Annotated in this window: 56 protein-coding genes and 1 rRNA gene (1 of these 57 running past the window's edge); 27 read left to right on the forward strand and 30 right to left on the reverse strand. The window is 56.5% G+C overall.

Features of this window, described 5'->3' with window-relative positions:
• Positions 1–92, forward strand: a 5S ribosomal RNA gene (gene rrf, locus SOM48_RS20890); the annotation flags it as partial.
• 84 nt (positions 93–176) lie between these two features.
• Here rrf and mobB read toward each other — a convergent pair.
• On the reverse strand, positions 177–692 hold the full coding sequence (mobB, locus tag SOM48_RS20895; RefSeq protein WP_320512957.1) for a molybdopterin-guanine dinucleotide biosynthesis protein MobB: 516 nt from the start codon (positions 690–692) through the stop codon (positions 177–179).
• Positions 692–1,276, reverse strand: a complete 585-nt coding sequence (gene mobA / locus SOM48_RS20900; protein ID WP_139966916.1) for a molybdenum cofactor guanylyltransferase MobA — start codon at positions 1,274–1,276, stop codon at positions 692–694. The genes mobB and mobA overlap by 1 nt, the downstream gene beginning before the upstream one ends.
• 66 nt (positions 1,277–1,342) lie before the next feature.
• On the opposite strand from mobA, the gene SOM48_RS20905 reads away from it, so the two are divergent.
• The 3 genes from SOM48_RS20905 to dsbA all read left to right on the forward strand — a co-directional run bounded on the left by SOM48_RS20905 (position 1,343) and on the right by dsbA (position 3,314).
• Entirely contained in the window at positions 1,343–1,612 is a 270-nt protein-coding gene (locus tag SOM48_RS20905; RefSeq protein ID WP_312203635.1) for a YihD family protein, read from the forward strand.
• 75 nt (positions 1,613–1,687) lie between these two features.
• Positions 1,688–2,674: a serine/threonine protein kinase gene (locus SOM48_RS20910; RefSeq protein ID WP_128483947.1), complete on the forward strand. Its 987-nt coding sequence runs from the start codon at positions 1,688–1,690 to the stop codon at positions 2,672–2,674.
• 16 nt (positions 2,675–2,690) lie between these two features.
• Positions 2,691–3,314 (forward strand): thiol:disulfide interchange protein DsbA, encoded by a 624-nt coding sequence (dsbA, locus tag SOM48_RS20915; protein WP_128483946.1) that lies wholly within the window; start codon positions 2,691–2,693, stop codon positions 3,312–3,314.
• A gap of 12 nt (positions 3,315–3,326) precedes the next feature.
• Here dsbA and SOM48_RS20920 read toward each other — a convergent pair whose 3' ends face one another.
• Positions 3,327–4,235: an acyltransferase gene (locus SOM48_RS20920; protein ID WP_320512936.1), complete on the reverse strand. Its 909-nt coding sequence runs from the start codon at positions 4,233–4,235 to the stop codon at positions 3,327–3,329.
• Between SOM48_RS20920 and SOM48_RS20925 the strand changes: the two genes are divergently transcribed.
• The 3 genes from SOM48_RS20925 (at position 4,234) to spfP (ending at position 7,657) form a co-directional block, all read left to right on the forward strand.
• Positions 4,234–4,629, forward strand: a complete 396-nt coding sequence (locus tag SOM48_RS20925) for a hypothetical protein (protein WP_320512937.1) — start codon at positions 4,234–4,236, stop codon at positions 4,627–4,629. The two genes, SOM48_RS20920 and SOM48_RS20925, sit on opposite strands and share 2 nt — an antisense overlap.
• A gap of 29 nt (positions 4,630–4,658) precedes the next feature.
• Positions 4,659–7,445 (forward strand): DNA polymerase I, encoded by a 2,787-nt coding sequence (polA, locus tag SOM48_RS20930; protein WP_288882147.1) that lies wholly within the window; start codon positions 4,659–4,661, stop codon positions 7,443–7,445.
• Between the two features lie 164 nt (positions 7,446–7,609).
• A complete protein-coding gene (spfP, locus tag SOM48_RS22795) occupies positions 7,610–7,657 on the forward strand; it encodes a small protein SpfP (RefSeq protein ID WP_071892919.1) in 48 nt (15 codons plus the stop codon).
• Between the two features lie 90 nt (positions 7,658–7,747).
• On the opposite strand, the gene yihA is transcribed toward spfP, so the two are convergent.
• On the reverse strand, positions 7,748–8,377 hold the full coding sequence (yihA, locus tag SOM48_RS20935) for a ribosome biogenesis GTP-binding protein YihA/YsxC (RefSeq protein ID WP_023479300.1): 630 nt from the start codon (positions 8,375–8,377) through the stop codon (positions 7,748–7,750).
• Positions 8,378–8,948: 571 nt separating this feature from the next.
• Here yihA and yihI point away from each other — a divergent pair.
• Positions 8,949–9,452: a Der GTPase-activating protein YihI gene (gene yihI, locus SOM48_RS20940; RefSeq protein WP_042712325.1), complete on the forward strand. Its 504-nt coding sequence runs from the start codon at positions 8,949–8,951 to the stop codon at positions 9,450–9,452.
• Between the two features lie 186 nt (positions 9,453–9,638).
• A complete protein-coding gene (hemN, locus tag SOM48_RS20945) occupies positions 9,639–11,012 on the forward strand; it encodes an oxygen-independent coproporphyrinogen III oxidase (protein WP_320512938.1) in 1,374 nt (457 codons plus the stop codon).
• A gap of 33 nt (positions 11,013–11,045) precedes the next feature.
• Here hemN and SOM48_RS20950 read toward each other — a convergent pair whose 3' ends face one another.
• The 4 genes from SOM48_RS20950 to glnA form a co-directional block, all read right to left on the reverse strand.
• Positions 11,046–11,156, reverse strand: a complete 111-nt coding sequence (locus tag SOM48_RS20950; protein WP_094192975.1) for a YshB family small membrane protein — start codon at positions 11,154–11,156, stop codon at positions 11,046–11,048.
• A 95-nt stretch (positions 11,157–11,251) separates the two neighbouring features.
• Entirely contained in the window at positions 11,252–12,661 is a 1,410-nt protein-coding gene (gene glnG, locus SOM48_RS20955) for a nitrogen regulation protein NR(I) (RefSeq protein WP_128483941.1), read from the reverse strand.
• An 8-nt stretch (positions 12,662–12,669) separates the two neighbouring features.
• Positions 12,670–13,719, reverse strand: coding sequence for a nitrogen regulation protein NR(II) (gene glnL, locus SOM48_RS20960; RefSeq protein WP_023479377.1), 1,050 nt, complete (start codon positions 13,717–13,719; stop codon positions 12,670–12,672).
• Positions 13,720–13,923: 204 nt separating this feature from the next.
• The gene (gene glnA, locus SOM48_RS20965) at positions 13,924–15,333 is read right to left on the reverse strand and encodes a glutamate--ammonia ligase (RefSeq protein ID WP_023479289.1); all 1,410 of its coding nucleotides are present in this window, start codon (positions 15,331–15,333) and stop codon (positions 13,924–13,926) included.
• 380 nt (positions 15,334–15,713) lie between these two features.
• Between glnA and typA the strand changes: the two genes are divergently transcribed.
• From typA to fabY, 5 genes are all read left to right on the forward strand, one after another.
• On the forward strand, positions 15,714–17,537 hold the full coding sequence (gene typA, locus SOM48_RS20970; RefSeq protein WP_042712320.1) for a ribosome-dependent GTPase TypA: 1,824 nt from the start codon (positions 15,714–15,716) through the stop codon (positions 17,535–17,537).
• Positions 17,538–17,678: 141 nt separating this feature from the next.
• Entirely contained in the window at positions 17,679–18,275 is a 597-nt protein-coding gene (yihX, locus tag SOM48_RS20975) for a glucose-1-phosphatase (RefSeq protein ID WP_320512939.1), read from the forward strand.
• The gene (locus SOM48_RS20980; RefSeq protein WP_076768859.1) at positions 18,272–19,144 is read left to right on the forward strand and encodes a virulence factor BrkB family protein; all 873 of its coding nucleotides are present in this window, start codon (positions 18,272–18,274) and stop codon (positions 19,142–19,144) included. Before yihX ends, SOM48_RS20980 begins: the two co-directional genes overlap by 4 nt.
• On the forward strand, positions 19,141–19,575 hold the full coding sequence (dtd, locus tag SOM48_RS20985; protein ID WP_320512940.1) for a D-aminoacyl-tRNA deacylase: 435 nt from the start codon (positions 19,141–19,143) through the stop codon (positions 19,573–19,575). The genes SOM48_RS20980 and dtd overlap by 4 nt, the downstream gene beginning before the upstream one ends.
• 44 nt (positions 19,576–19,619) lie before the next feature.
• Positions 19,620–20,561 (forward strand): fatty acid biosynthesis protein FabY, encoded by a 942-nt coding sequence (gene fabY, locus SOM48_RS20990; RefSeq protein WP_023479318.1) that lies wholly within the window; start codon positions 19,620–19,622, stop codon positions 20,559–20,561.
• Positions 20,562–20,614: 53 nt separating this feature from the next.
• On the opposite strand, the gene SOM48_RS20995 is transcribed toward fabY, so the two are convergent.
• From SOM48_RS20995 to fdnG, 5 genes are all read right to left on the reverse strand, one after another.
• On the reverse strand, positions 20,615–21,526 hold the full coding sequence (locus tag SOM48_RS20995) for an alpha/beta hydrolase (protein WP_315082402.1): 912 nt from the start codon (positions 21,524–21,526) through the stop codon (positions 20,615–20,617).
• 257 nt (positions 21,527–21,783) lie between these two features.
• Positions 21,784–22,713: a formate dehydrogenase accessory protein FdhE gene (gene fdhE, locus SOM48_RS21000; RefSeq protein ID WP_023479362.1), complete on the reverse strand. Its 930-nt coding sequence runs from the start codon at positions 22,711–22,713 to the stop codon at positions 21,784–21,786.
• The gene (fdoI, locus tag SOM48_RS21005; protein WP_320512941.1) at positions 22,710–23,348 is read right to left on the reverse strand and encodes a formate dehydrogenase cytochrome b556 subunit; all 639 of its coding nucleotides are present in this window, start codon (positions 23,346–23,348) and stop codon (positions 22,710–22,712) included. The genes fdhE and fdoI overlap by 4 nt, the downstream gene beginning before the upstream one ends.
• Complete coding sequence (gene fdxH / locus SOM48_RS21010; RefSeq protein WP_023479333.1) at positions 23,345–24,247, reverse strand: formate dehydrogenase subunit beta; 903 nt, start codon at positions 24,245–24,247, stop codon at positions 23,345–23,347. Before fdxH ends, fdoI begins: the two co-directional genes overlap by 4 nt.
• Before the next feature lie 12 nt (positions 24,248–24,259).
• Positions 24,260–27,310 carry a formate dehydrogenase-N subunit alpha gene (gene fdnG, locus SOM48_RS21015; protein ID WP_139966890.1) on the reverse strand — a complete coding sequence of 1,017 codons (3,051 nt, stop codon included), beginning with the start codon at positions 27,308–27,310 and terminating at the stop codon, positions 24,260–24,262.
• 153 nt (positions 27,311–27,463) lie between these two features.
• Between fdnG and fdhD the strand changes: the two genes are divergently transcribed.
• The gene (gene fdhD / locus SOM48_RS21020; RefSeq protein ID WP_312203220.1) at positions 27,464–28,303 is read left to right on the forward strand and encodes a formate dehydrogenase accessory sulfurtransferase FdhD; all 840 of its coding nucleotides are present in this window, start codon (positions 27,464–27,466) and stop codon (positions 28,301–28,303) included.
• 124 nt (positions 28,304–28,427) lie between these two features.
• On the forward strand, positions 28,428–28,637 hold the full coding sequence (locus tag SOM48_RS21025) for a YdgH/BhsA/McbA-like domain containing protein (protein WP_042712305.1): 210 nt from the start codon (positions 28,428–28,430) through the stop codon (positions 28,635–28,637).
• A 46-nt stretch (positions 28,638–28,683) separates the two neighbouring features.
• On the opposite strand, the gene SOM48_RS21030 is transcribed toward SOM48_RS21025, so the two are convergent.
• A complete protein-coding gene (locus tag SOM48_RS21030; protein ID WP_023479297.1) occupies positions 28,684–29,007 on the reverse strand; it encodes an AzlD domain-containing protein in 324 nt (107 codons plus the stop codon).
• Positions 29,007–29,669, reverse strand: coding sequence for an AzlC family ABC transporter permease (locus tag SOM48_RS21035; protein ID WP_320512942.1), 663 nt, complete (start codon positions 29,667–29,669; stop codon positions 29,007–29,009). The genes SOM48_RS21030 and SOM48_RS21035 overlap by 1 nt, the downstream gene beginning before the upstream one ends.
• Before the next feature lie 101 nt (positions 29,670–29,770).
• Here SOM48_RS21035 and SOM48_RS21040 point away from each other — a divergent pair, with 101 nt between their 5' ends.
• Complete coding sequence (locus SOM48_RS21040; protein WP_023479331.1) at positions 29,771–30,319, forward strand: helix-turn-helix domain-containing protein; 549 nt, start codon at positions 29,771–29,773, stop codon at positions 30,317–30,319.
• A gap of 42 nt (positions 30,320–30,361) precedes the next feature.
• On the opposite strand, the gene rhaM is transcribed toward SOM48_RS21040, so the two are convergent.
• The 9 genes from rhaM to rhaB all read right to left on the reverse strand — a co-directional run bounded on the left by rhaM (position 30,362) and on the right by rhaB (position 40,266).
• Complete coding sequence (gene rhaM, locus SOM48_RS21045; protein WP_054804141.1) at positions 30,362–30,676, reverse strand: L-rhamnose mutarotase; 315 nt, start codon at positions 30,674–30,676, stop codon at positions 30,362–30,364.
• The gene (fucO, locus tag SOM48_RS21050) at positions 30,673–31,821 is read right to left on the reverse strand and encodes a lactaldehyde reductase (RefSeq protein WP_320512958.1); all 1,149 of its coding nucleotides are present in this window, start codon (positions 31,819–31,821) and stop codon (positions 30,673–30,675) included. Before fucO ends, rhaM begins: the two co-directional genes overlap by 4 nt.
• A 132-nt stretch (positions 31,822–31,953) precedes the next feature.
• Positions 31,954–32,958, reverse strand: a complete 1,005-nt coding sequence (locus SOM48_RS21055; RefSeq protein ID WP_320512943.1) for an ABC transporter permease — start codon at positions 32,956–32,958, stop codon at positions 31,954–31,956.
• Positions 32,955–33,959 carry an ABC transporter permease gene (locus SOM48_RS21060; RefSeq protein ID WP_094422599.1) on the reverse strand — a complete coding sequence of 335 codons (1,005 nt, stop codon included), beginning with the start codon at positions 33,957–33,959 and terminating at the stop codon, positions 32,955–32,957. Before SOM48_RS21060 ends, SOM48_RS21055 begins: the two co-directional genes overlap by 4 nt.
• On the reverse strand, positions 33,956–35,467 hold the full coding sequence (locus SOM48_RS21065) for a sugar ABC transporter ATP-binding protein (RefSeq protein ID WP_320512944.1): 1,512 nt from the start codon (positions 35,465–35,467) through the stop codon (positions 33,956–33,958). The genes SOM48_RS21060 and SOM48_RS21065 overlap by 4 nt, the downstream gene beginning before the upstream one ends.
• Positions 35,468–35,513: 46 nt before the next feature.
• Positions 35,514–36,500 (reverse strand): rhamnose ABC transporter substrate-binding protein, encoded by a 987-nt coding sequence (gene rhaS, locus SOM48_RS21070; RefSeq protein WP_023479368.1) that lies wholly within the window; start codon positions 36,498–36,500, stop codon positions 35,514–35,516.
• Between the two features lie 115 nt (positions 36,501–36,615).
• Entirely contained in the window at positions 36,616–37,446 is an 831-nt protein-coding gene (rhaD, locus tag SOM48_RS21075; RefSeq protein WP_023479304.1) for a rhamnulose-1-phosphate aldolase, read from the reverse strand.
• Positions 37,447–37,540: 94 nt separating this feature from the next.
• Positions 37,541–38,800, reverse strand: coding sequence for an L-rhamnose isomerase (locus SOM48_RS21080; RefSeq protein ID WP_320512945.1), 1,260 nt, complete (start codon positions 38,798–38,800; stop codon positions 37,541–37,543).
• A complete protein-coding gene (gene rhaB, locus SOM48_RS21085) occupies positions 38,797–40,266 on the reverse strand; it encodes a rhamnulokinase (RefSeq protein ID WP_139966894.1) in 1,470 nt (489 codons plus the stop codon). The genes SOM48_RS21080 and rhaB overlap by 4 nt, the downstream gene beginning before the upstream one ends.
• A gap of 301 nt (positions 40,267–40,567) precedes the next feature.
• Here rhaB and rhaS (SOM48_RS21090) point away from each other — a divergent pair, with 301 nt between their 5' ends.
• Entirely contained in the window at positions 40,568–41,404 is an 837-nt protein-coding gene (gene rhaS / locus SOM48_RS21090) for an HTH-type transcriptional activator RhaS (protein WP_139567504.1), read from the forward strand.
• Positions 41,405–41,477: 73 nt separating this feature from the next.
• Complete coding sequence (gene rhaR, locus SOM48_RS21095) at positions 41,478–42,326, forward strand: HTH-type transcriptional activator RhaR (protein ID WP_320512946.1); 849 nt, start codon at positions 41,478–41,480, stop codon at positions 42,324–42,326.
• Here rhaR and rhaT read toward each other — a convergent pair whose 3' ends face one another.
• Positions 42,327–43,361 (reverse strand): L-rhamnose/proton symporter RhaT, encoded by a 1,035-nt coding sequence (gene rhaT / locus SOM48_RS21100; protein ID WP_320512947.1) that lies wholly within the window; start codon positions 43,359–43,361, stop codon positions 42,327–42,329.
• Between the two features lie 288 nt (positions 43,362–43,649).
• Between rhaT and sodA the strand changes: the two genes are divergently transcribed.
• A complete protein-coding gene (gene sodA, locus SOM48_RS21105; RefSeq protein ID WP_054804136.1) occupies positions 43,650–44,270 on the forward strand; it encodes a superoxide dismutase [Mn] in 621 nt (206 codons plus the stop codon).
• A gap of 78 nt (positions 44,271–44,348) precedes the next feature.
• Here the strand turns inward: sodA and SOM48_RS21110 are convergent, their stop codons facing one another.
• Positions 44,349–45,251, reverse strand: coding sequence for a dihydrodipicolinate synthase family protein (locus SOM48_RS21110; RefSeq protein WP_320512948.1), 903 nt, complete (start codon positions 45,249–45,251; stop codon positions 44,349–44,351).
• Between the two features lie 162 nt (positions 45,252–45,413).
• On the opposite strand from SOM48_RS21110, the gene yiiM reads away from it, so the two are divergent.
• The gene (gene yiiM / locus SOM48_RS21115; protein WP_320512949.1) at positions 45,414–46,085 is read left to right on the forward strand and encodes a 6-hydroxyaminopurine reductase; all 672 of its coding nucleotides are present in this window, start codon (positions 45,414–45,416) and stop codon (positions 46,083–46,085) included.
• A gap of 34 nt (positions 46,086–46,119) precedes the next feature.
• Here yiiM and cpxA read toward each other — a convergent pair whose 3' ends face one another.
• Both cpxA and cpxR read right to left on the reverse strand, forming a co-directional pair.
• Positions 46,120–47,493, reverse strand: a complete 1,374-nt coding sequence (gene cpxA / locus SOM48_RS21120; RefSeq protein ID WP_054804135.1) for an envelope stress sensor histidine kinase CpxA — start codon at positions 47,491–47,493, stop codon at positions 46,120–46,122.
• Entirely contained in the window at positions 47,490–48,188 is a 699-nt protein-coding gene (gene cpxR, locus SOM48_RS21125; protein WP_034812606.1) for an envelope stress response regulator transcription factor CpxR, read from the reverse strand. Before cpxR ends, cpxA begins: the two co-directional genes overlap by 4 nt.
• 151 nt (positions 48,189–48,339) lie before the next feature.
• Between cpxR and cpxP the strand changes: the two genes are divergently transcribed.
• From cpxP to SOM48_RS21155, 6 genes are all read left to right on the forward strand, one after another.
• Complete coding sequence (gene cpxP, locus SOM48_RS21130) at positions 48,340–48,834, forward strand: cell-envelope stress modulator CpxP (protein WP_023479354.1); 495 nt, start codon at positions 48,340–48,342, stop codon at positions 48,832–48,834.
• A gap of 149 nt (positions 48,835–48,983) precedes the next feature.
• Complete coding sequence (gene fieF / locus SOM48_RS21135) at positions 48,984–49,868, forward strand: CDF family cation-efflux transporter FieF (protein WP_076768848.1); 885 nt, start codon at positions 48,984–48,986, stop codon at positions 49,866–49,868.
• A gap of 201 nt (positions 49,869–50,069) precedes the next feature.
• Positions 50,070–51,032, forward strand: a complete 963-nt coding sequence (gene pfkA / locus SOM48_RS21140; protein WP_023479317.1) for a 6-phosphofructokinase — start codon at positions 50,070–50,072, stop codon at positions 51,030–51,032.
• Positions 51,033–51,178: 146 nt separating this feature from the next.
• Complete coding sequence (locus tag SOM48_RS21145) at positions 51,179–52,168, forward strand: sulfate ABC transporter substrate-binding protein (RefSeq protein ID WP_054804134.1); 990 nt, start codon at positions 51,179–51,181, stop codon at positions 52,166–52,168.
• Between the two features lie 112 nt (positions 52,169–52,280).
• Positions 52,281–53,039 carry a CDP-diacylglycerol diphosphatase gene (locus SOM48_RS21150; protein ID WP_054804133.1) on the forward strand — a complete coding sequence of 253 codons (759 nt, stop codon included), beginning with the start codon at positions 52,281–52,283 and terminating at the stop codon, positions 53,037–53,039.
• A gap of 73 nt (positions 53,040–53,112) precedes the next feature.
• Positions 53,113–54,417 (forward strand): SLC13 family permease, encoded by a 1,305-nt coding sequence (locus SOM48_RS21155; protein ID WP_054804132.1) that lies wholly within the window; start codon positions 53,113–53,115, stop codon positions 54,415–54,417.
• A gap of 39 nt (positions 54,418–54,456) precedes the next feature.
• On the opposite strand, the gene tpiA is transcribed toward SOM48_RS21155, so the two are convergent.
• Together tpiA and SOM48_RS21165 are read right to left on the reverse strand one after the other, a co-directional pair.
• Entirely contained in the window at positions 54,457–55,224 is a 768-nt protein-coding gene (gene tpiA, locus SOM48_RS21160) for a triose-phosphate isomerase (RefSeq protein ID WP_023479339.1), read from the reverse strand.
• A 107-nt stretch (positions 55,225–55,331) separates the two neighbouring features.
• On the reverse strand, positions 55,332–55,640 hold the 3' portion of the coding sequence (locus SOM48_RS21165; RefSeq protein WP_042717036.1) for a DUF1454 family protein. Its footprint extends 291 nt past the window's final position; the window shows 309 of its 600 coding nt (coding positions 292–600); its start codon lies beyond the right edge, outside the window — the gene reads right to left on this strand; it ends in the stop codon at positions 55,332–55,334.

Here is a 55,640-nt window from a genome sequence, read left to right on the forward strand (position 1 = left end):
CCACCTGACCCCATGCCGAACTCAGAAGTGAAACGCCGTAGCGCCGATGGTAGTGTGGGGTCTCCCCATGCGAGAGTAGGGAACTGCCAGGCATCAAATAAGAAGAACCCCAGCCTCACGGCTGGGGTTTTTTGCTTTCTGCGGGAAAAAACGCCCAATAAAATGGCAAGTAGCGCTTAAAAAGCCTCTTTCTGTCCTAACCACTGCAAGACAAACTCCGCAACTTCCTCAATATCATTAATATCCAGCACCGGTACAGACAGCGCCAGTTCAACATCGCTCGCAACCGCGATCGCATGCTCATCTATCGTTAACTCACTAATGTCATGCCCACACTCTGCGCGCCAAAGCAGGATCTTAGGCACCGGTTCATGTTTAAAGCCTTCTACAAGCACCAAATCCAGCTTTGTCGCATCCATCCTGCTGACCAGCCAGTTAAGATCCAGCTCAGTTTCATCAGGGGTTTCCGTCATTAATGCCCATCGTTGGCTGCTGGCGACCAGCGTCTGTGCTGCGCCTGCCTTACGTAACTCATAACTATCCTTGCCCGGCGTATCAACATCCATATCATGATGGGTATGCTTGATTAAGCCGGGACGAATGCCTCGCGCGCATAGTGCAGGAATAAGTTTTTTCAACAGTGTCGTCTTACCCGTTCCGCTCCAGGCCGCCACCGCAAGTAATGGGATCATCATCTCTCCTGCCAACGCGCGAGATCGTCAGGCGTATTCACATTGGCAAATGCCGCACGGCGATCGCTGAAATCTATCGCATGCCCACCTGCTTCGCGCATAAACATCATAACCCTGCGCTCACCTTGTGCCAGCCATGCTTCCAGGCGCGGTGAAAGGTCCCGATGAAGCAGAGCAATCACAGGGTGATCGCGTTCGCCATCATGCACCCACACTGCCGGAGCCTGGCCGCGGCCGGCCAGTAAACGCGATAAGAGATCGGCCGGAATATAGGGCGTATCACAGGGGCAAAAGAGGAACCATTCGGCTTCGCACTGTTGTAAAGCAGCCAGCATCCCTGCAAGCGGGCCCGGGAAGTCACGTAGAGTGTCCTCAATGACCGGCAGGCCGCTGAGGCGATAGGTATCAAGATTGCGATTGGCGCTGATTGCCACGCTCTTCACCTGGGGTGCTAATCGCCCGGCGACATGTTGCCAGAGCGGTTTACCGTTAAGCTCCAGCAACCCTTTGTCTTTGCCCGCCATACGTGACGCTTTGCCGCCAGCCAGCACGACGCCGAGTACTGCACTGCTATCCTTCACCAGTAACGCCTCTTTTATTGTGGGATTGACCCTGCTAACGTGTCGGAACACAAAATAAGGAGCAGATACATGAAATGTAAACGCCTTAACGAAGTTATCGAACTTCTCCAGCCAGCCTGGCAGAAAGAGCCCGAACTCAATTTAATGCAATTTTTACAGAAACTGGCGCAAGAGTCAGGTTATGAAGGCGAACTGGCAGATTTAAGTGATGACATCCTGATCTATCAGCTGAAAATGCGCGACTCGGCAAAAGACGCAGCGATCCCGGGCATTCAAAAAGATTACGAAGAGGATTTCAAAACCGCGTTGCTGCGCGCCCGCGGCGTGATTAAAGAGTAAAACCTTGTAAGAGGAGCCACCGAAAACGGCCCAAAATGATATCCTGAATCATTCGTCGTATTTTCGGATCCCAGGATGACCTGTAACGCTTTTACTTTCCAGACGCTTCACCCGGATACCATCATGGATGCGCTTTTCGCGCAGGGGATCCGGGTCGATTCCGGCCTCACTCCGCTTAATAGCTACGAAAACCGTGTTTATCAGTTTCAGGACGAAGATCGCCGCCGCTATGTCGTGAAGTTCTACCGCCCGCAGCGCTGGTCAGCGGAACAGATACGCGAAGAGCATCAGTTTGCGCTCGACCTGCAAGAGAATGATGTGCCGGTCGCCGCACCGCTCGCGTTTAATAATGAAACCTTACTCACCCACCAGGATTTTCTCTTCGCCGTTTTCCCGAGCGTCGGCGGCCGCCAGTTTGAAGCGGACAACCTCGATCAGATGGAGTGGGTTGGCCGCTACCTTGGTCGTTTGCACCAGACCGGTCGTCAAAAGCGTTTTACCCATCGTCCTGACATGGGGGTGAACGAATATTTGCGCGAGCCGCGCCAGCTTTTTGAGACCACCGCGCTAATCCCGACAAGCTTAAAAGAGGCGTTTTTGAGCGCAGTTGATAAGCTTATCGATGCCGTTATGGCGCACTGGCATAATCGCGCCAACGTGCTGCGTCTGCATGGGGATTGTCATGCCGGGAATATTCTCTGGCGAGATGGCCCAATGTTTGTCGATTTAGACGATGCGCGTAATGGCCCGGCGGTACAAGATTTATGGATGTTGTTGCACGGTGATAAAGCCGAGCAGCGCATGCAGCTGGAGATGATCGTCGAAGCCTACGAAGAGTTTTGCGAGTTTGATACCGCGGAGCTTGCCCTGATTGAACCGCTGCGCGCCATGCGTCTGGTCTACTATCTGGCGTGGCTTATCCGCCGCTGGGACGATCCCGCGTTTCCTAAAAATTTCCCCTGGTTGAACAGCGAAGATCACTGGCGCAATCAGACGCACATTTTTCTTGAACAGGTGAAGGTTCTGCAAGAACCCCCTTTAGCATTAACCCCCATGTATTAAACGGAGAGAGTTGACCATGAAGAAGATTTGGCTGGCGCTGGCAGGAATGATTCTGGCATTTAGCGCTTCGGCAGCAGACATTACCGAAGGTAAGCAGTTCAACACGCTGGATAAGCCGGTCGCCGGTGAACCGCAGGTGCTGGAGTTCTTCTCATTCTATTGCCCGCACTGCTACGACTTTGAGCAGGTCTGGCACGTCTCCGAAGCGGTGAAAAAGAAACTGCCGCAGGGGACAAAAATGACCAAATACCACGTCGAGTTCCTGGGGCCGCTGGGCAAAGAGATGACGCAGGCCTGGGCAGTAGCCATGGCGCTGGGCGTGGAAGATAAAATCAGCTCCCCGATGTTTGAAGCGGTACAAAAAACGCAGACTGTTCAAACCGTTGCTGACATTCGTGACGTATTTATCAAAGCCGGCGTGAAGGGCGAAGAGTACGACGCTGCCTGGAACAGCTTCGTGGTGAAATCACTGGTTGCCCAGCAAGAGAAAGCTGCGGCCGATCTGCAGTTGCAGGGTGTACCCGCGATGTTCGTCAACGGTAAATACCAGATCGATCAACGCGGTATGGACGGCAGTAGCCTTGATGCGTTTGTGAAAAGCTACGCTGATACGGTGAAGTTCCTGGTTGAGAAGAAGTAAAGATAACGCCGGTCACTGACCGGCGTTTTTACAGGTGGCTTTGATGGCGTCTATACGTTCATCTTTAGCGAGCCATAACCCATTCAGCCACTGCTGAAAGCTGCGCTTAAAATTCTTGTCATTAATATAATCGCCATGCAACCCTTCGTGAACCGCCAGCAGATCAATACGCACCACGATACGGGTCAATTTGCCGCTGAGCATATCGAAAAAGGGCGTGCGATCGTTCTCCGGGTAGCAAAGCGTCACATCCAGCATTTTGTCGAACTGTTTACCCAGAACGTTTAACGCCATCGCGATACCCGCCGCTTTTGGTGGCAGCAGATGCTTAAACGAAGAGCGTGTCTGACGCCGTTTCTCTTCTGTAAAACGCGATCCTTCAACAAAATTCACCATCGTTGTCGGCTGCAGGCGAAACTTCTCACACGAACGGCGCGTTGTCTCAACATCCTTGCCCCGTCTTTCAGGATGCCTCAGCAGATAACTTCGTGAGTAGCGGCGCATAAAAGGCATATCCAGCGCCCAGCACGCCAGGCCGATAAAGGGCACCCAGGCGAGTTGCTGCTTCAGGAAGTACTTGTTCATCGGGATCTGTTTGCGGAACAGGACACACAGCACCACGATATCTGCCCAACTGTGGTGGTTACAAATAAGCAGATACCAGTTTCTTTTATTCAATCCCTCCAGACCCTGAATATCCCATTCCAGCCGGGGATTGAGGCGCAGCAGCCAGTAGAGGCCTTCGCACCAGCAAGCCATCATCACATTACAGAAGGCAGAGATCGCCCGCCAAAAACGCGGGATCGGAATAAGCAGTTTTATCAGGCCGGCGATAATAATCGGCACAGAGCAGACAGCAGTAAGCAGGATGGTTAACAGAACGCTAAAAAAGAGCGTAATAACCGCGGGTAGTCTCGACATGATTAAATATTTCAAAAAGTTAGCAGCAAAATGCTCGCTAAAAGGTGTGCAAGGCGCCGATTTTATCAGAAAAGCGAGTGCGGCAATGGGGAAACCTTATTCAGCGCTTTTGATAGATAGTAAAGAAGAATGCAATGCCCTTTTTCTTCTATCCACACAGAGCAGATTATCACCAAAAAGCAACAGCGATCCTTTTTATCTTCTCAATGTGTTGATTTTAATGGATTTGTATATTTTTACGATCCACGAAAAGCCACAAAAATCCAGCCAATTAAAAACTGTGCACAAACTTATCCACAGGATGTTTCTGCGAGGGATCCCGACGATCGCGAAATCTTTTCCGCCATTTACCGGGAAAAACTCATGTTTTCATCCTGTCTGTGGCATCCTTTAGCGTAAATTGAAAAAACAGGCATGGATATCATGGTTCAGATCCCCGAAAACCCACTCATTCTTGTTGACGGCTCCTCTTACCTCTATCGCGCGTATCATGCGTTTCCACCTCTGACCAACAGCGTTGGAGAACCCACCGGCGCAATGTACGGCGTGTTGAATATGCTGCGCAGCCTGTTGCTGCAGTATCAGCCGACGCATGTCGCAGTGGTGTTTGATGCGAAGGGTAAGACGTTCCGTGATGAGCTGTTCGAACATTACAAATCCCACCGCCCGCCGATGCCGGACGATCTGCGTGCGCAGATTGAGCCGCTGCATGCAATGGTGAAAGCGATGGGTCTGCCGCTGCTGGCGGTGTCGGGTGTTGAAGCGGATGACGTTATCGGCACGCTGGCATGTGAAGCGGACAAAAAAGGGCGTCCGGTGCTGATCAGTACCGGCGACAAAGATATGGCGCAGCTGGTGACACCAAACGTCACGCTGATCAATACCATGTCCAACACCATTTTGGGGCCGGAAGAGGTCGTTACCAAATATGGCGTACCGCCAGAGCTGATTATCGACTTCCTCGCGCTGATGGGCGACTCCTCCGATAACATCCCCGGTGTCCCTGGCGTGGGTGAAAAAACCGCGCAGGCGCTGTTACAAGGGCTGGGTGGTCTCGACTCGCTCTATGCCGCGCCGGAGAAGATTGCCGAACTGAGCTTCCGTGGTGCGAAAACCATGGCGGCGAAGCTGGAGCAGAATAAAGAGGTCGCTTACCTCTCCTACCAGCTGGCGACCATCAAAACCGACGTTCCGCTGGAGCTGACGAGCGAACAGCTCGAAGTTCAGCAGCCGGCCACCGAAGCGCTGGTGGAGCTCTTTAAGCGTTACGAATTCAAGCGCTGGACGGCGGATGTCGAAGCCGGAAAATGGCTGCAGGCGAGAGGAAGCAAGCCAGCCGCGAAGCCGCAGGAAACGATTGTGGTAGAAGCGGAGCCCGATATCCCGACGGCTATCCTGTCTGCTGAAAACTACGTCACCATTCTTGATGAAGAGACGTTGCAAAGCTGGATCGGCAAACTGAAAAGCGCGGCGCTGTTTGCCTTCGATACGGAAACGGATAGCCTGGATAACATCAGTGCCAATCTGGTCGGCATCTCCTTTGCTATCGAACCTGGCGTGGCGGCCTATGTACCGGTTGCCCATGACTACCTTGATGCGCCGGATCAGATCCCGCGCGACCGCGCGCTGGAACTGCTGAAACCGCTGCTGGAAGATGAAAAGCTTCTCAAAGTGGGCCAGAACCTGAAATACGATCGCGGCGTGCTGGAAAATTACGGCATCGAACTGCGCGGTATCGCCTTCGACACCATGCTTGAGTCCTACATCCTCAATAGCGTTGTTGGCCGTCATGATATGGACAGCCTCTCTCAGCGCTGGCTGAAGCACAAAACTGTGACCTTCGAAGAGATCGCCGGGAAAGGTAAAAACCAGCTGACCTTCAACCAGATTGCGCTGGAAGAGGCCGGGCATTATGCGGCGGAAGATGCTGATGTCACGCTGCAACTCCATCTGGCGATGTGGCCAGAGCTGCAACAGCACGCTGGCCCGCTGAATGTCTTCCAGAATATTGAAATGCCGCTGGTGCCGGTTATTTCTCGCATCGAACGCAACGGCGTCAATATCGATCCGGCTGTGCTGCACAAGCACTCTGAGGAGCTGACCCTGCGTCTGGCGGAGCTGGAGCAAAAAGCGCATGAGATCGCGGGCGAAGCGTTTAACCTCTCGTCGACCAAGCAGCTGCAAACCATTCTGTTTGAAAAACAGGGTATTAAACCGCTGAAGAAAACCCCGGGCGGCGCGCCGTCGACCTCAGAAGAGGTGCTGGAAGAGCTGGCGCTGGATTACCCGCTGCCAAAAGTGATCCTGCAATATCGCGGTCTGGCGAAGCTTAAATCGACCTACACCGATAAGCTGCCGCTGATGATCAACCCGAAAACCGGGCGCGTACACACCTCTTACCACCAGGCGGTGACCGCGACGGGACGCTTGTCCTCCACCGATCCTAACCTGCAAAACATTCCTGTGCGCAATGAAGAGGGACGTCGTATTCGTCAGGCCTTTATCGCGCCGAAAGATTACGTCATCGTCTCTGCGGACTACTCGCAGATCGAGCTGCGCATCATGGCACACCTCTCACGGGATAAGGGTTTGCTGAAAGCGTTTGCTGAAGGCCAGGATATTCACCGCGCAACGGCGGCGGAAGTGTTTGGCCTGCCGCTGGATAGCGTAAGCAATGAGCAGCGCCGCAGCGCAAAAGCGATCAACTTTGGTCTGATCTACGGCATGAGCGCCTTTGGCCTCTCGCGCCAGCTCAATATTCCGCGCAAAGAGTCGCAGAAGTATATGGATCTCTACTTCGAGCGCTATCCTGGCGTGCTGGAGTATATGGAGCGTACCCGCGCGCAGGCGAAAGAGAGCGGCTATGTTGAAACGCTCGATGGTCGCCGCCTCTATCTGCCGGACATCAAATCGAGCAACGCTGCCCGTCGGGCGGGTGCCGAGCGCGCGGCGATCAACGCCCCGATGCAGGGCACCGCGGCAGATATCATCAAACGCGCGATGATCGCCGTCGATGCGTGGTTACAGCAAGAGAAGCCGCGCGTGCGGATGATCATGCAGGTACACGATGAACTGGTGTTCGAGGTGCATAAAGAGGATATCGAGGCGGTAACGAAGAAGATCCATGAGCTGATGGAGAGCAGTACCCAACTTGATGTGCCGCTGCTGGTGGAAGTGGGAAGCGGGCCAAACTGGGATCAAGCGCACTAAGCCTGCGCCAGGAAAAGGACTTTTCTGTAACTAAGCAACATAACGCGGCGTTTTTGTGACAATCATTAGAATTCCGTATGTAAAAATTGAAAAGAAATTACAAAAAGTCCTTTTTCCAGATCCAAAAAGGGAGTAGAGTTATTCGCGTAGGGTACAGAGGTAAGATGTTCTATCTTTCAGACCTTTTACTTCACGTAATCGGATTTGGCTGAATATTTAGCCGCCCCAGTCAGTAATGACTGGGGCGTTTTTTATTGCGCGAAAGAAAGCAATAAAGCGCAGCGGACGCCGCGCCAGAAGGGTTATTCGCCTGCGTCTTCTGTTGCTGGCGCAATGGATGAGAACCAGCTATCCAGCTTCTCGCGCAGTTTATCCACGCCCTGTTTTTTCAGCGACGAAAACGCTTCAACCTGCACATCGCCGTTAAAGGCAATTGCCGCTTCCCGCACCATCGTAACCTGCGCTTTGCGCGCGCCGCTGGCGAGCTTGTCCGCTTTGGTCAGCAGCACCAGCACAGGGATCTCGCTTGCTACCGCCCAGTGGATCATCTGCTGGTCGAGATCTTTTAGCGGGTGGCGGATATCCATCAGCACCACCAGCCCCTTCAGGCACTGACGTTTCTCCAGATATTCACCCAGCGCGCGCTGCCATTTGATTTTCATCTCTTCCGGCACTTCGGCATAACCGTAGCCGGGCAGGTCGACAAGGCGTTTGCCTTCTACGACTTCGAACAGGTTGATTAGCTGGGTACGGCCCGGCGTTTTAGAGGTGCGCGCCAGGCTCTTTTGATTGGTTAGCGTATTGAGTGCGCTCGATTTTCCGGCGTTGGAGCGGCCAGCGAATGCCACTTCGATGCCGGTATCGGCGGGTAAGTGGCGAATATCAGGCGCACTGGTGACAAAGTGCGTCTGTTGGTAATTCAGGTTAGTCAAAACGGTCGTCTCCATCGTTAAAGCATGCGGGGATTATACCTGAACCCACGTAAAAGACTGTTTTTCTCGCATCATTCCTCTTTGTAGGTGATTGCCGCGCGCTTTGTAGGATATTTGCCCTTTATACGTTGCGAACTTTCGGAGTAGTTGCAGGTTTAAAAATATTCAATAACAATACAATCAATGACTTAGTTTTGTGGAATTCTCTTAATTTAACGTTTGTAAGGGTATTCATACTTGTCTCTTTCTCTGAGACAGGTAAAGTAACGCCCTGTAGCAGGACGCTTTACAGGAAAGGATAACTCACGGATTGAGGGGTCGGGAGCGCCAGGAGGCGAAGACCAGAGGAAAACGTCAGGAGACGTTCACAAGGAGAGGGACCGCAACACGGAGTGTTGATGCTAATGGAAAAACAGGGCACGTTGATAGCAAACAGGGAACGTAGAGCCCTTTACGGGTCAGGGTCAAGAAAAAAGGCGACAGTTTACACTGCCGCCTTTTTTCTTTGCTTGCTTTCTGCTAGATTCCGCCGCAATTCTATACTGATGAAAAACCACCTAAGACCCCTATGATGAAAAAACCGTCTACCCAACCGCGCGGCAAAGTGCGCCGTAAAACCCGTGAAGAGTTGAACCAGGAAGGCCGCGAACGTAAGCGTGATAAACGGCATCGCGGCAACGCTTCAGGCAGCCGCGCGAACGGTGGCGATAACGCTTCAGGCTCCGGCAAGGGCAAAGCGCAGAAAGATCCGCGTATTGGCAGTAAAACACCGATTCCGCTGGGTGTTACCGACACGCCAGTCACTAAGCAGCACAAACCGAAGAGTGAGAAACCTATGCTTTCACCGCAGGCTGAATTAGAGATGCTGGAAACGGATGAGCGCCTGGATGCGCTACTTGAACGTCTTGAAGAGGGCGAAACCCTGAGCGCCGACGAGCAGAAATGGGTTGATGCCAAACTGGATCGTATTGATGAGCTGATGCAGAAGCTGGGCCTCTCTTACGATGATGACGAAGAAGAAGAGGAAGAGGAGCGTAAGGAAGATATGATGCGTCTGCTCAAGGGCGGCAACTAATCCTTTCTTATGGGGCTTCCCGTCCTGCTTATAACCCTTCCGGTTATATGTTATCTGGTGTGGTTATTCGTTAAACTACAGCGGTTGTCGCGGCGCAAACAGTGGCTGCGCAACCGGCTGATAACCCGAAACGGGATCGGCCCAGGCCGCCGGTATCGCCAGCGGCGTCATCGGAAGGAGTAAGCAATGTCTGAGCACGTCATCGACTGGGATCTGGCCCTGATCCAGAAATATAACTATTCCGGGCCGCGTTACACGTCCTATCCCACCGCGCTTGAGTTTTCTGACGCCTTTGGCGAAGCGGATTTTCACCGCGCCGTGGCGCGTTACCCTGAACGTCCGCTTTCGCTCTACGTTCATATCCCGTTTTGCCACAAGCTCTGCTACTTCTGCGGCTGCAATAAAATCGTCACCCGCCAGCAGCATAAAGCCGATCAATACCTCGATGCGCTGGAGCAGGAGATTATCCACCGCGCGCCGCTGTTTAAAGGCCGTCACGTCAGCCAGCTGCACTGGGGCGGCGGTACGCCAACCTATCTCAACAAAGCACAGATCGGCCGCCTGATGGCGCTGCTGCGCGGCAACTTCGCCTTTGATGCCGAGGCGGAGATCTCCATTGAGGTCGACCCGCGCGAAATTGAACTGGATGTGCTCGACCATCTGCGCGGGGAAGGGTTTAACCGCCTCAGCATGGGCGTGCAGGATTTTAATAAAGAGGTGCAGCGGCTGGTTAACCGCGAACAGGATGAAACCTTTATCTTTGCTCTGCTTAACCACGCGCGCGACATCGGCTTTACCTCGACCAATATTGACCTGATCTATGGCCTGCCCAAACAGACGCCGGAGAGTTTCGCCTATACGCTGCAACGCGTTGCCGAACTCAGCCCCGATCGCTTAAGCGTCTTCAACTATGCGCATCTGCCGACGCTCTTTGCCGCCCAGCGTAAAATCAAAGACGCGGATCTGCCTTCGGCGCAGCAGAAGCTCGATATCCTGCAGCAGACCATCTCCTCGCTGACCGCATCCGGGTATCAGTTTATCGGCATGGATCACTTTGCCCGTCCGGATGATGAGCTGGCGATTGCCCAGCGCAACGGCGTGCTGCACCGCAACTTCCAGGGTTACACCACTCAGGGCGACAGCGATCTGCTGGGCCTTGGCGTCTCTGCCATCAGCATGATTGGCGACAGCTATGCGCAAAACCAGAAAGAGCTCAAACACTACTATCAGCAGGTTGATGAGCAGGGAAATGCGCTGTGGCGCGGCATTGCGCTGACCCGCGATGACTGTATTCGCCGGGATGTGATCAAAGGGCTTATCTGTAATTTCCGTCTCTCATTCAGCGATATTGAGCGCGCGTGGGATCTCGATTTCCAGGACTACTTTGCTGAAGATCTGCAACTGCTTGCGCCATTGATCAAAGATGGGCTGGTGGAGAGGGATAAGCAGGGGCTTCAGGTAACGGCGAAAGGGCGTCTGTTGATTCGCAACATCTGCATGTGCTTCGATGTCTATCTGCGCCAGAAAGCGCGGCTACAGCAGTTCTCGCGGGTGATTTAACAGGCCTGCAAAAGCACCAGGCCTGTTAAACCGCTAGCTAAACAGCCCGACCAGCGTTGCACACAGCAGCGCTGCGACAGCCGTTTGTGGCGTATGGCTGGCAGAGGCGCCAGCCGTAACCAGATGAATGAACGATTCCAGCATGATAACCCCCCTGCACGCGCAAGATCATACTGCACTGCGACGAACAGTAAAGCACAAAATAGCAGCACTTTTCGCGGGCGGATCGCGCTTTACGTTTACTCCATGCCCAGCTCTTTTAACTTACGCGTAAGGGTATTGCGCCCCCAGCCAAGCAGGCGTGCCGCTTCCTGTTTATGCCCCTGAGTGTGGCGCAGCGCGGTGGTCAGCAGGGTGCGCTCCATCTCCGGTTGCGCTTCCGAGAGCAGATTTTGATGACCGGAACGCAGCGCGCGATCGGCCCACTGCGCGAGCAGCGTCGCCCAGCTGTCCGGCAAACTCTGCGACGGGCTGTCCGGCGCGGTAGCTTCAAACAGTTCACTGGGCAGATCCTGAATCAGCACTTCCTGGCCTGCCGCCATCACCGTTAACCAGCGGCAGGTGTTCTCCAGCTGGCGCACGTTGCCTGGCCATGCCAGACGGGTCAAAGCCGCTTCGGTTTCCGGGTGCAGCAGCTTCGCTTCCACACCCAGTTCACGGGCCGCGTCCTGTAAGAAGTGGCGCGCCAGACGCGGAATATCTTCCCGGCGTTCGCGCAGCGGCGGCAGATGCACGCGGATAACATTCAGGCGGTGGAACAGATCCTCCCTGAATTTCCCCTCCTGCACGCGCAGCTCCAGGTTCTGGTGCGTCGCCGCAATAATACGCACATCGACTTTCACCGGCGCATAGCCGCCCACGCGGTAAAACTGCCCATCGGCGAGCACGCGCAGCAAACGCGTCTGCACATCGAGCGGCATATCGCCAATCTCATCAAGAAACAGCGTGCCGCCGTCGGCCTGCTCAAATCGCCCCTGACGAATGGTGTTGGCGCCGGTAAAGGCCCCTTTCTCGTGGCCAAACAGCTCCGATTCAATCAAATCTTTCGGGATTGCCGCCATATTGAGCGCGATAAACGGCGCTTTGACGCGCGGGCTGTGGCGATGCAGCGCATGGGCAACCAGCTCTTTCCCGGTGCCGGACTCGCCGTTAATCAATACGCTGATCGATGAGCGCGACAGACGACCAATAATGCGAAACACATCCTGCATCGCCGGCGCTTCGCCAATGATATCGGTGGTCGGGCCGAGAGCCTGCACATTGCGCGGCTGCTGCTGCTCCTGGTAGTGGCTGATAGCGCGTTCAACCAGCGCCACCGCTTCATCAATATCAAACGGTTTAGGCAGGTAGTCGAATGCTCCCTGCTGATAAGCGCTTACCGCTGCATCCAGATCCGAGTGGGCAGTCATAATGATGACCGGAAGCATCGGATGGCGCTGCTTAATCTGTTTTAACAGTGCCAGCCCGTCCATGCCGGGCATGCGAATATCCGAAAGCAGAACATCCGGCGTTTTGGTGGTCAGCGCATCAAGCACTTCATTGGCACTTTCAAACGTTGTACAACTCAAGCCTGCCCCGGTGAGCGCGCGTTCAAGCACCCAACGGATGGAGCTATCGTCATCCACGATCCAGACTATCCCTCGTTGCATAAACACCTCTACTTCCGAATAGGCAGGAATACCGAGAACTCGGTATGGCCTGGCCAACTGGTAAATTCAATTTTGCCTGAGTGTTGATCAATCAGGCTGCGTGCAATCGATAAGCCAAGCCCGGTGCCGCCTTCGCGGCCGCTGACCATCGGGTAAAACAGCGTATCCTGCAGATGCTGCGGTATACCCGGGCCGTTATCCTGCACATCGATTCTTGCTGCCAGGCGATAACGTACGCCATGCAGTGTTAACTGGAACGCGGTGCGGGTGCGCAGAATAATTTCGCCGCCCTCCGGTCCTAATGCCTGAAGCGCATTGCGCACGATATTGAGTAAAACTTGCTCGATCTGGTCAGGATCGTGCGCCAGCTCCGGCAAACTGGGATCGTAATCGCGAATTAACGTGACGTTAGCCGGCAGCTCCATCGACACTAGGTTCACCACGCGTTCGGCCACTTTATGGATGCTTTCGGTAACGTGCATACCCGGCTGCTGCGGCCCTAACAGGCGATCGACCAGATTGCGCAGGCGGTCGGCCTGCTCAATGATCACTTTGGTGTATTCCAGCAGCGACGGGTCGGGCAGCGCTTTACTCAAAAGCTGTGCCGCGCCGCGCAGGCCGCCCAGCGGATTTTTAATCTCATGCGCCAGGCCGCGCACCAGATCGCGTGCCGCCACCTGTTGAGCATGCTGAAGCTGCTCCTGGCTTAAACGGCGCTGGTTATCCATCGGCGCCATTTCCAGCAGCACCAGCCCGTCCGGCAGGCGTTGCGCCGTCAGGGAGAGAATATGCGAGCGCCCGTCGATGACCAGCGTCACTTCGTTATCGGTAAAGCCCTGGCCTGCATGCAAACTTTCACGCATCAGGTCGATATTAAGGGAGAAGTAGCTCAGCAGTTCCGGCAGCGGGGTGCCGAACAGTTTGCGCGAGCTTTGCGCCAGCAGCTGTTGTGCTGCGGGGTTGGCGTAATGTACCGCCAGGTCGTCATCAACCAGCAGGATGCTGTTGATCAAAGAGTTGAGGATCTGCCCAGCATCGGGCAGCGCGCCGCTTGCCATGTAGCAGTCTCCCGGAGATATGCACCAATTTTGTGCAGTATAGCGTTATAGAAAGAAAAAGCGCGTGAGATCAGGTTGTTGTCGGCGAAAAAAGCCCATCGTGTGATGGGCCAAAGTTTCCACGGCAACTAAAAAAAATTCTCTGGCCTCTTTCTCGCCGTCAGCTGCCTGTGACGAGAAATCGGCCGAGTATTAATAACGTAATTAAACGCTGTAATAGAGTTCGAACTCTACCGGGTGCGGCGTCATGCGAACGCGGTCGTTCTCTTCAATGCGCAGCGCAATGTAAGCATCGATAGCGTCGTCGGTGAATACGCCGCCGGCGGTCAGGAACTCGCGGTCAGCGTCCAGCGCGTTAAGCGCTTCTTCCAGGGAGCCTGCAACCTGCGGGATCTCTTTCGCCTCTTCCGGCGGCAGATCGTACAGGTTTTTGTCCATTGCTTCGCCCGGGTGGATTTTGTTCTTAATACCATCCAGACCCGCCATCAGCAGCGCGGCAAAGCACAGGTACGGGTTCGCAGCCGGATCCGGGAAGCGCACTTCGATACGACGCGCTTTCGGAGAGGCAACAACCGGAATACGGATAGAGGCAGAACGGTTACGGGCAGAGTAGGCCAGCATAACCGGTGCTTCGTAACCCGGGACCAGACGCTTGTAGGAGTTGGTGGTCGGGTTAGAGAGGGCGTTGATCGCTTTAGCGTGTTTGATTACGCCGCCGATGTAGTACAGCGCCATTTCAGACAGGCCAGCGTATTTGTCGCCAGAGAACAGGTTGGTGCCGTTCTTGGAGAGAGACATGTGGCAGTGCATACCGGAACCGTTATCACCGAACATCGGTTTCGGCATAAAGGTCGCGGTTTTACCGAAGCGGTGCGCAACGTTATGTACCACATATTTGTAAATCTGAATTTCGTCCGCTTTTTTGGTCATGGTGTTGAAGCGGGTTGCCACTTCGTTCTGACCTGCAGTCGCCACTTCGTGGTGATGCGCTTCCACAACCAGGCCCATCTCTTCCATCACCAGACACATGGTGGAACGCAGATCCTGAGAGGAGTCTACCGGCGGAACCGGGAAGTAACCGCCTTTCACAGCCGGACGGTGACCTTTGTTACCACCTTCATATTTGGTGGTGGTGTTCCATGCGCCTTCGATATCGTCGATAGCAACGCTGGAACCGGAGATGGAGCTGCCGAAACGCACGTCGTCAAACAGGAAGAATTCCGGCTCTGGCCCGAACAGCACGGTGTCTGCCAGACCGGTTGAGCGCAGGTACTCTTCAGCGCGTTTGGCGATGGAGCGCGGGTCGCGATCGTAGCCCTGCATGGTGCCTGGCTCGAGGATATCGCAGCGAATAATCAGCGTAGACTCTTCGTAGAACGGGTCAATGACAGCGGTAGTGGCGTCCGGCATCAGCACCATGTCGGATTCGTTGATGCCTTTCCAGCCACCAATCGAAGAACCATCAAACATTTTGCCTTCTTCAAAGAAGTCAGCGTTTACCTGATGGGCTGGGATCGTGACGTGCTGTTCTTTACCTTTGGTATCTGTGAAGCGCAGATCGACAAACTTCACTTCGTGCTCATTCAGCATCGTCAAAACGTGTTCAGCGGACATACTTAAACTCTCCCGGGATTGTCATTGTCGTCGTGGTAACGAGGTCTTCTAATTACTACGTAAATCTGGCGTAGTTGCCGTACAATGGATAAGCGAAATCTATGCCAACTTTTAAATCACCCCAAAAAGGCGTTATCATGCTCGGCATAGTGCAAAAGGGCTGCACCATGATGGTTACCTTGCACCAATATAGTGCTTTTATGGAAACATAGGGCACCATATTGGTGCAATTTTCGTTATTTGCCCCTTTTAACGCTCCGTGAAAGCGATCACAAAGCAACTCTGCAATACTTGTTTGCAGGGTATGTTTGTGATCCTGTTTAGTCCTTCGATTAATACGTGTACAATAACGCGCTATTTCTAATGCCTGAGGCAAAGTTGTGATCGAAAATCTGCGTAACATCGCCATCATTGCTCACGTTGACCATGGTAAAACGACCCTGGTTGACAAGCTGCTGCAGCAATCCGGTACGTTCGACGAACGTGCTGAAACTCAAGAGCGTGTGATGGACTCCAACGATTTGGAGAAAGAGCGTGGGATTACCATCCTCGCTAAAAACACCGCTATCAAATGGAATGATTATCGTATCAACATCGTTGATACCCCAGGGCACGCCGACTTCGGTGGTGAAGTTGAGCGTGTAATGTCCATGGTCGATTCCGTGCTGCTGGTGGTTGACGCATTTGACGGCCCGATGCCGCAAACGCGCTTCGTGACCAAAAAAGCATTTGCCCATGGTCTGAAACCTATCGTGGTAATCAACAAAGTTGACCGTCCTGGCGCGCGTCCGGACTGGGTTGTTGATCAGGTCTTCGACCTGTTCGTTAACCTTGACGCGACCGACGAACAGCTGGACTTCCCGATCGTTTACGCTTCTGCGCTGAACGGTATCGCGGGTCTGGACCACGAAAACATGGCTGAAGACATGACCCCGCTGTACCAGGCGATTGTTGAACATGTACCGGCACCGAACGTCGATCTCGACGGCACGCTGCAGATGCAGGTTTCCCAGCTCGATTACAACAACTACGTTGGCGTAATCGGCATCGGCCGTATCAAGCGCGGTAAAGTGAAGCCGAACCAGCAGGTCACTATCATCGATAGCGAAGGCAAAACCCGTAACGGTAAAGTTGGCAAAGTGCTGACTCACCTGGGGCTGGAGCGTATTGAGAGTGACGTGGCTGAAGCGGGCGACATCATTGCAATCACCGGTCTGGGCGAGCTGAACATCTCCGACACCATCTGCGATCCGCAGAGTGTTGAAGCGCTGCCGGCGCTCTCCGTTGATGAGCCGACCGTCACCATGTTCTTCAACGTCAACACCTCTCCGTTCTGTGGCAAAGAGGGTAAATATGTTACCTCTCGTCAGATCCTTGACCGCCTGAACAAAGAGCTGGTGCACAACGTTGCGCTGCGCGTTGAAGAGACTCAGGATGCGGATGCGTTCCGTGTTTCTGGTCGTGGTGAGCTGCACCTCTCTGTTCTGATCGAAAACATGCGTCGTGAAGGTTTCGAAATGGCGGTTTCCCGTCCGAAAGTAATCTTCCGCGAAATCGATGGCCGTAAACAAGAGCCGTTCGAGAACGTAACGCTGGACGTTGAAGAGCAGCACCAGGGTTCTGTCATGCAGGCACTGGGCGAGCGTAAAGGCGATCTGAAAAACATGAATCCGGACGGCAAAGGCCGCGTACGTCTCGACTACGTGATCCCAAGCCGCGGTCTGATCGGCTTCCGTTCAGAGTTCATGACCATGACCTCTGGTACCGGTCTGCTGTACTCCACCTTCAGCCACTACGACGATATTCGTCCGGGCGAAGTGGGCCAGCGTAACAACGGCGTGCTGATCTCCAACGGTCAGGGTAAAGCGGTTGCGTTTGCGCTGTTCGGTCTGCAGGATCGCGGTAAGCTGTTCCTCGGTCACGGTGCGGAAGTGTATGAAGGCCAGATCATCGGTATTCACAGCCGCTCTAACGACCTGACGGTAAACTGCCTGACCGGTAAGAAACTGACCAACATGCGTGCGTCCGGTACGGACGAAGCAACGGTTCTGGTTCCGCCGATCAAGATGACCCTGGAGCAGGCGCTCGAGTTCATCGATGATGACGAACTGGTAGAGGTAACACCTCAGTCCATTCGTATCCGTAAACGTCATCTGACTGAGAACGACCGTAAACGCGCCATGCGCGGTGCAAAAGAAGAGTAATTCTCCTCTTTTAGCCCAACAAAAGCCGCTGATTATCAGCGGCTTTTTTTTATCCCGCGATCGCGGGCGTGAAAGGGCCCGCTATTCAAGCGGAAACTTTCCCGCTACAGTTAACTCTCCATGGCAGGCAAGGAGAGGCAAATGCTCTATATCTTTGATTTAGGTAATGTGATTGTCGATATCGACTTCAACCGGGTGCTCGGAGCCTGGAGCGATTTCAGCCGCGTACCATTGGCAACCCTGAAGCAGAACTTTGTCATGGGGGAGGCCTTCCACCGTCATGAACGCGGGGAGATCAGCGATGAGGAGTTCGCCAAAGCCCTGTGTGAAGAGATGGCGCTGCCGTTAAGTTATGAGCAATTCTCCACCGGCTGGCAGGCGGTATTCGTCGCGCTACGCCCGGACGTTATCGATATCATGCACAAACTGCGCGCGAAAGGAGATCGTGTGGTGGTGCTGTCCAACACCAACCGCCTGCATACGACCTTCTGGCCGGAGCAGTATCCGGAGATCCGCGCCGCCGCCGATCATATCTATCTCTCGCAAGAGATGGGGATGCGTAAACCCGAATCCAGAATTTATCAGCAGGTTCTAACGCAGGAGGGTTTTTCTGCCGAAGATGCCGTCTTTTTCGACGACAATGCTGAAAATATCGCTGGCGCTGAGCGCGTGGGAATTACGTCGATCCTTGTCGCTAACAAGGCCACCATTCCGGACTATTTTTCAAAGCTGCTATGAAAGAAGCCGTAAAACAGCGCGCGAAGAGGAGTGCGCAGTCGCTGCAGGCCTGGTCAAAACTGCTGTGGCGACATATCAATGATGACAATATGACGACGCTGGCGGGGAATCTCGCCTACGTCTCACTGCTTTCGCTGGTGCCGCTGATTGCGGTGATCTTCGCGCTGTTCGCCGTTTTCCCGATGTTTTCCGACATCAGCATCCAGCTGCGTCACTTTATTTTTGCCAATTTCATTCCCACAACCGGCGACGTTATCCAGAACTACATTGAGCAGTTCGTCGCGAACTCGACGAAGATGACCGCGGTAGGGGCCTGCGGGCTGGTGGTCACTTCGCTCTTACTGATGTACTCCATCGACAGCGCGCTGAATACCATCTGGCGCAGCACCCGCGTGCGCCCGCATGTTTACTCATTTGCCGTCTACTGGATGATCCTGACCCTCGGCCCGCTGCTGGCCGGGGCAAGTCTGGCAATCAGCTCTTATCTGTTGTCGCTGCGCTGGGCGAGTGAACTTAATAGCGTAATTGATGATGTGCTGCGAATTTTTCCGCTGATCCTCTCCTGGCTCTCGTTCTGGCTGCTCTACAGCATTGTTCCGACCACGCGCGTACCAAACCGCGATGCGGTGCTGGGGGCGTTTGTTGCGGCGGTGCTGTTTGAACTGGGCAAGAAAGGTTTTGGCTTATATATCACCATGTTCCCCTCCTACCAGCTGATTTATGGCGTGCTGGCCGTTATCCCTATCATGTTTCTCTGGGTCTACTGGACCTGGTGTATCGTCTTGCTTGGGGCTGAAATTACTGTCACTCTCGGGGAATACCGCGAACTTAAAAAAGCAGCACAACGAGAAGAAGCAGACCAACCATGATTGCATTAATTCAACGCGTTTCCCGTGCGAGCGTTAGCGTGGCGGGAGAGGTGACGGGTGAAATTGGCCCGGGTCTCCTGGTATTACTGGGCGTCGAGAGGGAAGACGACGAACAGAAAGCAAACCGCCTGTGTGAACGGGTGCTGGGATACCGAATTTTTAGCGATGCCGATGGGAAAATGAACCTCAATGTCCAGCAGGCCGGCGGCAGCGTGCTGGTGGTATCGCAGTTTACGCTGGCAGCCGATACGGAACGCGGCATGCGTCCGGGCTTTTCGCGCGGCGCCGCGCCGGAAAAAGCCGAGGCGCTCTATAACCACTTTGTTGCACACTGCGGCCAGCAAATCGCCACGCACACCGGACGCTTCGCTGCCGATATGCAGGTGTCGCTGGTCAATGACGGTCCCGTCACATTCTGGCTACAGATATGAGCCAGCTTGCGGCGCGGCCCCGGGTCACAAGAGAGAATGCAGCTATGTATCATCTTCGCGTACCGCAAACTGAAGAAGAGTTAGAACGTTACTACCAGTTCCGCTGGGAAATGTTACGCAAGCCGTTGCACCAGCCGCAGGGCTCCGAGCGCGACGCCTGGGACGCCATGGCGCATCACCAGATGGTGGTTGATGAAGAGGGCAATATCGTCGCGTCCGGTCGGCTCTATATCAATGCCGATAACGAAGGCTCGATTCGCTTTATGGCGGTGCACCCCTCCGTACAAGATAAAGGCCTCGGCACGCTGATGGCGATGACCCTGGAATCCGTCGCCCGCCAGGAGGGCGTTAAGCGCGTAACCTGTAGCGCCCGCGAAGATGCGGTACCCTTTTTCGCCAAGCTTGGGTTTATCAACGAAGGCGAAATCACCGCGCCGCAAACCACCCCTATCCGCCATTTTCTGATGATCAAACCTATCGCCTCGCTGGATGATATTCTTCATCGCGGCGACTGGTGCGGTCAGCTACAACAAGCCTGGTATCAGCATATTCCGCTCAGCGAAAAGATGGGCGTGCGCATCCAGCAGTACACCGGGCAGAAATTTATTACCACCATGCCGGAGATCGGCAATCAAAACCCGCACCACACGCTGTTTGCCGGCAGCCTTTTCTCGCTGGCGACGCTCACCGGCTGGGGTCTTATCTGGCTGATGCTGCGCGAACGCCATCTCGGCGGCACAATTATTCTCGCCGACGCCCATATCCGCTATAGCTCGCCCATCAGCGGTAAACCGAGCGCCATTGCCGATCTCGGCTCGTTAAGCGGCGATCTCGACCGCCTGGCGCGCGGGAAAAAAGCGCGCGTGCAGATGCAGGTAGAGCTGTTTGGCGATGATAAGCAGGGTGCGATTTTTGAAGGCATCTATATCGTTCTGCCCGCAAAACCGTTTGGCTCGTTCGAAGAGGGCGGCAACGAAGAGGAGTAGGCGCTGGGCCTGCCGATGGTGCGCGCGAAAGGCGCGCTTTCCCGTATAGCCAGTTACACCCTGGCGATGCGCGACGCCACATCGTGGATTACATCCACTGCCGTGCGGCTGATGCCGGCAAGCTGGAAGAAACCGTGTATCACACCGAGATAACGTGAACAGGAGCAGGCCACGCCCTGTTCGGTCATTCGCTGATAGAGTGACTCTCCTTCATCGCACAGCGGGTCAAACTCCGCTGTCACAATATGCGTTGGCGGCAGGCCGTTGAAATCATCCCGCCACAGCGGGCTGACATCCGGCAGCAGACGGTCGGTCTCGCCAAGATAGTGCGTGTAGCCGGAGAGCAGTGCCTCGCGGGTGATCACATAATCTGCGCCATTAAGGGTATAGCTGTCGAACCAGGCGGTTGCATCAAGCATCGGGTAGATGAGGATCAACTGAGCAGGCTGCCACTCGCCTGCGGCTTTTAAGCGCAGTGCCGTGACCAGCGCCAGATGCCCGCCTGCGCTATCACCCGCCAGCGTGAGGCGCTGAGGATCGATGCCAAGCTGCTGCGCGTTTTCCCGGACAAGTTCAGCGCCCCTCAGCGCATCATCATGTGCCGCTGGCCAGCGGTGTTCTGGTGCAAGGCGGTACTGCACGGCGATAACCCGGCAGCCGCTGTAAAAGGCGAGCTGGCGCAGCTGTTTATCATGGGTATCAAAGCCACCGCTAACAAAACAGCCGCCGTGGTAGTAGATAAGCGCGGGTAAATTATCATCGGCATTTTGTGGCGAGAAGCAGCGAAAGCGAATGCCCTCAAGCGTTAACTCACTCACCTCAACACGGGTTTCCGTCTCGCCTGCCAGCGTCGTGCTGGCGAGATACCCTGCGCGTCGGTCATCAATACTCTGCTCGCCGGCGGAAGGCCGTCCTGCAGCAATAAAGTCGCTTACCAGTTGGCTAATACCCTGTTCCAGTGCCATTTCGCATTCCTTTGTCTGTATAAATACCCAGGTTTTATAGCCTGGTTTTTGCGAAATGGAAACGGGGTTTTTGGGCTGAAAATGAAAAGTGGAACCCAGCTCGAAAGAACGTTTTTTTCTTTCAGGAATGCATCAGAAGGGAGACTTAAGACTTATTAGAAGGGGGAAGCGCTAATAAACTTGAAAAAGGAGGGGAGTGAGTGTGTCACCCCATATCAGTAACAGGCCGGGCAAAAATTTACCGCGACCTGCTGATTTTACTCCCCTTCGCCGGGGAATAAGAACGGGTTGATGGAGCTACGGGCGAACCCCTCCTGCTCCATGCGGGCATCGAGGATCAGCGACGCAAGATCGTCGGCCACCGCTTCGACATTCTGGTCTTTTTCCTGATAAAGGATCTTCAGGTAAGTGCCGCAGTCGCCGCAGCTTTCCGCTTTGATTGCCGCCTGCTCGTTATCCAGCGACCAGTAGTGCAGATCGCGGGTTTGCTCGCAGTTGCTGCACTTGACGCGTACCACGTGCCACTCGGTTTCGCACAGGTTGCAGTGCAGGTAGCGCAGCCCCTGGCTGCTGCCGATGTGCACCGTACTGGAAACCGGCATCGATCCGCATACCGGGCAGAACTGGCGCTGCTCGCCATATTCCGCGCGGGCTTTCCCTGGGATCAGGCTGGCCATCTGCGCCCAGTAGAGCGACAGCGCGGCCCAGATAAAGGGCGCTTTATCGCTGCTGACGGAGGCGAAGTCGGCGGCAAAGAGCGCGCTGGCCATCGCTTCCAGCTCCTGCGCGGAGGCTTTTTCCAGGTTCTCGATCACCGCCAGCGCCGGGCCGCTCATCTCCGGTTTCAGTTCGGCGATCAGCGAATGCAGCAGCTTATGCCAGTGCGTATCGCGCGGCAGGACATGGATATCAAGCGGCGGCTTGCCCTGCGCGGCAGCTTCTTTAAGACGCGCCGTCAGATCGAGTTGTAACGGGTGGTCATACAGCACCACCTCCTGGGCATGGGCGATAAGCGCGGCAAAACGCAGATAATCACCCAGCGGATTACTCTCTGCCAGCGTGCGCAGACGTTCCGCACGGCGGTTATAGAGGTTTTTAAGTCTGGGGAATAACAACGGCGGAATTACTTCCGCCGTGCGTTTCTCGCTCTTCTCCAGCTCATCTTGCGGGATTATGCGAATACTCATTCAGTTGGTTTTTCCGTTGTCTTGCTGCGAACTTCCCGGTACCAGCGCGGGTGATGTTTCTTCGCCCAGGTGTTGGTAACCCAGCCTTCCACCATTGCGGTTATGGTGCCTTTAACCCACAAGGCGGCATAAATGTGCACCATGATAACCACAATTAACGCCACTGCTGCAAATGAATGCACCATCAGCGCTAAGCGGATCACCGGGATGGGAAACGCGGGTGCAAAGTAAGGGCGCCAGATAACCACGCCGCTTGCCAGTAGCAACACCAGGAAAATAATCGCCGCCCAGAACACACACTTCTGACCGAAATTATAGCGCCCGGTGTCACCCACTTCCTCATTGACGACGATCTTACGAATATTCTTCGCCCAAAAGATATCATCCCTATTGATGAGGTTATGGTGCCAATAGCGGAAAAACATGATTATAAACGAGGCAAACATCACCACGCCGACAAACGGATGAAGAATACGCGCCAGCTGCGGCGTGCCCAAAATGTTCATCAACCAGTTGAAGGAGGGGAAGAAAAACCCCAGCCCGCTCACCGACGCCAGCACGAAGCAGAAGGCGGTGATCCAGTGGTTGATGCGCTCAGGTGCCGAATAGCGCACGATGGTGTCACGTTTTCTCATTTGCGCACCTCGTCTTTCTCTTCATGCAGGTTGTCCTCTTCCTCTTCTGCGCGGTTCGGACCGACACCGACATAGTGGAAGATGCTGGCCGCGAAGGTGGCAGCAAAGCCGACCGCCGCAAGTGGTTTCCAGATCCCTTTCCAGAACTTCACGGTTGCGCTGATTTCCGGGTTCTCCGGCAGACCGTGGTACAGATTCGGGTTATTGGCATGGTGCAGCACATACATCACGTGCGTGCCGCCAACACCGGCCGGATCGTACAGACCTGCGTTATCGTAACCACGGGTTTTCAGCTCTGCCACGCGCTCGCCGGCGAGGTTTTTCATATCCTCTTTGGAGCCAAAGTGGATAGCGCCGGTCGGGCAGGTTTTCACGCAGGCCGGTTCCTGGCCCACCGTCACACGGTCAACGCACAGCGTACATTTGTAGACGCGGTTGTCTTCCGGGTTCAGGCGAGGCACATCGAACGGGCAGCCAGCGATGCAGTAACCACAGCCAATGCACTGCTCAGACTGGAAGTCGACAATGCCGTTAGCATACTGAATGATAGCCCCTTCTGACGGACATGCTTTCAGACAGCCGGGATCAGCACAGTGCATGCAGCCATCTTTACGAATCAGCCACTCCAGTTTGTCGTTCTGCTCCACTTCCGAGAAACGCATCACCGTCCATGATTTAGCGGTCAGATCCGCCGGGTTGTCATACACCCCGACGTTATGCCCCACCTCATCACGCAGGTCGTTCCATTCGGAACAGGCCACCTGACAGGCTTTACAGCCGATACAGGTGGTGACGTCGATAAGCTTCGCCACTTCCTGCTGGTGATCCCGCGCCTGAGGCGCGGGAGTGAAACCGTTAGTCGCGGAACGACGGATGATGTCTTGCGATTGATAAGCCATAAGTCGTCTCCGTTACACCTTTTCCACATTCACCAGGAACGCCTTGAACTCCGGCGTTTGGGTATTCGCATCACCGACAAACGGCGTCAGCGTGTTAGCGATAAAGCCTTTCTTCGCCACGCCTTCGTAACCCCAGTGAATCGGAATACCAATCGTGTCGATATCTTTGCCGTCCACTTTCAGGGTACGAATACGTTTGGTCACCACCGCTTTGGCTTTGATATAGCCACGGTTGGAGGAGACGCGCACAGTATCGCCCTGCGTAATGCCCAGCTTGCCCGCCAGTTTCTCGCCAATCTCCACAAACTGTTCCGGCTGCGCGATGGAGTTCAACAGCGCGTGTTTAGTCCAGTAGTGGAAGTGCTCGGTCAGGCGGTAAGTGGTCCCGACATACGGGAACTTATCGGCTTTACCCATCGCAGCGAGATCGTCTTTAAAGACGCGCGCGGCAGGATTCGAGACGACATTCGGGTGCAGCGGGTTGGTGCCCAGCGGCGTTTCAAACGGCTCGTAGTGTTCCGGGAACGGCCCTTCCATCATCTTATCGAGAGCGAAGAGGCGACCCATCCCTTCCGGCTGCATGATAAACGGCCCGACTTCACTGCCAGGTGCGGCGGTGCTGTAGTCCGGAATATCTGCACCCACCCACTTGCCGTTGGCATAGCTGAGCAGCTTGCGCTTCGGATCCCACGGGTTACCCTGCGGGTCAGCGGAGGCACGGTTATAGAGAATACGGCGGTTGAGTGGCCACGCCCATGCCCAGCCCAGCGTATTGCCAAGGCCCGACGGATCGGCGTTATCACGGCGCGCCATCTGGTTGCCGTCCGGCGTCCAGCTCCCGGCGAAAATCCAGCAGCCGCTTGAGGTGGTGCCGTCATCGCGCAGGTGCGCAAAGCTACCAAGCTGGTTGCCTTTCTTCGCCAGCACGTCGCCGCTTACCGGATCGATAATATCGACCAGCGCTTTGCCGTTGCTCTCCATCGCCACTTCTTCTGCTGACGGATTCTCCGGCGTCGAGTAGTTCCAGGTCATGTTCAGAACCTGTTCCGGATTCGCGCCACCCTCTGCGGCATACATCTTACGCAGACGTAAGAAGATACCGGCCAGGATCTCACCGTCGTTCAGCGCTTCGCCCGGGGCGTCTGCGCCTTTCCAGTGCCACTGCAACCAGCGGCCGGAGTTAACGATGGAGCCGTTCTCTTCAGCAAAGCAGGTCGACGGCAGGCGGAACACTTCGGTCTGGATGGTCGACGGATCGACATCGTTAGACTCGCCGTGGTTCTGCCAGAAGGTCGAGGTTTCCGTATTCAGCGGATCGATGGTCACCAGGAACTTCAGTTTCGACAGGGATGCCACCACCTTGTTCTTGTTCGGGAACGAGGCGACCGGGTTAAAGCCCTGGCAGAGATAGCCGTTGACCTTGCCCTGGCTCATCATTTCGAAATACTGCAGAACGTCGTAGCCTTTGTCCCACTTCGGCAGCCAGTCAAAGCCCCAGCTGTTCTCCGCCGTCGCTTTGTCGCCAAAGAAGGCTTTCATCATCGACACGAAGAATTTCGGGTAGTTGCTCCAGTAGTTAACCTGGCCTTCCAGCAGCGGTTTAGGCGTGTTGACGGTCAGGTAGGTCTGGAGATCCTTCTGCTTCTCGCTCGGCAGCGTCATGTAACCCGGCAGGCTCTGCGACAGCAGGCCAAGATCGGTCAGACCCTGAATATTGGAGTGGCCGCGCAGGGCGTTCACGCCGCCGCCTGCCATACCCATATTGCCGAGCAGCAGCTGGATCATCGCCATGGTACGGATGTTCTGCGCGCCGACGGAGTGCTGCGTCCAGCCCAGGGCATAGAGGAACGAGGCGGTTTTATCGTGCACGCTGGTTTCCGCGATGTACTCGCACACCTTCAGGAAGTCCGCTTTTGGCGTCCCGCAGATGTTTTCAACCACGTCTGGCGTATAGCGGGAAACGTGCTGTTTCAGCAGATTCCACACGCAGCGCGGGTGAGTCAGCGTTTTATCGCGCTTGGCGAAACCCTTCTCATCCAGCTCGTAGTTCCAGGTGGTTTTGTCGTACTTGCGTGTTTCCGCGTCATAGCCGGTGAACAGGCCATCTTCGAAGCCAAAATCTTCACGCACGATCAGGCTGGCGTTGGTATAGGCTTCGGTATATTCGCGGTTATATTTTTCGTTGTTCAGCAGGTACAGCAACACGCCTGACAGGAAAGCGATGTCAGTACCGGAACGAATCGGCGTATAAAAATCCGCAACAGAGGCGGTTCGCGTAAAGCGTGGATCGATAACAATCAGCTTCGCGCCATTGTGGATCTTGGCTTCCATCGCCCAGCGGAATCCCACCGGATGCGCTTCTGCCGCGTTCCCTCCCATCACCACGATGAGATTGGCGTTCTTCATATCAACCCAGTGGTTGGTCATCGCACCGCGACCAAATGTTGGAGCAAGACTTGCTACCGTTGGTCCGTGTCAGACACGCGCCTGGTTATCGACGGCTAACATGCCGAGGGCGCGGGTAAATTTCTGGGTTAAATAGCCGGTTTCGTTACTGGAAGCGGATGCGCACAGCATCCCGGTGCTCAGCCAGCGGTTCACGGTGGTGCCTTCGGCGTTCTGCGCAACATAGTTGGCGTCGCGGTCGGCTTTCATCAGTTTGGCGATGCGCTCAAAGGCATCTTCCCAGGTGATGCGTTGCCACTTATCGGAACCTGGAGCACGGTATTCCGGGTATTTCAGGCGGCTTTCAGAGTGGATGAAATCCACTAGACCTGCCCCTTTCGGGCAGAGCGCGCCGCGGTTTACCGGATGGTCCGGGTCCCCTTCGATATGGAAAATTGACGCTTTGGCGTTTTTTGCACCGTCGCCGAGGCTATACATCAATAGCCCGCAGCCCACGGAACAATATGTGCAAGTATTACGGGTTTCGCGGGTGCGCAACAGCTTATATTGCCGAGTCTCCGCGAGTGCAATGTTGGGGGCAAAGCCCAGTGCTGCAGCCGTTGTACCTGCCATACCGCCAGCGCAGATCTTAAAGAACTGCCTTCTGCTGACCTGCATGGGTTACTCCTGGTTGACATTACTCTTATCGTTTTTTTCTTTGCGGTGAATTTCACAAAGGTTCAGAATTGCTGCATATCCCTCTGCTTAAGAAGGATATGCGCGGAGAATACCACAATGTCGGTACGCTTGTTCGAGGGTAGTTAATACAAAGTGAACATTTTGCATACTAAAAAGCACAAAAATGCAACATCAGTCACAGGCGTACGCGAAGTCGTGCTCTGGAAGCGTGACAACCTGCAGCAGCCCCAGCCAGACATGCTGGCGGAAGAGGTGCCTGTTGCGCTGGTCTACAACGGTATTTCCCACGTGGTGATGATGGCATCGCCAAAAGATCTGGAGGAGTTCGCCATCGGCTTCTCCTTATCCGAAGGGATTATTGAAACCCCCGCCGACATTTACGGCATGGAGGTTGTGCCGTCCTGTAATGGGCTGGAAGTGCAGATTGACCTCTCCAGCCGCCGTTTTATGGGGCTGAAAGAGCGTCGCCGCGCGCTGGCCGGGCGCACCGGCTGTGGCGTCTGCGGCGTTGAGCAGCTCAATGATATCGGCAAGCCCATTGCGCCGCTGCCGTTCACCCAGACTTTTGATTTAGCGGCGCTGGATAACGCGCTCGCTCACTTAACTGATGTGCAGCCGATCGGGCAGCTGAGCGGCTGTACCCACGCCGCCGCATGGCTGCTGCCTTCCGGCGAGCTGGCGGGGGGGCATGAAGATGTGGGTCGCCATGTGGCGCTGGATAAGCTGCTTGGGCACCGGGCACGCGCCGGTGAAACGTGGGCCTCCGGCGCGGTGCTGGTCTCCAGCCGCGCCAGCTATGAGATGGTGCAAAAGTCGGCGATGTGCGGCGTCGAAATCCTCTTTGCCGTCTCGGCGGCGACTACGCTGGCGGTAGAAGTGGCAGAGCGTTGTAACCTGACGCTGGTCGGTTTTTGCAAGCCGGGCAGGGCGACAATTTATACCCATCCGCAGCGGCTGGTGGGTGTTAAATAATCGTCAAAAAAATTGAAAAAGATTAACAAATCCTTCCGCTTTTTGTTTTGAGGGTAGAGGTCTATCATTACTTTCATCGAGGCACGGCGCCTCACTTAAACAAAACAACGTAAGGGTTTATCTCATGAAAAGCATCAAAACTTTTGTCGCAGTTATCGCTCTCGCTTCCTCTTTCGGTACATTTGCTGCGCAAACCGTGACCGCAACTGACACCACCCTGAGCGGTGCTGAAGCGAAAATCGCGGCCCAGGCACAACAGGCTGGCGCCTCTTACCAGATCACCGAAGCGTATAACGGCAACCAGGTTCACATGACCGCTGAACTGACCAAATAAGTTAAGCACTATCGTCGAAAGAGCGCCTACGGGCGCTTTTTTCGTTTTAGTGCAGACCCGCCAGACGCAGCAGCGCTGTCACCACCGCCGCCGACAGGATTACCACAATCAGCGGCATCTTGCGCCAGGCAAGAAAGAGCGCAAACAGCACGCCGGAAACCCGCGCCATCCCGGCGAAGTGATCCCCTTCATAGAGCATTGCGGCCAGCGCCACAGCAAACAAAAGCGTGGTCGCTGCATCCGAAAGCAGCCCCTGTGCGCGTTCCGACAGCGCCAGACGCCCGCCCAGTTTTGCGCCGCCGAGCCGCATCAGATAGGTGCCTACCGAGAGAATGGCGATACCGCCAAGAGTCAGTGCAACGCTTGCCATTATCGCTTCCTCGTCAATAAACCAAGCAGTGAGAGCAGCACCGGTAACCCCACCGGCGAGAAGGGGACTGTCGCCAGCGAGAGCGCCGCGCCGCTGCAGGCGCGTATCAGCGTGGTGCGCTTTTTCAGCGCCGGCAGCACTAGCGCCAGTAAAATCGCCGGGAACACCGCGTCCAGACCAATGGTTTCCGGCGCGGGCAGAAACGTGCCGACCGATGCGCCGACCAGCACGCCAACCGGCCACAGCAGCGCCACGCCCAGCCCGCAGAGCCAGTAGGCGGCTTTGCGCTGTTCCGGGGTTGACTGTGAAAGCCCGAACACCACGCTCTCATCATTCATAATGTGGCAGCCCAATAACCCGGCGGCCCGTTTACCCACCAGTTCTCGCACCGTTACGCCGAAGGGAATATGGCGCGCATTGACTAGCAGCCCGGCGACCGCTGCCGCCAGCGGGCTACCGCCGCTTGCCACAATACCGATAAACATAAACTCCGAGGCGCCTGCCAACACCAGCGTTGAGAGCATCAGCGGTACCCAGAGCGGAAAGCCGTAGGCCATCGCCAGCGAACCATAGGAGACGCCGACAACGCCGACCGCCAGGCAGACCAGCCCAATCGCTCTAACCGTGTCGCGTGTAAGGGAAGAAAAGTGTTGTGTGAACATCGCTTTTTAGCCATATCGAACGTGTATCCATTATAATGAACATCCTGAGACCGTTTTTCAAGACGAACATAACGTTCGATTAAATGAACATTAAGGCCGGTATGACACAACCCATCGCTATTATCGCCAAAAGCCTGGCGCGTGAGCGGCAGCGGACCGGGCTCTCGCTGGCGGAGATCGCCCGCCGCGCCGGGATTGCGAAATCGACGCTCTCGCAGCTGGAAGCGGGCAACGGCAATCCGAGCCTCGAAACCCTGTGGGCACTCTGCGTGGCGCTGGATATTCCGTTTGCCCGCCTGCTGGAGCCGCAAAACCCACAAACGCAGGTGATTCGCCGCGGTGAAGGCACCAAAGTGGTTGCCGAGCAGGCGCACTACCAGGCGATATTGCTGGCAACCTGCCCGCCCGGCGCGCGGCGCGATATCTATCTGCTGCTGACGCAGCCCGGTGCGGATCGCATCTCCCATCCGCATCCCGCCGGTTCCGTTGAGCACATTATTGTGACGCAGGGACGGGCACTGGTCGGGCTGACCGAAGCGCCTGAAGAGTTAAACGAAGGGGATTACATCTGTTACCCGGCGGATCGCGAGCATATCTTTAAAGCGCTGGAGCCAGATACGCAGGCGATCCTCGTTGCCGAGCAGAATTGAGCCTTCATCCCCTGCGTGCATTGAGGGGATGAAGGGAGCGGCTTACGCCAGATAGAACACCTCTTCCAGCTCGGCGCTCACCGGGCTGTTATCGGCATTGGCAGGCATCACGTCGCGCATATGCTTCCACCAGCGCTGGCACACCTCGGTGCGGGCAACCGCCTCCCAGCGCGCTTCTGATTCAATCTCCACCGTGGCGAAGAGCAGGTTGCGCGCTTTATCAAGATAGATGGCGTAATGGTGCGCGCCCGCCTCTTTCAGCACCGCTTCCAACTCCGGCCAGATTGGGTTATGGCGACGCGCGTACTCCTCATGCGCATCGGGATTGACCTGCATAACAAACGCTTTACGGATCATAATGCCTCCAGATAGAGTTCGCGCACCTCATCGCGGCTGGCGCTGCGCGGGTTGCAGGGCGCACACGGATCGGCGAGCGCCTTATCCAGCCACCCTTCGATATCGGCTTCGCGCACGCCCAGCGCACTAAAGCCTGAGGGAATACCGACTTTGGCGCTCAGCGCGCGAATGGCAGCAATCGCCTGCTGGCTTGCCGCCTCCTCGCTCATCTCCCGGGTATCAACGCCCATCGCCTGCGCGATGCGGGCGAAGCGCGCTACCGCATGGGGGCGGTTAAAGTTTTCGATGATCGGCAGCAGGATGGCGTTGCAGACGCCGTGCGGTAAATTGTGGGTCGCGCCCGGCTGGTGGGCCAGCGCGTGCACCAGCCCGAGACCGGCGCTGTTAAAGGCCATCCCGGCCAGATACTGCCCGTAAGCCATCTGTTCGCGCGCCTCAAGGTTATCGCCCTCGGCAACGGCGGTCGGCAGCCACAGGTTGATGAGGCGAATCGCCTCCAGCGCGTTGGCATCCGTTAACGGATGCGCGCCCACGGAGACATAGGCTTCGACCGCATGGGTCAGGGCATCCATGCCGGTTGCGGCAGTGACCGCGGCGGGGATCGCCAGCATCACGCTGGCATCGTCGACGGCGATATCGGGGATCAGGTTGGCATCAATAATCACCTCCTTCACCTGGCGCTCGCTGTCGATAATCACTGCGTTGCTGGTCATCTCCGCCGCCGTGCCGGCGGTGGTGTTGATTGCCACCAGCGGCACCCCGGCGTGTTTCACTTTGCCAACGCCGGAGTAAGCGGTCGACGGCCCGGGGTTCGCGGTGAGGATTTTTATCGCTTTCGCGGTATCAATCGGGCTGCCGCCGCCGAAGGCGATCAGGTAGTCACAGCCTGCCTGCTGATAGGCGGCAAACCCCTCCTGCACCAGCGCTTCGGTCGGGTTGGGGAAGACGCCATCAAACAGCTGATAGGGCATCTCGTGCGCCTTTAGCGCGGTAAACAAGCTGTCGAGCAGACCGAGTTTCACCAGTTGCCCGTCGGTGACAATCAGTGCCTTACCCCACTGTTTGTCCGCCACCAGTTTCACCATATCGCCAATTGCGCCCGCGCCGTGCAGGCTGATTTTCGGCAGTGCCAACATAAAGCTCATCATGTTTCTCCTTGATTTGGTTGAATCCTGACCGGCGGCAATGCTCCCTGTCGCCGGATAAAATTTTTCCCGCTGGCGCTGTGACGTAGGCCGGATAAGGCGTAAGCCGCCATCCGGCAAGCCATGCCTGCATTACAGCCGCCTGCGCTGCAACAGGCGTCGGGTGAGGATCGGCAGTGAAATCACCACGATCAGCATCGCGCCGACAATAATCGACATCACGATCCCCGGCACGTTGAGCAGGCTCAGGCCAAAGGTCACCAGCCCCATCAAAAAGGCGGCGATAATCACGCCGACCATGCTGCCGGAGCCGCCGAGAATATTGACGCCGCCGAGCACCGCCATCGTCACCACGGAGAGCTCCCAGCCCAGCGCGATGGTCGGGCGCGTGCTGCCGAGGCGCGAAGTGAGCAGCACCGACGCCAGCCCCGCCATTAACCCCACCAGCGCAAAGAGGATCAGGTTGTGGCGTTTGACATTGATCCCGGCATACCACGCGGCGGTCGGGTTATTGCCGATGGCGTAAGTGCGGCGGCCAAAGTTGGTTTTATGCAGCAGAAAGGCAAACAGCAGCCCGAGCACAATAAAGAGCGCAAACTCAAACGACAGCGCGCCCCAGACGTAGCCCTGGCCGAGCCACGCGAAGCTCTCCGGCCAGCTGTTGAGCGCCTGGTCGCCCAGCAGGATGTAGGAGATGCCACGGTATAAGCTCATGGTGCCGATGGTGATAACAATCGACGAGAGGTTAAATCGGGTCACCAGAAAGCCGTTGAACAACCCGCACAGCAAGCCGACGCCCAATCCCACGCAGACCAGCAGCGGCGTGTCGACGCCCGCCTGTGCGCAAAAGCCCATTGCCGTTGAGCTGAGCGCGATGGTGGCGGCGACCGAGAGATCGATCTCTCTGGCGATAATCAACATCGCCATTGGCAACACGATGATCGCCTTCTCGGTGAAGTTGAAGGTGGCATCTGACAGGTTCCAGATATTAAGGAAGTAGGGCGAGGCGAGGGCGTTCACCACAAACACCGCCAGCGTCACCGCCAGTAAAAACCCCTCCCAGCAGAGCAGACGGCGCAAGAGTGGCGTCGGCGCAGCCGGGCTTTTTACCGCTTCAGAAGTGAGGATTTTGCTCATGATTTCACCGCCTGTTTCTGCCGGGCCAGCGCCGCATCGCGCAGGATCAACCGCCCTTTGCGCTTATTGCCGCGCTCGTTGAGCAGCACCGCAATCACGATCACCGTGCCGGAAATCGCCATTTGCCAGAAGGGCGAGACGCCAATCACCGGCAGGGCATTGTTGATAACGCCGAGGAACAGCGCGCCAAACAGACAGCCGAGCACGCGCCCGCTGCCGCCCATGGTGCTGATGCCGCCAATCACGCAGGCGGCTACCACCTGTAACTCAAAGCCGTTGGCGACATCGACATAGGCGACGGCGAAGCGCGAGATCCACAAATAGCCGCAGAACCCGGCCAGCGCGCCGGAGAGGCAGAAGCTGACAAACTGCATCTTGCCGGCGTTGATGCCGGTGTAGTAGGCCGCCGTGGCGTTGCCGCCTGCGGTGTAGAGCGCCCGTCCGCTGCGGCTGTAACGCAGGAAGTAGCCGACCAGCAGCAGCGCGGCGATGGCGCACCAGCTCAGCACCGGTAGCCCCAACAGCCCGCTGCGCGGCACGGCAAGGAAATCTGCGCTCATCTGGTTAGCATTCACCCAGCCGCCGCCGGAGAGGAGAAAGATAATGCCGCGGTAGATGCTCATGGTGCCGAGCGTCACCACAATCGCCGGAATACCCAGTTTCCACACCAGCAGGCCGTTGATGATCCCCATCACCAGCCCGAGCGCAGTTGCCAGCAGCAGCAACGCCCACACCGGTACATCCGGGTGATGGAAGTTAATCAGCGCGACAATCATGCCGGTGAGCGCCAGGTTCGCCGCCATCGACAGATCGATCCCTTTGGTCAGCAGCACCATCATCTGCCCGAGGGCGAGAATGATCAGGATGGCAGTATCGTTGAACATCTCTACCAGGTTGCCGGGGCTGATAAAGGCGGGTACGCGGCTGCCGATTGCCAGCATCAGCAGCACAATCACCCCGCCGAGCAGCGCTTCACGATGTTTAAGCAGTGCGTTCATCATGCGGCCTCCTGCCCGGCACCGCTGGCGGCGCTGACAATGGTTTCTGCCGACGCTTCTCCGGCCCGGTAGTGCGCGACCATCAACCCTTCATGCATGACGATCACCCGATCCGCCATGCCCATCACTTCCGGCAGTTCGGAGGAGACCATAATCACCGCCAGCCCCTGCACCACCAGTTCGGACATAAACTGGTGCACCGCCGCTTTCGAACCGATATCGATCCCTTTAGTTGGTTCATCGAGAATAATTACCTGCGGCTGGGTGGCGAGCCACTTACCGATCACCACCTTCTGCTGATTGCCGCCGGAGAGCGTCTCAACCGCCTGCTTCCAGCTAAAGGCTTTAACCTGCAAGCGGCGGGCGTACTCCTCCGCCAGCGCCCACTCTTTGGCGTCGTTCAGCACCCCGTTGGCGTTGAGCGTGCTTAGCTGCGGCAGGCTGATGTTCTGGGCAATCGACAGGGCGGTGATCGCCCCCTGCTGCTGGCGCTCTTCCGGCACGCAGACAATCCCGGCCTGAATCGCATCCGCCGGCTGCCGGAACTGCACCGCTTTTCCGTTAAGGATAATGTCGCCAGAAGCGGGACGCGTTACGCCGCAGAGTGCCTGCATCAGCTCGGTGCGCCCGGCACCCACCAGGCCATAAAAGCCGAGGATCTCCCCTTTGCGCAGGCTGAAGTTGATATGGGCAAACTCAGTGGCATGGCAGAGATCGTTTACCTCCAGTACCACCTCGCCCGGCTCGCAGGCGATTTTCGGCCAGCTCTGGCTGATGGCGCGCCCAACCATCAGCGTCACCATCCGCGCTTCGGTAATCTCCTTGATAGCACCAGATTCGATAAAGACGCCGTCGCGCAAAATGGTGTAGTGATCCGCCAGTTCGAAGATTTCATCGAACTTGTGCGAGATAAAGAGGATCGCTTTCCCCTCCTGCTTCAGGCGCTCAACGATGTGGTAGAACTCCAGGATCTCGTGCTGCGAGAGGGCGGCGGTCGGCTCGTCGAGGATCACCACCTGCGCATCGAAGGCGAGCGCGCGGGCAATCGCCACCATATGCCGCTGGGCAATGCTGAGGGTTTTAAGCGTCGCGCGCGGATCGATCTGCACCTCCAGCCGGGCGAGGAGTGCCCGTGCCTGCTGATGCATGGCGGGCCAGTCGAGCTTTTTCAGCAGTCCTTTATAGAGGTAGTGGCCAACAAAAATGTTTTCGGTGACCGACAGCTCGTCGAACAGCACCGTCTCCTGGTGAATGGCGGTAATGCCCACTCTGTGCGCCGCATCGGGTGTCGGCAGGGAAATGGGGATCGCTTTATAGAGGATCTCGCCCTCATCGGGCTGATAAATGCCGGTCATCACTTTGACCAGCGTCGATTTGCCTGCGCCGTTCTCGCCAATCAGGGCGGTTACGTGGCCAGGCCAGAGATCAAGCTGTACGTTCTCAAGTGCGCGCACGCCGGGAAAGCGCTTGCTGATGCCCTTAAGCGACAGCAGTGGGGTGGATGCCGTCATGATAACTCTCCGGTTTTTACCCCCTCCCGTCAGAGAGGGGAAAGGGTCAGAACATCTTCGAGAACTTATCAATATTGCTGGCATCGTAGACGAAGGGTTGCGCCATCGCGCCATTGCCGTCGGCATCCAGCGTCACTTTCCCTAAGCGGCCCATGCTGGCTTCCGTTTTCGTCGCCGTCCCTTTCACCAGATCGTTTGCTAAATAGGTAGCAGCATAGCCGAGATCGATCGGGTTCCAGATGGCAAAACTTTTACTCGCGCCGGATTTGATGGCACCCGCCATTTCAGAGGGCAAGCCGAGACCGGTAACGTAGACTTTGCCGATTTTGCCCTGATCCTTCACCGCCTGCGCGGCGGCGACAATGCCGACGGAGGAGGGGGAAACAATTACTTTCAGATCCGGATAAGACTTCAGCAGGCCGACCGCTTCGCGGTAGCTTTTATCGGAGAGGTCGTCGCCATAGGCGACGGTGACCAGATTGACGGAGGGGTACTTCGGCAGCACCTTTTTCATCTCCGCAATCCAGATATTCTGGTTGGTGGAGGTTGGCGTGGCGCTCAGAATAGCAACGTCGCCCTTCTCAACATTCAGCGCTTTCAGCGCATCGGCAGCAAGCTTGACGTTGGTTTCGCCAATCAGCGCGTTGTTGGAAGGGTTAAGGTGGATCTGCCGCCCGGCTTTTGCCACGCCGGAGTCCCAGGACACCACTTTGATACCGCGCTGCATCGCCTTTTTCAGCACCGGCACTACCGCGTCCGGATCGTTGGCGGAGATGGCGATCGCATCTACCCCCTGGGCGATCAAGCCGTTCAGCACTTCGATCTGCGCTTCCGCGGTGGTGGTGGTCGGCCCGGTGTAGATCACTTTAACGTCGCCTAACTCTTTCGCTGCCTCCTGCGCGCCGGTGTTGGCGGCTTCAAAAAAACCATTCCCTAACGATTTCGCCACCAGGGCGATTTTCACTTCGGCGATGGCGGAACCGGATAACGCCATCATGACAACGGTGAGGATCAAGCTTGCTTTTGTTTTCATTGCTCGTACTCCACGGATGACACTCCCGTCTGCTTTCGTGTTGCCGAAATCACTGGGAGTGGTTTTTTGCAGGTGAACAGAGTTCGCCCCGTTTGCGTGAGCGGGGCGCATTTTTTTAGTGGTACAGATCTAACGCCGATTGCAGCGGGTTGACGCCGAAGCGTTTGCCCAGTGCGATCAGTTCTTCACGGGTGATGGTCTGTTTCATACCGCCCATCGAATAGACTTTGACTAACACCTCGGCGGATTTTTCCGCGGTGTCGATCAGGCCAAAAGCTTCATCCAGCGTCGGGCCGCTGCCGAAAACGCCGTGGAACGGCCACAGCACCAGCGAATGTTTCTGCATGTCGTTGGCGGTGGCGCGGCCGATTTCATCGGTGCCCGGCACCATCCACGGCAGAATGCCGACACCGTCCGGGAAGACCACCAGGCACTCGGTGCTCCCTTCCCACAGTTTGCGGGTAATCAGATCCGAGCTGTTTTCCAGCACGTAGGTCAGGGCGATAAGGTTGGTGGCGTGGCAGTGCATGATCACCCGATCTTTGCCGCCGGTCGCCTGGATGCGCTCGCAGTGGGACAAGAAGTGCGCCGGCAGTTCGGAGGTGGGCACCGCTTCGTTAGTCAGCCCCCACAGGATGTGGTAACCGGCGCCGTCGCTGTCGACTTTGACCACGCCGAGGTTAGCCGTTGGATCGAGCTGCACGTTGCGGAAAAATTTGCCGGAGCCAGTAACGATAAAGGGCGTGTTGGCGAGCAGCGGCATCGGCTGGCTGAGGGGAATGTAGCGCGGCTGCGGGTGGAAATCTGCTTCATAGGGCGCAATATCCGCATCGTCGAGACGCAGGGTCAGGTTGCCGCCGTTGCGCTCGTCCCAGCCTTTTAGCCAGGCGTCGGTCGTCGCTTTAATCATTCCCTGGACGAACCAGGCGTTAATAATGGTCTGCATGTATGGAGTTCCTGTTGGTTCTGTTGCCGGATGGCGCTGCGCTTATCCGGCCTACGTGAATCGGTTTCTCTGTAATCCGCCATCCGGCACAGCGTTACTGGCGCTGGCGTAATACCGCTTGCTCATACGCCCGCACGCTCTCAAGCCACTGGCTACCGGCGGGGGTGTCGTGGCGCTGGCAATAGATCTCCCATACCGCCTGCCACGGCAGGGATTTCTGTTCTTCGAGCAGCGCAAGGCGCGCGGTGTAATCGCCGTCGGCTTCCAGCTGGCGCAGCTGTTCAACCGGCTCCAGCAGGGCGCGCAGCAGCGCTTTTTTCATATTGCGGGTACCAATCACCCACGCGGCGATACGGTTGATAGAGGCGTCAAAGAAGTCGAGGCCGATATGCACGCGGTCGAACAGCTGGTGGCGAATGATCTCGCTGGCAATGGCCTGGGTTTCATCATCCAGCAGCACCACGTGATCGCTGTCCCAGCGCACCGGGCGGCTGACATGCAGCAGCAGGCGCGGCACATAGAGCATGGCGGCGGAGATTTTGTCGGAGATCACCTCCGTCGGGTGGAAGTGGCCCGCATCCAGGCAGAGCGCGGTCTGGCGGCTGGTGGCGTACCCCATATAGAACTCATTCGAGCCGACGGTGTAGCTCTCGGCACCGATGCCGAACAACTTACTCTCCACGGCATCGATATGGTGCGCCGGGTTCAGTTTCTCGCTCATCGCCTCATCCAGCGCCGCCAGCAGACGCTGGCGCGGGGCCAGGCGATCGACGGTGACATCCTTCATGCCATCCGGCACCCAGATATTCATCACCGACGGCGTGCCGAGCTGCTCGCCGAAGGAGGCAGAGACGCGGCGGCTGGCTTTAACATGATCAATCCAGAACTGGCGCACCTCCTCATTGGCGTGGGAGAGGGTAAAACCATCCGCGCTGAGCGGGTGCGAAAAGCAGGAGGGGTTAAAATCGAGCCCCAGCTTGTTGGCTTTTGCCCACGCAACCCAGTTTTTAAAGTGCTCCGGTTTGATCTCGTTACGCGCCACGGGCGCATCGGCTTCGTGATAAATCGCGTGCAGATTAAGGCGTTTAGGGCCGGGGATCAGGCTCAGCGCCTGCTCAAGATCGGCGCGTAATTCGGCGGCGTTGCGCGCTTTACCCGGGTAGTTACCGGTGGCCTGAATGCCGCCGGTGAGGCTGCCTTCCGGGTTTTCGAACCCGGCCACATCGTCGCCCTGCCAGCAGTGCATCGAGACTGGCAGGCGATCGAGCTGACGCAGCGCCTCCTCGGCGTCGATGCCGACCGCGGCAAAACGCTCTCTGGCAATCTCCCAGGCCTGTTCAAGTTGAGTGGTCATGCGCAAAGCTCCTTTGTCTGTCGTTTTTGCTGAAAACGCGCGACATAGCGGGCGATTTCATTATCAGAATCGGGGGTAAAGGTGAGCAGGGGGTGGTTAGCCGCCACCACCTGACGGAACTCATCGACGTTGGTCAGCTCATCGAGCGTCATCAGCTGTACTCCAATATTGCCGAGCGTTGAGGCTTCAACCGGCCCGGCGACCACCGGCAAACCGCAGGCGTCGGCGCAAAGCTGGTTTAACAACTGGTTCTGGCAGCCGCCGCCAACAATGTGCAGGCGGGTAAAGGGCTTGCCGCGCAGGGTTGCCAGCTCGCTCAGCACATCGGCATAGAGCAGGGCGAGGCTGTCGAAGATGCAGCGCGCCAGCTCGGCGGCGCTCTGCGGCACCGGTTGATCCGCGTCGCGGCAGGCGGCCTGGATCTCGGCACTCATGTTCGCCGGGTTGATAAAGCGCTCATCGTTGGGGTTAATGATGAAGCGGCAGACCGCGATCTGCTCAGTGAGGGCGATAAGCGCAGGCAGGTCGCTGATGTTCTGCTCTTTCAGCACCCGCTGTAGCAGCCACAGACCCATGATGTTTTTCAGCACCCGGTAGCGCCCCTCGGCACCGCCTTCATTGGTGATATTGGCGGCGAGCGCGGCGTCGCTGGTGTAGGGCGTTTTGCTCTCAAAGCCCATCAATGACCAGGTGCCGGAAGAGAGGTATGCCGCATCGTTATCGGCCAGCGGCGAGGCGATCACTGCGCTGGCGGTATCGTGGCTGGCAACGGCGACCACCGGAATGGCGTTGCCCTGCGGGCAGATCCAGTCGCCAATCACATTCCCCGGATGGGTCGGTGTGCCAAACCAGCTCGCGGGCACCCCGGCCCAGTCGAGCAGCGTCGTGTCCCAGTTGTCGGTGTTGATATTGACCAGCTGCGTGGTGGTGGCGTTGGTGTACTCCCAGTTGCGCTGCCCGGTCAGGCGGAAGCTGAAGTAGTCCGGGATCAGCAGGGCGTGCTCCACCTGCGCTACGGTGTGCGGCTGCTGTTCCGCCAGCGCGCGCAGCTGATAGAGAGTGTTGAAGGGGAGAAACTGGATGCCGCTGCGGCGATAGATATCGGCTTTGCCCGGCTGCTGGAAAGCGCGCTGCATAATGCCGTCGGTGCGGCTGTCGCGGTAGGCGATTGGCAGACCGACGCGTTCACCCGCGCGGTTAATCAGCACATAATCGACGCCCCAGGTATCAATGCCGATGCTGTCAGGCTGCACGCCGGATTCGCACACCTTTTGCAGCCCGCTGCGGATCTCGGCTTCCAGGCGGTCGATATCCCAGCAGTCGAATCCATCAACTCTCTGTAAGCAGTTAACAAAGCGGTGAATTTCCTGAAGCGTCAGCGCCCGGCTCTGGCGATCGTAACGCGCCAGCATTACCCGTCCGCTGGAGGCACCTAAATCAACCGCGACGCAGTGGCGAAAAGTCATGATGAGGTCCTTCATAGAGTCATTGCGGACAGTCTAAAAAAGGGGGCGTGGGGTCTACCTTCTTGCTACTGACAGCGGCGAAGAGGCGCTGGCAAGAAAGCAAAGATGAACGTGAGAGAGTTCACATATTCCAGTGATGACGGGGTCTTACGCCATTGTGACTCTCGCCACATTTCCCGATCTTTCCGGGCGTTTCTTGAAAAACGGGCAGCTTATGCGCGAAATGGCGTCGAAAATTAAAGGTGAGGTTGGCTGCCCTTAATTACTATTTTGAGACTGTTTCTCATTTGCTGGGGCGATCATGACCATACTGCATAGCGTCGATTTCTTTCCGCCAGGTAAATCACCGGTTGCCATTGAGCCGCGGCTGCCGCAGGCGGCTTTCCCTGAGCATCATCATGATTTTCATGAAATTGTAATTGTTGAGCATGGCTCCGGCATTCATGTTTTTAACGGTCAGCCTTACACCATCAGCGGCGGCACGGTCTGCTTTGTGCGCGATCATGACCGCCATCTCTATGAACACACCGATAATCTCTGCCTGACCAACGTGCTCTACCGCTCGCCGGACGCTTTCCAGTTCCTTGCCGGGTTAAACCAGCTGTTACCGCAGGAGCAGGAGGGGCACTACCCGTCGCACTGGCGGGTGAGCCAGCAGACGCTGGGGCAGGTGCGCGGCATTATCAGCCAGATGGAGGCGCAGGGCGCGGAACTGGAAACCCACGATATTGCTAACCGCGAGATGCTCTTTATGCAGCTGCTGGTGCTGCTGCGCCGTAGCAGCCAGCAGGCGGAGATGGGCAACAGCGACGCACGGCTTAACCAACTGCTGCTGTGGCTGGAGGATCACTTCGCCGAAGATGTCTGCTGGGCGTCGCTTGCCGAGCGATTCACGCTCTCCTTGCGCACGCTGCATCGCCAGCTTAAACAGACCACCGGCATGACGCCGCAGCGCTACCTGAACCGCCTGCGGCTGATCAAAGCCCGCCATATGTTGCGCCACAGCGATGAGAGCGTAACAGATATCGCTTTTCGCTGCGGGTTTGGCGACAGTAACCACTTTTCGACCCTGTTTCGCCGCGAGTTTAGCTGGTCTCCGCGCGAGATCCGCCAGGGGCGCGATACGCTGCTTCAGTAACGAGAAGAGAATCACCGATTTTTGGCTGCGCTTTGGCTAATAATGTCAGGTTAGTGCACGCAGAGGTGATGATGTGACAGGCCAGCTTATTCTTCGTCGGGACGACTTTTTTCCGCGCGCCGGTCAGGCGGTGGCGGTGGCGGATCGCTACCCGCAACATGTGTTTGCCGAACACACCCACCAGTTTAATGAGCTGGTGATGGTGTGGCGCGGCAATGGCCTGCATGTGCTCAACAACCGCCCGTACCGCATTACGCGCGGCGATCTCTTTTATATCCGCGCCGAGGATTGCCACTCTTACGCCTCGGTTAACGATCTGGTGTTGCAGAACATCATCTACTGCCCGGAGCGGCTGACGCTCAATCTGGACTGGGCGGCGCTGATCCCAGGCTTTAGCGGCGGGGCGTGGAGCCCGCACTGGCGCATCGGCAGCAGCGGCATGACGCAGGCCCGCCAGGTGATTGCCCAACTGGAGCATGAGAGCAATAAGAGCGATCCGCTGGCGAATGGGATGGCAGAAATGCTCTTCGCCCAACTGGTGATGATCTTAAAACGCCACCGCTTCGCCGCCGATAACCTTGCCGCTACCCACAGCGAAGCGCTGCTGGATAAGCTGATCACCGCCCTTTCCGGCAGCCTGAATCGCAGCTTTGTGCTTGAGCAGTTTTGCGAGCAGGAGCAGTGCAGCGAGCGTGCCCTGCGCCAGCAGTTTCGCTCCCAGACCGGCATGACCATCAACCACTATCTGCGCCAGTTGCGCATCTGCCACGCGCAGTATCTGCTCCAGCACTCTGAGCAGATGATTGGTGAAATCGCCATGCAGTGCGGGTTTGAGGACAGTAACTACTTTTCGGTGGTCTTTAGCCGCGAAGTGGGGATGACGCCAGGACAGTGGCGTCATCGCAGTCGCGCCGCTGCCTGATTAGCTCGCCATACCGAGGCCGACGATATTGGCCGCGATAATGATCACCACGCAGCCGAGGCTCAGCACGCTGACCGGCTGGCGTCCGGCATTTTTCCACTCCTTCAGCACCAGCCCGACAATGCCGCCGCACAGCACGTAGAAACTCATGTGCAGCATCCAGCTGATGTAGTCATACTTCGCCGGAATACGGGCGTGGCCCCAGGCATAGAAGAAGAATTGCAGATACCACATCAGCCCGCCAAGCGCGGAGAGCAGGATGTTGCTGATAATCAACGGCGTTGCCAGCGAGAAGTCCGCTTTGACCGACAAATTCTTCACTTTTGCCAGCCGGATAATGCAGAAGCCAAGGTTGACCAGCGCGCCGCCGCCCATGATCACCACATAGCTTGGCAGTGCGGTATAGAGCGGATCGATGCCCAGCGCGGCGGCGGCGTCGTGCATCGGTTTGGCGGCATTCATCGCAAAGGACATCCCCGCTGAGAAGATGCCGCACATGACGGCCAGCGCCAGCCCTTTCTTCAGATTGAACTCTTCGGCTTTGATGCCCATTTTGCGCTCTTTCAACTGCCCGGCGCGCGTCACAATGCCGACGCCAATCAGGGCGACCAGCACGCCAAGCAGCGTCATCCGGCCCCCTTCGGTATGGATCAGCACGCCGAAAGTGCCGTTGAGCACCGGCGTCATCAGGGTGCCAACAATCAGCGTGATGCCGATGGCGATACCAATGCCCATCGACATGCCGAGATAGCGCATCGTTAAACCGTAGTTGATATTGCCGACGCCCCACATTGCGCCGAAGAGAAACACCGGCAGCAGGGTGGAGGCATTGAACGAGCTGAAATAGGCCCAGAAATCGGGCAGTAACAGCGCGCTGATGCTCCAGGGAAGGATAATCCAGGAGACGAGGCCGCCTATCGACCACATCGTCTCCCATGACCACTGTTTGACCTTTTTGAACGGGGCATAGAAACAGGCAGCACTGGCCGCGCCTATCAAATGCCACAAAATACCCATCGTAATCGCGTTACTCATTGTGCACTCCTTTTGTTTTTATGGCCGGGACAGAGGTCGCCGACTCGCAGAGTGTAAAAATCAGTAAACGATTTAACCTTGAGACGATTGCCGCGCTGCGCCTGGCGCTGGCAATCAGGGCATGATGGGGGTGAGCAGCTTCACAATTTCAAGAACATAACTAAAATTTATAACCTTATAAAAACTACGGCATTGATAAACATTTTCAATATCACGTAATTAACTATAATGATCCGACTGCTTACGCGGCATTAACAATCCGCCGCCAGACTAAAAATGGAGATGAAAATGAGCTATACACTGCCCGCTCTGCCGTATGCGTATGATGCCCTTGAGCCTCATTTCGACAAGCAGACGATGGAAATCCATCACACTAAACATCACCAGACCTACGTAAACAACGCTAACGCCGCGCTGGAAAACCTGCCGGAGTTCTCAAGCCTGCCGGTTGAAGAGCTGATCACCAAACTGGACCAGCTGCCGACCGACAAGAAAACCGTACTGCGCAACAACGCGGGCGGCCACGCTAACCACAGCCTGTTCTGGAAAGGCCTGAAAGTCGGCACTACCCTGCAGGGCGATCTGAAAGCGGCTATCGAGCGCGATTTCGGTTCCGTGGACAACTTCAAAGCTGAATTTGAAAAAGCAGCTGCAACCCGCTTCGGTTCCGGCTGGGCATGGCTGGTGCTGAAAGGCGACAAACTGGCTGTAGTCTCTACCGCAAACCAGGACTCCCCGCTGATGGGTGAAGCGATCTCTGGCGCATCCGGCTTCCCGATCATCGGTCTGGATGTGTGGGAACACGCTTACTACCTGAAATTCCAGAACCGCCGCCCGGACTACATCAAAGAGTTCTGGAACGTGGTGAACTGGGACGAAGCAGCAGCGCGTTTCGCCGCTAAAAAATAAGTTCGCATACTCCCCCACGCTTGCGTGAGGTCAACCCCCGTCCGGCTTCGCCGTCGGGGGTTTTTTATTGCCTGCGGTTTACCTTCGCGAGGTGATACTAAACACCTGATCGACGATGGCGCACTGCGCGTCGCTGAGTGTGCCGCCGACGTTGCGCGAGACGGGCGTCGAGTAGCCAAATTTACGTGACACCACGGTTTTGATGGTGGTGACGAAATCATCCCCGATGGCGTAGATCGCCATAAACTTGCCGATCTCCTGCTGCGCTTTACTCAACCCGTCGAGATCGCCGGTGCGCCAGGCTTCTCTCGCCTGCACAAACAGCTCTGGCATAACGTTATTCAACCCGGAGATCACCCCTGCGCCGCCTGCCAGTAAGTTCGGGATGTAGTACTCGTCGTAGCCGCTCAGCACCGCGAAATCGCCGCGTACCGCCTGGGTGGCGAGGATCATGTTCCGTGTGTGTGACTGGCAATCGACCGTATCTTTGATGCCGGCGAAATCAGGAAACTCGGCGGCCAGGGTGGCGACCAGTTCCGGCGTTAAATCGCAGCCGGTGCGCGCCGGGAAGTTGTAGGCGAACCACTTGCCTTCAACCGCCTGCCCGATGGCGCGGAAATAGTGCAATAACTGTCCGATGGTCTGCCCGTAGTAATAGGGTGGCAGCACCATTACTGCGTCATACCCGACGCGCCTTGCTTCCTGCGCCATGCGCACCACATCGGAAAAGCAGGGGGAGGAGACATTTGCTACCAGCGTGCCCGGCGTCATCTCCCGCGCTTCGCGGATAAGCATTAAGCGCTCCTCCAGCGAGAACGAGGCAAACTCCCCGATGCTGCCCATCAGCAGCACGACATCGACTTTTGCCGCGTTCAGGCGGGCAATGTGTTGCGCTAAGCCTGCCAGATCGATATTCCCTTCACGATCCATCGGCGTGATGGAAGGGCACCAGACGCCGGAAAATGGAACTGTAGTGGCCACGTCGCTCTCTCCTCGTTTAATGAAATTGCGTTTCAAAACTCAAGGTAAGTGATAACACGGCATGGCGTCAGACACGCGCATGAATGTCTCATTTTCGCCGCTTCGGGTGAGAAAAAAGTGTGCTCTAATAACGCGACCAACAACGGAATTCCGGGAGGGAAGATGCGCCATCAGGTTAACGTTTTCAGGGGCAAGATAAGGGATTATGAGGGCAGCCGACCGAGCGCCATCGCCAAATTGCAGGTTCAGGGGGAGTTGACCCTGACCGAACTGGGCCTTGCCGGCGATGAGCAGGCAGAGAAAAGCTACCACGGCGGGGCCGATCGCGCGTTGTGCCACTATCCGCGTGAACACTACACGCATTGGGCGCAAACCTTCCCGCAACAGGCCGCGCTTTTCTGCGCACCCGCCTTCGGCGAAAACCTCTCTACCGTCGGGCTGACGGAACAAAATGTCTTTATCGGCGATATCTTTCGCTGGGGCGAGGCGCTGATTCAGGTGACGCAGCCACGCTCGCCCTGCTTTAAGCTCAACTACCACTTCGGTATTGAGGATATGGCCACGCAGATGCAGGCGAGCGGCCGCGTGGGCTGGCTCTACCGGGTGATTGCCGCAGGCAAAGTCGCCGCTGACGCGCCTTTAGAGCTGGTATCAAGGGTAAGCGATGTCAGCGTTCATGAGGCCGCGGCGATCGCCTGGTATCAACCGTTTGATGATGAGCAGTATCAGCGCCTGCTGGCGGCGGCGGGGTTATCGGCAAGCTGGACGCGCACGATGCAGAAGCGGCGCCTGAGCGGCAAGGTTGAGGATAACGCCCGGCGGCTGCGCGGATAAAAAAACGCCCCCTCCGGCAGGAGAGGGCGCATTATCAGGCGCGTTTATAGAGCGGCAGCCAGAGGGTTAGGCGTAAACCGCCTAACGGGCTGTCGTCCGCTTTCACCCAGCCGCGATGCTGCTGAATTGCCGTTTCGACAATCGCCAGACCAAGGCCAGTGCCGCCCGATTCGCGGTCGCGCGCTTCGTCGGTGCGGTAGAAGGGACGGAAAATCTGCTCGCGATCTTCTGCGCTGACGCCAGGGCCGTCGTCATCAACGTTGATGGTGATGCCCTCTTTATCCACCGCAAAACTCACTTCGATTTTAGTGTGGGAGTAGCGCAGCGCGTTGCGGACAATATTCTCCAGCGCACTCTCCAGCGCGTTGGGGTTGCCATACAGCGGCCACGGCCCGGGCGGGAAGGTGACCGTCAGGGATTTGCCCATCTGCTCGGCTTCGAACGCGGCGTTATCCAGCACCTCATGCCACAGCTGATTGGCTTTGACCGTTTCGCTGACCAGCGCGTTTTTCTGCTGGTTGCGCGACATCACCAGCAGATCGTTGATCATGCTGTCCAGCCGCTGCGCCTCGGTTTCAATGCGCTCCAGCTCTTTGCTCTCTCCGCTACGACGACGCAATAGCGCGGTGCCAAGTTGCAGGCGCGTCAGCGGCGTGCGCAGCTCGTGAGAGATGTCCGACAGCAGACGCTGCTGCGCGGTCATCATGCGCTCCAGCGCGCTCACCATCTGGTTAAAACTGGCCCCGGCGGCGAGAAACTCCTGCGGCCCGGCTTCCAGCTCCGGATGCTGACGCAGGTTGCCTTGCGCCACCTCATCCGCCGCGTTTTTCAACTTACGCGCCGGTTTTGCCAGGCTCCACGCCAGCCACAGCAGCAGCGGTGAACTGATCAGCATGGTAACGATCAGCAGCAGCAGCGGACGGTCGAACAGCAGGTTGATAAAGTCAGATTGCGAATTGCTGGCAGGGCGAATCAGGTAGAGCTGGTAGTTATCTTCCCCGTCGCGAATGGAGAAGGGGCCCACCATTTCGACGCGGCCATATTTTTTCTTCTGCGGATGATCGGAGTTATCGGCCTGGCCGATAAAGTTGCGGATGATCTGCATTTCGCTGCGCTCCGCGCCGATCACGCGTCCTTCGCTGGTGACCAGCAGCAGACGTTGACCGGGCGGCGCCCATTTGTCGATGGCGCGAAATAGCCTTCGCCACCACATCAGATCGTTCGGTGGGTCGTTAGCCAGCTCCGCTTCCACATGCTGTTCAATCATCAGACCCTGGCGCTGCTCGCTGTCGAGCAGCTCCGTCATCTGGCGGGAGTCCAGCTTTGGCACCATCAATACCAGCATCAACACCAGCGCCAGGGTTAACCAGAAGATGGCGAAGATGCGGGCGGTCAAACTTCCTATCATGAAGCGGAGACCATCAGATAACCGCGACCGCGCAGGGTTTTAAACCACGGATGCCCATCTTTACGCTCCGGCAGTTTGCGGCGCAGGTTGGAGATATGCATGTCGATGGCGCGATCGAACGGCGTCAGACGTTTACCCAGCACTTCCTGGCTCAGGTGTTCACGCGACACCACCTGGCCTAAATGCTGAGCCAGCAGGTAGAGCAGGGTAAATTCGGTGCCGGTAAGCTCCAGCGACTGACCGTCAAAGCTCGCTTCCTGGCGGCCAGGATTGAGGCTGAGCGCGTCCACTTCCAGCGTCGGCGAACCGCTGTCGCTGTTCTGCTGCTGTTCGCTCCAGTGGGAGCGGCGCAAAATCGCGCGAATACGCGCCACGAGTTCACGATCGTTAAAGGGTTTCGGAAGATAGTCATCCGCGCCCAGCTCAAGGCCGAGAACGCGATCCAGCTCGCTGCCGCGGGCTGTAAGCATGATTACCGGTGTCTGGTGTGTCTGGCGAAGCTCTTTAAGGGTATCAATGCCGTTTTTCTTCGGCATCATCACGTCGAGCAAAAGCAAATCGATGCTGTCATCAAGGAGGTCGAGCGCCTGTTCACCGTCATGGGCAACGAGCACGTTAAAACCTTCCATGTCGAGAAGTTCCTTTAACAAGGAAGTCAGCTCTCGGTCATCATCTACTAAAAGGATTTTATTCATTGTTTAAATACCTCCGAGGCAGAAATTACGTCATCAAGCGTCGCTAATCCATGACTTTACGTTGTTTTACACCCCCTGACGCATGTTTGCAGCCTGAATCGTAGACTGATTTTCGTTCACTCGTGAGACAAATAGGTTACTGGAGTAAATGATGCGCATCGTTACCGCTGCCGTCATGGCCTCAACGCTGACATTAAGCGCTGTTAGCCAGGCTGCTGAAGCCGTAACAGGCGATAACTGGCATCCGACTGAAGGGATTGCACAGCGCAGTGTTCAGAGCCATATGTTCGACGGTATTAATCTGACCGAACATCAGCGCCAGCAGATGCGGGATCTGATGACACAGGCGCGGCACGACCAGCCACCTGTTAATGTTAGCGAAATGGAGACAATGCACAGCCTTGTCACCGCAGATAAATTTGATGAAACCGCTGTACGCGCTCAGGCAGAAAAAATGGCGCAGGAGCAGGTCGCTCGCCAGGTTGAGATGGCGAAAGTCCGCAACCAGATGTACCACCTGCTAACGCCGGAGCAGCAAGCGGTTTTAAACCAGAAGCACCAACAACGGATGGCAAAGCTGCGTAACGTTGCGCAGATGCAAAAAAGCTCCCCGTTGACGGTAATGAGTAGTAGCAGTACCAGGTAACAACCCCTGTTTTTCCTTGCCATAGACACCATCCCTGTCTTCCCCCACATGATGTGGGGGTTTTTTTTGCCTGTAATTCCTGCCCCTATTTTCTCCATTGCTCCTTTTGCTATCCGTTATAATTCCGCCAACGACAAGCAGGAGCGTGTATGAAAGCATCTTATGGACGGCTGGTCACACGGGCGGCAATGGCGGCAACCATCATGGCGTCGCTGCTGCTGGTGATTAAAATTTTCGCCTGGTGGCACACCGGTTCGGTCAGTATTCTGGCGGCGCTGGTCGATTCGCTGGTGGATATCGCCGCGTCGCTCACCAACCTGCTGGTGGTGCGCTATTCGCTGCAACCGGCCGATGAGGAGCATACGTTCGGGCACGGCAAAGCGGAGTCATTAGCCGCGCTGGCGCAGAGCATGTTTATCTCCGGCTCCGCGCTGTTCCTCTTTTTAACCGGCATTCAGCACCTTGCGCGGCCGGAGCCGTTGCAGGCCGCGGGAATTGGCGTTGCCGTCACGCTGGTGGCGCTGCTCAGCACTGTGATTCTGGTCACCTTTCAGCGCTGGGTTGTGCGCAAAACACACAGCCAGGCGGTGCGCGCGGATATGCTTCATTATCAGTCTGATGTTATGATGAACGGCGCTATTCTCATCGCGCTTGGGCTGGCGTGGTATGGCTGGCACCGGGCGGATGCGCTGTTTGCGCTGGGTATCGGCGGCTATATCTTGTACAGTGCGTTGCGTATGGGGTATGAGGCGGTACAGGCGCTGCTAGATCGCGCACTACCCGATGGAGAGCGTCAGGAAATTGTTGATATTGTCACTTCCTGGCCGGGCGTCAGAGGCGCTCACGATCTTCGCACGCGGCAGTCAGGGCCGACCCGCTTTATTCAAATACATCTGGAAATGGACGATCACCTGCCGCTGGTTGAGGCGCACCTTGTCGCCGAACAGGTAGAGCAGGCGATTTTGCGCCGTTTCCCCGGCTCCGATGTGATTATTCATCAGGATCCGTGCTCAGTTGTTCCTCAAGGACGATAAGCCCGCAGAGGCTTTCGTAACGCGTTTTTTAAGTGTGGGTCAGGCAGTGCGGTTGTGTATAAAATACCCCCATTTCGCCTGACCTGAATCAATTCAGCAGTAGTGGATTGAGATACTATTTGCAGCATTGTTGTTCGCTCCCCGTGGGAGTTGCTTCGGGCCACAGAATTTTATTTTGCATTCCTAAGTTCAGAGGTAGTCATGATTAAAAAAATCGGTGTGTTGACAAGCGGCGGTGATGCGCCAGGCATGAATGCCGCCATCCGCGGCGTTGTCCGTGCAGCATTAACAGAAGGTCTGGAAGTTGCAGGTATCTACGACGGCTACCTGGGCCTGTATGAAGACCGGATGATCCAGCTCGACCGCTACAGCGTGTCTGACATGATCAACCGCGGCGGTACCTTCCTCGGCTCTGCCCGCTTCCCGGAGTTCCGCGAAGAGCATATCCGTGCCGTGGCTATCGAAAATATGAAAAAGCGCGGCATTGACGCGCTGGTCGTTATCGGCGGCGACGGTTCCTATATGGGTGCCAAACGCCTGACCGAAATGGGCTTCCCGTGCATCGGTCTGCCGGGCACCATCGATAACGACGTTGCCGGTACCGACTACACCATCGGCTACTTCACTGCGCTGCAAACCGTGGTTGAAGCGATTGACCGCCTGCGCGACACCTCCTCTTCACACCAGCGTATCTCCATCGTTGAAGTGATGGGCCGTTACTGCGGCGATCTGACCCTGGCCGCAGCCATTGCCGGCGGGTGTGAGTTTATCGTTCTGCCGGAAGTGGAGTTCAACCGCGAAGACCTGGTAGCCGAGATCAAAGCTGGTATCGCCAAAGGTAAAAAACATGCGATTGTGGCGATCACCGAGCACATCTGCGATATCGACGAGCTGGCGAAGTATATTGAGAGCGAAACGCAGCGCGAAACCCGCGCGACCGTGCTGGGCCACATCCAGCGTGGCGGTTCGCCGGTGCCTTACGACCGCATTCTTGCCTCCCGCATGGGTTCCTATGCTATCGATCTGCTGCTGCAGGGCTACGGCGGTCGCTGCGTCGGCATCCAGAACGAAAAAATGGTGCATCACGACATCATCGACGCGATTGAAAACATGAAGCGTCCGTTCAAAGGCGACTGGCTGGACTGCGCCAAAAAGCTTTACTGATATGCAATACGCCCTCGCTGCTGAGGGCGTTTTTTTACCGCAATATATTCCTCAAAGTTATATCCAATCTTTTTTTATTCTTTAATCATCGGATCCCTTTCTGGCAGGCTGGTGTCATCAAAATTGACAACCGAAGAGAGCGGGCAATGAATAAATGGGGCGTGGGCTTAACGCTGCTGCTGGCTTCCAGCAGCGTACTGGCAAAAGATATTCAACTGTTGAACGTGTCTTACGATCCGACGCGTGAACTGTACGAGCAGTACAACAAAGCGTTCAGCGCGCACTGGAAACAGGAGACCGGCGACAATGTGGTGATCCGCCAGTCGCACGGCGGCTCCGGCAAACAGGCGACTTCGGTTATCAACGGTATTGACGCCGATGTGGTGACGCTGGCGCTGGCCTATGACGTCGACGCGATTGCCGAACGCGGTCGTATCGATAAAAACTGGATCAAACGCCTGCCCGACAACTCTGCACCCTACACTTCGACCATTGTCTTCCTGGTGCGTAAAGGCAACCCGAAACAGATTCATGACTGGAACGATCTGGTAAAACCGGGCGTCTCCGTTATCACGCCGAACCCGAAAAGCTCTGGTGGCGCACGCTGGAACTACCTGGCGGCCTGGGGCTACGCTCTGCATCAGAACGGCGGCGATCAGGCTAAAGCGCAGGAGTTTGTTAAAGCGCTGTACAAAAACGTCGAAGTGCTCGACTCCGGCGCGCGCGGCGCGACCAACACCTTCGTGGAACGCGGGATTGGCGATGTGCTGATTGCGTGGGAAAACGAAGCGCTGCTGGCGACCAAAGAGCTGGGCAAAGATAAGTTTGAGATCGTCACCCCGAGTGAATCTATCCTCGCCGAGCCGACCGTGTCGGTGGTCGATAAAGTTGCGGATAAAAAGGGCACTCAGAAAGTGGCGGAAGCCTATCTGAAATATCTCTACTCGCCAGAAGGGCAGGAGATTGCCGCGAAGAACTTCTACCGCCCGCGTGATGCGCAGGTTGCGGCGAAGTACGCCAGCGAATTCCCGAAACTGAAATTGTTCACCATTGATGATGTGTTCGGCGGCTGGAGCAAGGCGCAGAAAGAGCACTTCGCCAACGGCGGCACCTTTGATGAGATCAGCAAACGCTAATTTTTACTGTTAAACCAGCCGGATGGCGTCAGTGCTATCCGGCAAAATCGATGTGTCACTTCGTTTAATTTTTGCGCTATTATGCCGTTTCTTTCAGCAAAGGAAGCGGAAAATGAAAACTGTTAAACGTCTTATGATTGCCCTGCTGGTCCTGATTGTCGTTGCAGCCGCAGGTGTATGGATTTGGATGAAGTTCACCAGCAACCCGGACGCGTTGCGCCAAATCGTCTTTCAGCAGTGCCTGCCCAATATGCGTAATCACAACAACCCCGCACCCTGCGAGCAGGTTAATTTCAAAAACGGCTATGTGTTAATGAAGGACCGCAACGGCCCGTTGCAGTATTTGTTAATGCCCACCTATCTGGTTAACGGCACCGAAAGCCCGGTACTGCTTAAGTCTGCTACGCCGAACTTCTTCTGGCAGTCCTGGCAATCACGCGATGTGATGAGCACCCGGCGCGGCAGTCCGATCCCGGATGAGGCGGTCTCGCTGGCGATTAACTCCCGCTCTGGCCGCACGCAGAACCATTTCCATATTCATATCTCCTGTCTGCGTACCGACGTGCGCGAAAAGCTTGATGAGAATGCCGGGCGCATCAGTAGCCAGTGGCTGGTGTTTCCCGGCGGGCTGCTTGGGCACGAGTATTTAGCCCGGCGTGTAACGGCGGCAGAGCTGGCGCAGCGTAGCCCCTTCCTGATGCTGGCGGAAGAGGTGCCGGACGCGAAAGCGCATATGGGGCGCTTTGCACTGGCGCTGGCGCAGCAGTCGGACGGCTCGTTTGTGCTGCTGGCGACAGAGCGAAATCTGCTGGCGTTAAACCGCGCATCGGCGGAAGAGATTCAGGATCATCAGTGCGAGATCCTCAAATAACCCCACCATAATTCGCATTTACTCACTCTGCCTGTCCCCGTAGACTTGCTGAAAAAATCTACAGGAGACAGGCATGTCGCTCTGGCTTTCACACCCTCTGTTCCTTCCCTCTGTTATCGTCGGTATCACTATTATTCTCTGGGCGACGTCGCTGTTGCCGGAGTTCATCACTGCGCTGCTCTTTTTCACCGCTGCGATGATCGCGAAAATCGCCCCGCCGGAGGTGATTTTTGGCGGCTTTGCTTCGTCCGCTTTCTGGCTGGTGTTTAGCGGTTTTGTGCTTGGCGTGGCTATCCGTAAGACCGGGTTGGCGGATCGCGCGGCGCGGGCGCTGTCGGCGAAGATGACCGGCTCCTGGCCGCAGATGGTGGCAAGCGTGGTGTTGCTCAGCTATGCGCTGGCGTTTGTTATGCCCTCTAACATGGGGCGAATTGCGCTGTTAATGCCGATTGTCGCGGCGATGGCGGCACGCGCTGGCATCAATGAGGGCACACGCGCGTGGTATGGCCTGGCGCTGGCGGTTGGCTTCGGCACTTTTCAACTTTCGGCAACCATTCTGCCTGCCAACGTTCCCAATCTGGTGATGAGCGGCGCGGCGGAAGGCTCCTACGGTATCCATCTCAACTATTTGCCTTATCTGCTGCTGCACACGCCGGTGCTGGGGATCCTGAAAGGTGCAATTCTGATTGGCCTGATCTGCTGGCTCTTTCCCGGTAAACCGCAGGCGATGCGCGAAGCGCTGCCTTCTACGCCCATGAGCGGGGATGAGAAGCGGCTCGCGTGGCTGCTAGCTGTGGTGTTGACGCTGTGGGTAACGGAGAGCTGGCACGGCATTGGCCCGGCGTGGACCGGGCTGGCAGCCGCCTTCGTTACGCTGCTACCGCGCGTTGGCTTTATCTCCGGCGATGAGTTCTCCAGCGGAGTAAATATCCGCACCTGCATCTATGTCGCCGGGATTTTGGGGCTGGCGATCACCGTGACGCAAACCGGTATCGGTAGCGCGGTGGGCGATGCGCTGCTGCATGTGATGCCGCTCGATGCCGAACGCCCGTTCACCAGTTTTCTCGCGCTCACCGGCATTACCACCGCGCTCAATTTTATTATGACCGCCAACGGCGTCCCGGCGCTGTTTACCACGCTGGCGCAAAGCTTTGCCGACGCTACCGGTTTCCCGCTGCTGTCGGTGATTATGATTCAGGTGCTGGGCTATTCGACGCCGCTGTTGCCCTATCAGGCTTCGCCGATTGTGGTGGCGATGGCGCTCGGTAAAGTGCCTGCGCGCGCGGGGATGCTGCTCTGTCTGGCGCTGGCGCTGGTGAGTTATCTGCTGTTGCTGCCGCTTGATTACGCGTGGTTTAAAGTACTGGGGAAATTGTAGAAGAGACCCTCTCCCGGGCGGGAGAGGGTAACAGCAGCATTACGCCTGTTTAGCGGCTTCAGCAGCTTTAACGATCACTGCGAAGGCGTCGGCTTTCAGGGAAGCACCGCCAACCAGCGCGCCGTCGATATCCGGCTGGGCAAAGAGTTCTGCCGCGTTGCTGGCGTTAACAGAACCGCCGTACTGGATGATCACTTGCTCAGCCACTTTCGCGTCGGCTTTAGCAATGTGGTCACGGATAAATTTGTGCACGGCCTGAGCCTGCGCCGGGGTAGCGGATTTGCCGGTACCGATCGCCCAAACGGGTTCGTAAGCGATAACCACGCCTTCGAACGCGCTCGCGCCCTGCGTTTTCAGCACGGCGTCGATCTGGCGAGCGCACACTTCTTCGGTTTTACCCGCTTCGTTTTCCGCTTCGGTTTCACCGATGCATAGCACCGGAACCAGACCTTGCTCTTTCAGCACGGCGAATTTTTTCGCGATCAGCTCATCGGATTCAGCGTGGTAAGTACGACGCTCAGAGTGGCCGATGATGATGTATTTAGCGCCGATATCTTTCAGCATTTCAGCGGAGGTTTCGCCGGTGAACGCGCCAGAGAGGTTGGTATCAACGTTCTGCGCGCCGAGGATGATGTGGCTGCCGTCAGCGGCGTGTTTTGCCAGATCCAGGTAGAGGTTCGGCGGCGCAATCGCCACGCCGCAGCCTGAAACGCCCGCCAGTTCGGTACGCAGGTTGGCAATCAGTTCGTTAACCATGTGGCGGCTGCCGTTCAACTTCCAGTTACCCATCACTAAAGGATGTCGCATTTTTACTCTCCACGCGCTTGGCGAATTAATGAAAATGGCCGCCCGTCAGGGCAGCATGGTCTGAGAAACAGTATAGAGATCCCTCCCCTGAAAGGCTTTGCTTTTTGTCATTTATTGTTCCCTTCGAGAGGTTCAGATAGCGTCAGCTTAATCGGTTCAACCGCGAAGGTTAGCCCCTTTTCGCCGTTGTCTGCCACCACATAGCGCACCGCGCCTTCCGTCTCAGCGTAGTAGGCCTTGTTTTTGCCGTTGGTCAGCAGTTTTTGTACTTTTTGCATGCTTTGCGCCGCGGTCATGGTCGGAGAGAAGGCGCGGATAAAGGCGCTCATATACTCCTGCGCCTTCGCTTTCGTCGCTTTTTGCTCCGGCCCTTGCACCGGCAGCCAGGTGATCTGCATCGATTTGATCTTTAACGT

The sequence above is a fragment of the Kosakonia sp. CFBP8986 genome (assembly GCF_034044935.1).
In the GTDB taxonomy this organism is placed as follows: Bacteria; Pseudomonadota; Gammaproteobacteria; order Enterobacterales; family Enterobacteriaceae; genus Kosakonia; species Kosakonia cowanii.

What these genes read in the sequence shown, in the direction of transcription:
- SOM48_RS20980 (WP_076768859.1), top strand. Translation starts at nt 18,272, where the DNA reads ATGAAAGAAGCCGTAAAACAGCGCGCGAAGAGGAGTGCGCAGTCGCTG.
- SOM48_RS21035 (WP_320512942.1), bottom strand. Translation starts at nt 29,669, where the DNA reads ATGTTCACACAACACTTTTCTTCCCTTACACGCGACACGGTTAGAGCG.
- dsbA (WP_128483946.1), top strand. Translation starts at nt 2,691, where the DNA reads ATGAAGAAGATTTGGCTGGCGCTGGCAGGAATGATTCTGGCATTTAGC.
- sodA (WP_054804136.1), top strand. Translation starts at nt 43,650, where the DNA reads ATGAGCTATACACTGCCCGCTCTGCCGTATGCGTATGATGCCCTTGAG.
- SOM48_RS21060 (WP_094422599.1), bottom strand. Translation starts at nt 33,959, where the DNA reads ATGATGAACGCACTGCTTAAACATCGTGAAGCGCTGCTCGGCGGGGTG.
- SOM48_RS21040 (WP_023479331.1), top strand. Translation starts at nt 29,771, where the DNA reads ATGACACAACCCATCGCTATTATCGCCAAAAGCCTGGCGCGTGAGCGG.
- pfkA (WP_023479317.1), top strand. Translation starts at nt 50,070, where the DNA reads ATGATTAAAAAAATCGGTGTGTTGACAAGCGGCGGTGATGCGCCAGGC.
- dtd (WP_320512940.1), top strand. Translation starts at nt 19,141, where the DNA reads ATGATTGCATTAATTCAACGCGTTTCCCGTGCGAGCGTTAGCGTGGCG.
- yihX (WP_320512939.1), top strand. Translation starts at nt 17,679, where the DNA reads ATGCTCTATATCTTTGATTTAGGTAATGTGATTGTCGATATCGACTTC.
- fdxH (WP_023479333.1), bottom strand. Translation starts at nt 24,247, where the DNA reads ATGGCTTATCAATCGCAAGACATCATCCGTCGTTCCGCGACTAACGGT.
- rhaD (WP_023479304.1), bottom strand. Translation starts at nt 37,446, where the DNA reads ATGCAGACCATTATTAACGCCTGGTTCGTCCAGGGAATGATTAAAGCG.
- tpiA (WP_023479339.1), bottom strand. Translation starts at nt 55,224, where the DNA reads ATGCGACATCCTTTAGTGATGGGTAACTGGAAGTTGAACGGCAGCCGC.
- SOM48_RS21145 (WP_054804134.1), top strand. Translation starts at nt 51,179, where the DNA reads ATGAATAAATGGGGCGTGGGCTTAACGCTGCTGCTGGCTTCCAGCAGC.
- SOM48_RS20910 (WP_128483947.1), top strand. Translation starts at nt 1,688, where the DNA reads ATGACCTGTAACGCTTTTACTTTCCAGACGCTTCACCCGGATACCATC.
- fdoI (WP_320512941.1), bottom strand. Translation starts at nt 23,348, where the DNA reads ATGAGAAAACGTGACACCATCGTGCGCTATTCGGCACCTGAGCGCATC.
- fucO (WP_320512958.1), bottom strand. Translation starts at nt 31,821, where the DNA reads ATGAGCTTTATGTTGGCACTGCCGAAAATCAGCCTGCACGGCGCGGGC.
- rhaS (WP_023479368.1), bottom strand. Translation starts at nt 36,500, where the DNA reads ATGAAAACAAAAGCAAGCTTGATCCTCACCGTTGTCATGATGGCGTTA.
- glnG (WP_128483941.1), bottom strand. Translation starts at nt 12,661, where the DNA reads ATGCAACGAGGGATAGTCTGGATCGTGGATGACGATAGCTCCATCCGT.
- fieF (WP_076768848.1), top strand. Translation starts at nt 48,984, where the DNA reads ATGAAAGCATCTTATGGACGGCTGGTCACACGGGCGGCAATGGCGGCA.
- SOM48_RS21065 (WP_320512944.1), bottom strand. Translation starts at nt 35,467, where the DNA reads ATGACGGCATCCACCCCACTGCTGTCGCTTAAGGGCATCAGCAAGCGC.
- rhaB (WP_139966894.1), bottom strand. Translation starts at nt 40,266, where the DNA reads ATGACTTTTCGCCACTGCGTCGCGGTTGATTTAGGTGCCTCCAGCGGA.
- cpxP (WP_023479354.1), top strand. Translation starts at nt 48,340, where the DNA reads ATGCGCATCGTTACCGCTGCCGTCATGGCCTCAACGCTGACATTAAGC.
- SOM48_RS20925 (WP_320512937.1), top strand. Translation starts at nt 4,234, where the DNA reads ATGATTAAATATTTCAAAAAGTTAGCAGCAAAATGCTCGCTAAAAGGT.
- SOM48_RS21080 (WP_320512945.1), bottom strand. Translation starts at nt 38,800, where the DNA reads ATGACCACTCAACTTGAACAGGCCTGGGAGATTGCCAGAGAGCGTTTT.
- glnA (WP_023479289.1), bottom strand. Translation starts at nt 15,333, where the DNA reads ATGTCCGCTGAACACGTTTTGACGATGCTGAATGAGCACGAAGTGAAG.
- SOM48_RS20950 (WP_094192975.1), bottom strand. Translation starts at nt 11,156, where the DNA reads ATGCTGGAATCGTTCATTCATCTGGTTACGGCTGGCGCCTCTGCCAGC.
- SOM48_RS20905 (WP_312203635.1), top strand. Translation starts at nt 1,343, where the DNA reads ATGAAATGTAAACGCCTTAACGAAGTTATCGAACTTCTCCAGCCAGCC.
- SOM48_RS21150 (WP_054804133.1), top strand. Translation starts at nt 52,281, where the DNA reads ATGAAAACTGTTAAACGTCTTATGATTGCCCTGCTGGTCCTGATTGTC.
- SOM48_RS21030 (WP_023479297.1), bottom strand. Translation starts at nt 29,007, where the DNA reads ATGGCAAGCGTTGCACTGACTCTTGGCGGTATCGCCATTCTCTCGGTA.
- rhaM (WP_054804141.1), bottom strand. Translation starts at nt 30,676, where the DNA reads ATGATCCGTAAAGCGTTTGTTATGCAGGTCAATCCCGATGCGCATGAG.
- glnL (WP_023479377.1), bottom strand. Translation starts at nt 13,719, where the DNA reads ATGGCAAGCGGCGCGCTGCCCGATGCTGGGCAGATCCTCAACTCTTTG.
- rhaS (WP_139567504.1), top strand. Translation starts at nt 40,568, where the DNA reads ATGACCATACTGCATAGCGTCGATTTCTTTCCGCCAGGTAAATCACCG.
- fabY (WP_023479318.1), top strand. Translation starts at nt 19,620, where the DNA reads ATGTATCATCTTCGCGTACCGCAAACTGAAGAAGAGTTAGAACGTTAC.
- fdhE (WP_023479362.1), bottom strand. Translation starts at nt 22,713, where the DNA reads ATGAGTATTCGCATAATCCCGCAAGATGAGCTGGAGAAGAGCGAGAAA.
- yiiM (WP_320512949.1), top strand. Translation starts at nt 45,414, where the DNA reads ATGCGCCATCAGGTTAACGTTTTCAGGGGCAAGATAAGGGATTATGAG.
- cpxA (WP_054804135.1), bottom strand. Translation starts at nt 47,493, where the DNA reads ATGATAGGAAGTTTGACCGCCCGCATCTTCGCCATCTTCTGGTTAACC.
- yihI (WP_042712325.1), top strand. Translation starts at nt 8,949, where the DNA reads ATGAAAAAACCGTCTACCCAACCGCGCGGCAAAGTGCGCCGTAAAACC.
- SOM48_RS21155 (WP_054804132.1), top strand. Translation starts at nt 53,113, where the DNA reads ATGTCGCTCTGGCTTTCACACCCTCTGTTCCTTCCCTCTGTTATCGTC.
- mobB (WP_320512957.1), bottom strand. Translation starts at nt 692, where the DNA reads ATGATCCCATTACTTGCGGTGGCGGCCTGGAGCGGAACGGGTAAGACG.
- SOM48_RS21025 (WP_042712305.1), top strand. Translation starts at nt 28,428, where the DNA reads ATGAAAAGCATCAAAACTTTTGTCGCAGTTATCGCTCTCGCTTCCTCT.
- hemN (WP_320512938.1), top strand. Translation starts at nt 9,639, where the DNA reads ATGTCTGAGCACGTCATCGACTGGGATCTGGCCCTGATCCAGAAATAT.
- SOM48_RS21055 (WP_320512943.1), bottom strand. Translation starts at nt 32,958, where the DNA reads ATGAGCAAAATCCTCACTTCTGAAGCGGTAAAAAGCCCGGCTGCGCCG.
- SOM48_RS20995 (WP_315082402.1), bottom strand. Translation starts at nt 21,526, where the DNA reads ATGGCACTGGAACAGGGTATTAGCCAACTGGTAAGCGACTTTATTGCT.
- cpxR (WP_034812606.1), bottom strand. Translation starts at nt 48,188, where the DNA reads ATGAATAAAATCCTTTTAGTAGATGATGACCGAGAGCTGACTTCCTTG.
- rhaT (WP_320512947.1), bottom strand. Translation starts at nt 43,361, where the DNA reads ATGAGTAACGCGATTACGATGGGTATTTTGTGGCATTTGATAGGCGCG.
- polA (WP_288882147.1), top strand. Translation starts at nt 4,659, where the DNA reads ATGGTTCAGATCCCCGAAAACCCACTCATTCTTGTTGACGGCTCCTCT.
- SOM48_RS20920 (WP_320512936.1), bottom strand. Translation starts at nt 4,235, where the DNA reads ATGTCGAGACTACCCGCGGTTATTACGCTCTTTTTTAGCGTTCTGTTA.